The sequence below is a fragment of the Acinetobacter sp. ANC 7912 genome (assembly GCF_039862785.1).
Lineage (GTDB): Bacteria > Pseudomonadota > Gammaproteobacteria > Pseudomonadales > Moraxellaceae > Acinetobacter > Acinetobacter thermotolerans.
This window is the reverse complement of sequence record NZ_CP156795.1, coordinates 2,359,761-2,417,431: the sequence shown is the minus strand read 5'-3', so window position 1 is coordinate 2,417,431 and position 57,671 is coordinate 2,359,761. Positions and strand designations below refer to the sequence as shown.

General features: G+C 43.4%; 50 protein-coding genes, 2 pseudogenes and 1 other annotated feature (2 of these 53 cut by a window edge). Of the genes and pseudogenes, 34 read left to right on the top strand and 18 right to left on the bottom strand.

Features of this window, described 5'->3' with window-relative positions; genetic code table 11:
• From nuoM to ABEF84_RS11945, 7 genes are all read left to right on the top strand, one after another.
• Positions 1-143 carry the end of an NADH-quinone oxidoreductase subunit M gene (nuoM, locus tag ABEF84_RS11975; protein ID WP_347453043.1) on the top strand. Its footprint begins 1,471 nt before the window's first position, so only the last 143 of its 1,614 coding nucleotides appear in the window; the start codon falls outside the window, past its left edge; it ends in the stop codon at positions 141-143.
• Between the two features lie 3 nt (positions 144-146).
• Complete coding sequence (gene nuoN, locus ABEF84_RS11970; protein ID WP_347455944.1) at positions 147-1,691, top strand: NADH-quinone oxidoreductase subunit NuoN; 1,545 nt, start codon at positions 147-149, stop codon at positions 1,689-1,691.
• A gap of 126 nt (positions 1,692-1,817) precedes the next feature.
• Positions 1,818-2,453 carry a uracil phosphoribosyltransferase gene (gene upp, locus ABEF84_RS11965; RefSeq protein ID WP_034581909.1) on the top strand — a complete coding sequence of 212 codons (636 nt, stop codon included), beginning with the start codon at positions 1,818-1,820 and terminating at the stop codon, positions 2,451-2,453.
• A gap of 84 nt (positions 2,454-2,537) precedes the next feature.
• Positions 2,538-2,831 carry a cold shock domain-containing protein gene (locus ABEF84_RS11960; RefSeq protein ID WP_347455943.1) on the top strand — a complete coding sequence of 98 codons (294 nt, stop codon included), beginning with the start codon at positions 2,538-2,540 and terminating at the stop codon, positions 2,829-2,831.
• 84 nt (positions 2,832-2,915) lie between these two features.
• On the top strand, positions 2,916-3,494 hold the full coding sequence (locus ABEF84_RS11955; RefSeq protein WP_034581914.1) for a cold shock domain-containing protein: 579 nt from the start codon (positions 2,916-2,918) through the stop codon (positions 3,492-3,494).
• Positions 3,495-3,603: 109 nt separating this feature from the next.
• A complete protein-coding gene (locus ABEF84_RS11950; protein WP_347453042.1) occupies positions 3,604-4,344 on the top strand; it encodes an excalibur calcium-binding domain-containing protein in 741 nt (246 codons plus the stop codon).
• 108 nt (positions 4,345-4,452) lie between these two features.
• Positions 4,453-5,757, top strand: a complete 1,305-nt coding sequence (locus ABEF84_RS11945; RefSeq protein ID WP_347453003.1) for an IS4 family transposase — start codon at positions 4,453-4,455, stop codon at positions 5,755-5,757.
• 44 nt (positions 5,758-5,801) lie between these two features.
• Here the strand turns inward: ABEF84_RS11945 and gigC are convergent, their stop codons facing one another.
• Entirely contained in the window at positions 5,802-6,683 is an 882-nt protein-coding gene (gigC, locus tag ABEF84_RS11940) for a LysR family transcriptional regulator GigC (protein ID WP_034583531.1), read from the bottom strand.
• Positions 6,684-6,768: 85 nt separating this feature from the next.
• Here gigC and ABEF84_RS11935 point away from each other — a divergent pair, with 85 nt between their 5' ends.
• Positions 6,769-7,530, top strand: a complete 762-nt coding sequence (locus tag ABEF84_RS11935) for a ferredoxin--NADP reductase (protein WP_347455279.1) — start codon at positions 6,769-6,771, stop codon at positions 7,528-7,530.
• Positions 7,531-7,684: 154 nt separating this feature from the next.
• Here the strand turns inward: ABEF84_RS11935 and ABEF84_RS11930 are convergent, their stop codons facing one another.
• Complete coding sequence (locus ABEF84_RS11930; protein ID WP_347455278.1) at positions 7,685-8,107, bottom strand: hypothetical protein; 423 nt, start codon at positions 8,105-8,107, stop codon at positions 7,685-7,687.
• Between the two features lie 152 nt (positions 8,108-8,259).
• Here ABEF84_RS11930 and eat point away from each other — a divergent pair, with 152 nt between their 5' ends.
• From eat to ABEF84_RS11895, 7 genes are all read left to right on the top strand, one after another.
• A complete protein-coding gene (eat, locus tag ABEF84_RS11925) occupies positions 8,260-9,702 on the top strand; it encodes an ethanolamine permease (protein WP_347455941.1) in 1,443 nt (480 codons plus the stop codon).
• 27 nt (positions 9,703-9,729) lie between these two features.
• Positions 9,730-11,115 (top strand): ethanolamine ammonia-lyase subunit EutB, encoded by a 1,386-nt coding sequence (locus ABEF84_RS11920; RefSeq protein WP_347473685.1) that lies wholly within the window; start codon positions 9,730-9,732, stop codon positions 11,113-11,115.
• Between the two features lie 9 nt (positions 11,116-11,124).
• Positions 11,125-11,940 (top strand): ethanolamine ammonia-lyase subunit EutC, encoded by an 816-nt coding sequence (gene eutC / locus ABEF84_RS11915; RefSeq protein ID WP_034583541.1) that lies wholly within the window; start codon positions 11,125-11,127, stop codon positions 11,938-11,940.
• Positions 11,941-12,068: 128 nt separating this feature from the next.
• Positions 12,069-12,470 (top strand): hypothetical protein, encoded by a 402-nt coding sequence (locus ABEF84_RS11910; protein ID WP_404798898.1) that lies wholly within the window; start codon positions 12,069-12,071, stop codon positions 12,468-12,470.
• Between the two features lie 207 nt (positions 12,471-12,677).
• Complete coding sequence (locus ABEF84_RS11905) at positions 12,678-14,513, top strand: mechanosensitive ion channel (RefSeq protein WP_347453036.1); 1,836 nt, start codon at positions 12,678-12,680, stop codon at positions 14,511-14,513.
• 68 nt (positions 14,514-14,581) lie between these two features.
• Positions 14,582-14,770, top strand: coding sequence for a hypothetical protein (locus ABEF84_RS11900; RefSeq protein WP_034583550.1), 189 nt, complete (start codon positions 14,582-14,584; stop codon positions 14,768-14,770).
• 128 nt (positions 14,771-14,898) lie between these two features.
• Positions 14,899-15,051: a hypothetical protein gene (locus tag ABEF84_RS11895; RefSeq protein ID WP_171077657.1), complete on the top strand. Its 153-nt coding sequence runs from the start codon at positions 14,899-14,901 to the stop codon at positions 15,049-15,051.
• 28 nt (positions 15,052-15,079) lie between these two features.
• Here ABEF84_RS11895 and ABEF84_RS11890 read toward each other — a convergent pair whose 3' ends face one another.
• The gene (locus tag ABEF84_RS11890) at positions 15,080-16,279 is read right to left on the bottom strand and encodes an NAD(P)/FAD-dependent oxidoreductase (RefSeq protein WP_347453035.1); all 1,200 of its coding nucleotides are present in this window, start codon (positions 16,277-16,279) and stop codon (positions 15,080-15,082) included.
• Positions 16,280-16,461: 182 nt separating this feature from the next.
• On the opposite strand from ABEF84_RS11890, the gene ABEF84_RS11885 reads away from it, so the two are divergent.
• Positions 16,462-16,791: a hypothetical protein gene (locus tag ABEF84_RS11885; RefSeq protein ID WP_347453034.1), complete on the top strand. Its 330-nt coding sequence runs from the start codon at positions 16,462-16,464 to the stop codon at positions 16,789-16,791.
• Here ABEF84_RS11885 and ABEF84_RS11880 read toward each other — a convergent pair.
• Positions 16,788-17,660, bottom strand: a complete 873-nt coding sequence (locus tag ABEF84_RS11880; RefSeq protein WP_347453033.1) for a pyridoxal-phosphate dependent enzyme — start codon at positions 17,658-17,660, stop codon at positions 16,788-16,790. The genes ABEF84_RS11885 and ABEF84_RS11880 overlap by 4 nt on opposite strands.
• A gap of 180 nt (positions 17,661-17,840) precedes the next feature.
• Here ABEF84_RS11880 and ABEF84_RS11875 point away from each other — a divergent pair, with 180 nt between their 5' ends.
• Both ABEF84_RS11875 and ABEF84_RS11870 read left to right on the top strand, forming a co-directional pair.
• Entirely contained in the window at positions 17,841-18,029 is a 189-nt protein-coding gene (locus ABEF84_RS11875; protein WP_347453032.1) for an NF038215 family lipoprotein, read from the top strand.
• Between the two features lie 104 nt (positions 18,030-18,133).
• On the top strand, positions 18,134-18,757 hold the full coding sequence (locus ABEF84_RS11870; protein ID WP_347453031.1) for a LysE family translocator: 624 nt from the start codon (positions 18,134-18,136) through the stop codon (positions 18,755-18,757).
• A gap of 52 nt (positions 18,758-18,809) precedes the next feature.
• Here the strand turns inward: ABEF84_RS11870 and ABEF84_RS11865 are convergent.
• A pseudogene (locus tag ABEF84_RS11865) lies at positions 18,810-19,859 on the bottom strand (transposase); the annotation flags it as partial.
• Positions 19,860-19,907: 48 nt separating this feature from the next.
• Between ABEF84_RS11865 and ABEF84_RS11860 the strand changes: the two are divergent.
• Positions 19,908-21,127 (top strand): IS3 family transposase gene (locus ABEF84_RS11860; protein WP_347454761.1). Its coding sequence is split into 2 segments (ribosomal slippage): positions 19,908-20,184 and positions 20,184-21,127, totalling 1,221 coding nucleotides; the frame shifts between segments, so codons are not numbered across the junction.
• Positions 20,183-20,299 (top strand) — a sequence feature (AL1L pseudoknot). Its footprint overlaps the gene before it by 117 nt.
• Before the next feature lie 38 nt (positions 21,128-21,165).
• On the opposite strand, the pseudogene ABEF84_RS11855 reads toward ABEF84_RS11860, so the two are convergent.
• Both ABEF84_RS11855 and ABEF84_RS11850 read right to left on the bottom strand, forming a co-directional pair.
• Positions 21,166-21,450 (bottom strand): annotated as a pseudogene (locus tag ABEF84_RS11855) (transposase); the annotation flags it as partial.
• A 49-nt stretch (positions 21,451-21,499) separates the two neighbouring features.
• Complete coding sequence (locus tag ABEF84_RS11850) at positions 21,500-22,471, bottom strand: MBL fold metallo-hydrolase (protein ID WP_347473684.1); 972 nt, start codon at positions 22,469-22,471, stop codon at positions 21,500-21,502.
• Positions 22,472-22,578: 107 nt separating this feature from the next.
• Here ABEF84_RS11850 and ABEF84_RS11845 point away from each other — a divergent pair, with 107 nt between their 5' ends.
• Positions 22,579-23,427 carry a restriction endonuclease gene (locus tag ABEF84_RS11845; RefSeq protein ID WP_347453029.1) on the top strand — a complete coding sequence of 283 codons (849 nt, stop codon included), beginning with the start codon at positions 22,579-22,581 and terminating at the stop codon, positions 23,425-23,427.
• Positions 23,428-23,492: 65 nt separating this feature from the next.
• Here ABEF84_RS11845 and metG read toward each other — a convergent pair whose 3' ends face one another.
• Complete coding sequence (gene metG, locus ABEF84_RS11840; protein WP_347453028.1) at positions 23,493-25,553, bottom strand: methionine--tRNA ligase; 2,061 nt, start codon at positions 25,551-25,553, stop codon at positions 23,493-23,495.
• A gap of 315 nt (positions 25,554-25,868) precedes the next feature.
• Between metG and ABEF84_RS11835 the strand changes: the two genes are divergently transcribed.
• Complete coding sequence (locus tag ABEF84_RS11835) at positions 25,869-26,489, top strand: hypothetical protein (protein ID WP_347453027.1); 621 nt, start codon at positions 25,869-25,871, stop codon at positions 26,487-26,489.
• A 283-nt stretch (positions 26,490-26,772) separates the two neighbouring features.
• Positions 26,773-28,032 carry an iron-sulfur cluster carrier protein ApbC gene (gene apbC / locus ABEF84_RS11830; protein WP_347453026.1) on the top strand — a complete coding sequence of 420 codons (1,260 nt, stop codon included), beginning with the start codon at positions 26,773-26,775 and terminating at the stop codon, positions 28,030-28,032.
• A gap of 48 nt (positions 28,033-28,080) precedes the next feature.
• Here apbC and ABEF84_RS11825 read toward each other — a convergent pair whose 3' ends face one another.
• The 3 genes from ABEF84_RS11825 to ABEF84_RS11815 are packed head-to-tail and all read right to left on the bottom strand — an operon-like array spanning position 28,081 to position 31,579.
• Positions 28,081-30,093 carry a TRAP transporter permease gene (locus ABEF84_RS11825; RefSeq protein ID WP_347454763.1) on the bottom strand — a complete coding sequence of 671 codons (2,013 nt, stop codon included), beginning with the start codon at positions 30,091-30,093 and terminating at the stop codon, positions 28,081-28,083.
• Positions 30,090-30,575, bottom strand: a complete 486-nt coding sequence (locus tag ABEF84_RS11820; protein WP_347454764.1) for a DUF1850 domain-containing protein — start codon at positions 30,573-30,575, stop codon at positions 30,090-30,092. The genes ABEF84_RS11825 and ABEF84_RS11820 overlap by 4 nt, the downstream gene beginning before the upstream one ends.
• A complete protein-coding gene (locus tag ABEF84_RS11815; protein WP_347454765.1) occupies positions 30,575-31,579 on the bottom strand; it encodes a TAXI family TRAP transporter solute-binding subunit in 1,005 nt (334 codons plus the stop codon). Before ABEF84_RS11815 ends, ABEF84_RS11820 begins: the two co-directional genes overlap by 1 nt.
• Positions 31,580-31,959: 380 nt before the next feature.
• Here ABEF84_RS11815 and dcd point away from each other — a divergent pair, with 380 nt between their 5' ends.
• The 5 genes from dcd to ABEF84_RS11790 all read left to right on the top strand — a co-directional run bounded on the left by dcd (position 31,960) and on the right by ABEF84_RS11790 (position 39,098).
• Positions 31,960-32,529: a dCTP deaminase gene (dcd, locus tag ABEF84_RS11810; protein ID WP_034583345.1), complete on the top strand. Its 570-nt coding sequence runs from the start codon at positions 31,960-31,962 to the stop codon at positions 32,527-32,529.
• A gap of 234 nt (positions 32,530-32,763) precedes the next feature.
• Positions 32,764-34,605: a hypothetical protein gene (locus tag ABEF84_RS11805; protein WP_347454766.1), complete on the top strand. Its 1,842-nt coding sequence runs from the start codon at positions 32,764-32,766 to the stop codon at positions 34,603-34,605.
• A gap of 11 nt (positions 34,606-34,616) precedes the next feature.
• Positions 34,617-35,333: a hypothetical protein gene (locus tag ABEF84_RS11800; RefSeq protein WP_347454767.1), complete on the top strand. Its 717-nt coding sequence runs from the start codon at positions 34,617-34,619 to the stop codon at positions 35,331-35,333.
• Positions 35,334-35,368: 35 nt separating this feature from the next.
• Positions 35,369-37,681 carry a DUF6160 family protein gene (locus ABEF84_RS11795; RefSeq protein WP_347453020.1) on the top strand — a complete coding sequence of 771 codons (2,313 nt, stop codon included), beginning with the start codon at positions 35,369-35,371 and terminating at the stop codon, positions 37,679-37,681.
• A gap of 28 nt (positions 37,682-37,709) precedes the next feature.
• Positions 37,710-39,098, top strand: coding sequence for a hypothetical protein (locus ABEF84_RS11790; protein ID WP_347453019.1), 1,389 nt, complete (start codon positions 37,710-37,712; stop codon positions 39,096-39,098).
• Positions 39,099-39,150: 52 nt separating this feature from the next.
• On the opposite strand, the gene ABEF84_RS11785 is transcribed toward ABEF84_RS11790, so the two are convergent.
• The 4 genes from ABEF84_RS11785 to ABEF84_RS11770 form a co-directional block, all read right to left on the bottom strand.
• Entirely contained in the window at positions 39,151-40,869 is a 1,719-nt protein-coding gene (locus ABEF84_RS11785; RefSeq protein WP_347453018.1) for a proline--tRNA ligase, read from the bottom strand.
• Between the two features lie 94 nt (positions 40,870-40,963).
• A complete protein-coding gene (locus ABEF84_RS11780) occupies positions 40,964-44,071 on the bottom strand; it encodes an efflux RND transporter permease subunit (RefSeq protein WP_347453017.1) in 3,108 nt (1,035 codons plus the stop codon).
• A 20-nt stretch (positions 44,072-44,091) separates the two neighbouring features.
• Positions 44,092-45,225: an efflux RND transporter periplasmic adaptor subunit gene (locus ABEF84_RS11775; protein ID WP_347453016.1), complete on the bottom strand. Its 1,134-nt coding sequence runs from the start codon at positions 45,223-45,225 to the stop codon at positions 44,092-44,094.
• A 51-nt stretch (positions 45,226-45,276) separates the two neighbouring features.
• Positions 45,277-45,933 (bottom strand): hypothetical protein, encoded by a 657-nt coding sequence (locus ABEF84_RS11770; protein WP_034583329.1) that lies wholly within the window; start codon positions 45,931-45,933, stop codon positions 45,277-45,279.
• Positions 45,934-46,252: 319 nt separating this feature from the next.
• Here ABEF84_RS11770 and pilG point away from each other — a divergent pair, with 319 nt between their 5' ends.
• The 6 genes from pilG to ABEF84_RS11740 all read left to right on the top strand — a co-directional run bounded on the left by pilG (position 46,253) and on the right by ABEF84_RS11740 (position 54,820).
• The gene (pilG, locus tag ABEF84_RS11765) at positions 46,253-46,636 is read left to right on the top strand and encodes a twitching motility response regulator PilG (RefSeq protein ID WP_034583327.1); all 384 of its coding nucleotides are present in this window, start codon (positions 46,253-46,255) and stop codon (positions 46,634-46,636) included.
• 30 nt (positions 46,637-46,666) lie between these two features.
• The gene (locus tag ABEF84_RS11760; protein WP_034583325.1) at positions 46,667-47,035 is read left to right on the top strand and encodes a response regulator; all 369 of its coding nucleotides are present in this window, start codon (positions 46,667-46,669) and stop codon (positions 47,033-47,035) included.
• A gap of 6 nt (positions 47,036-47,041) precedes the next feature.
• Complete coding sequence (locus ABEF84_RS11755) at positions 47,042-47,578, top strand: chemotaxis protein CheW (RefSeq protein WP_034583323.1); 537 nt, start codon at positions 47,042-47,044, stop codon at positions 47,576-47,578.
• 45 nt (positions 47,579-47,623) lie between these two features.
• Positions 47,624-49,696 carry a methyl-accepting chemotaxis protein gene (locus ABEF84_RS11750; RefSeq protein WP_347453015.1) on the top strand — a complete coding sequence of 691 codons (2,073 nt, stop codon included), beginning with the start codon at positions 47,624-47,626 and terminating at the stop codon, positions 49,694-49,696.
• 165 nt (positions 49,697-49,861) lie between these two features.
• Positions 49,862-54,358: an Hpt domain-containing protein gene (locus ABEF84_RS11745; protein ID WP_347453014.1), complete on the top strand. Its 4,497-nt coding sequence runs from the start codon at positions 49,862-49,864 to the stop codon at positions 54,356-54,358.
• Between the two features lie 3 nt (positions 54,359-54,361).
• Positions 54,362-54,820, top strand: a complete 459-nt coding sequence (locus ABEF84_RS11740) for a hypothetical protein (RefSeq protein WP_347453013.1) — start codon at positions 54,362-54,364, stop codon at positions 54,818-54,820.
• 68 nt (positions 54,821-54,888) lie between these two features.
• Here ABEF84_RS11740 and dapE read toward each other — a convergent pair whose 3' ends face one another.
• The 3 genes from dapE to ABEF84_RS11725 form a co-directional block, all read right to left on the bottom strand.
• Complete coding sequence (gene dapE, locus ABEF84_RS11735; protein WP_034583312.1) at positions 54,889-56,025, bottom strand: succinyl-diaminopimelate desuccinylase; 1,137 nt, start codon at positions 56,023-56,025, stop codon at positions 54,889-54,891.
• Positions 56,026-56,148: 123 nt separating this feature from the next.
• On the bottom strand, positions 56,149-56,298 hold the full coding sequence (locus tag ABEF84_RS11730; protein ID WP_034583309.1) for an entericidin A/B family lipoprotein: 150 nt from the start codon (positions 56,296-56,298) through the stop codon (positions 56,149-56,151).
• 136 nt (positions 56,299-56,434) lie between these two features.
• A complete protein-coding gene (locus ABEF84_RS11725; RefSeq protein WP_347453012.1) occupies positions 56,435-57,283 on the bottom strand; it encodes a DUF1853 family protein in 849 nt (282 codons plus the stop codon).
• An 88-nt stretch (positions 57,284-57,371) separates the two neighbouring features.
• Here ABEF84_RS11725 and ABEF84_RS11720 point away from each other — a divergent pair, with 88 nt between their 5' ends.
• On the top strand, positions 57,372-57,671 hold the 5' portion of the coding sequence (locus ABEF84_RS11720) for a YbaN family protein (protein ID WP_034583304.1). Its footprint extends 99 nt past the window's final position; 300 of the gene's 399 nt are visible here — the first part of the coding sequence; its start codon is at positions 57,372-57,374; its stop codon lies beyond the right edge, outside the window.

The following is a 57,671-nucleotide window of genomic DNA, read 5'->3' as shown; positions in this document are numbered from 1 at the left end:
GGCTTGGTCTATACCCACAAAGCTTCCTTGACGTTTCCAACTCAAGCATGGCGTGGTTAGCAAATAGCTACATTCCTGTTCAAGAAGCAGCTGATGCTGTGCAGCAAGCTGCCGTTTCAGCTGAAAATGTGGAGATCCAATAAGCCATGAACTTCACAATGTCTTTTTCTGAGCTTATGCCCCTAGCACCTGTGATGATCGTGGCATTGACCGCGGTTGTTGCAATGCTGGTGACAGCAATCAAGCGTAACCATAACCTGGTTGCGACTACGTCAGTGATTGGTTTAAACCTTGCTGCGTTATTTATGATTTTCGTCCTGTTGGCTGGCAAGTTTGCTCCAGCTAACGTGATGAACCTGTTCATCGTAGATCCATTTACGATGCTGTACCAGTTTGTGATTCTGATTGCTGCACTGGCGTGTAGCACACTGTCACATGCGTACATTGAAACTTATAAAGACAACCGCGAAGAACTCTACATCCTGATGCTGTGTTCTGTTGCGGGTGCAATGCTGATGGTGGCAAGCACTCACTATGCTTCGTTCTTTATCAGCCTTGAGCTTATGTCGATTCCTGTTTACGGCTTATTGGCGTACACACATCAACGTTCTCAATCGCTTGAAGCAGGTGTGAAATACCTTGTTCTTTCAGCAACTGCATCTGCAATGCTGCTGATGGGTATGGCATACATCTATGCGTACACAGGTTCTCTGAACTTCGCTGCTGAACCAGGCAAAATGTTCACTGCATTCAGCCAACCAGCTGTAGTCATCGGTCTTGCACTGATCGTATTTGCTGTTGGTTTCAAACTGTCTTTAGCGCCATTCCACAAATGGACGCCTGACGTTTATGCAGGTTCTCCAGCACCAATCGCAACTTTCCTTGCAACTGTAGCGAAAGTAGCAATGCTCGGTCTGTTCGTACGTTATGTATTGTCATCAGGTTTAATCTTGGCAGACAGCTTCGTAACGATCATTACGATTCTTGCAGTGCTTTCAATCCTGGTGGGTAACTTGCTGGCAGTAAAACAGGTGAACCTGAAACGTATCCTGGCATACTCTTCAATCGCTCACTTTGGTTATGTGCTGGTTGCAATCGTATCTGCACGTAACTCTGACTTCCTGCAAATGCAAGGCTTCGCGACTTTCGAAAGCGTGAACGTGTATATCATCACTTATGTACTGACTACCATCGGTGCATTCGGTGTGGTAACGCTGATGTCTAGTCCGTATAACAATACTGACGAAGCGGGTAGCCTGGCTGAGTACCGTGGTCTGTTCTGGCGCCGTCCAGTGCTGACTGCTGTATTGACTGTGATGATGCTGTCTCTGGCAGGTATTCCATTAACAGCGGGCTTCATCGGTAAGTTCTTGGTTGTGAAAACTGCGGTAGCAGGGGAGTCTTGGTTCCTTGCTGCGATGATCATCTTGGGTTCAGGTATTGGTCTGTACTACTACCTGCGTGTGATGGTTGTACTGTACATGACTCCACCAGAAACTCCACGTATTGACGCAGTCAATCATTGGGGCCAAAAAGTGGGTGGTATCATGGTGCTGGCAGTTGCTGCACTGGTACTGATCCTGGGTATCTACCCAGATCCAATGATTGCAGTTTCAAAATTTGCATTCTTTGCGATTTCACCTGAGCTGCAACAGTTTATCTTCATGCTGGTACAGAGCGGTTATAACTAATTAATCGGAAGATTAAATCGTTATTACAAAAAAGCCTCCAATCTTGGGGGCTTTTTTATTTATACAAAAAGAAAAATCGCTTTATAATAAGCAGCAATTTATCTTCAACCTTTTAGGTGTTCTCCCGTGGCAATTCATGAAATCCGTCATCCTTTAATCCGACATAAACTCGGTTTACTTCGTCGTGCAGACATCAGTACTAAAAACTTCCGTGAGCTGGCTCAGGAAGTGACCATGCTTTTGACTTATGAAGCAACTAAGGATCTTCCTGTTGTTGAGCATGAAATTGAAGGTTGGAATGGCCCGGTGACTGTGAGCCGTATCGCGGGCAAGAAAATTACCGTTGTACCGATTCTGCGTGCCGGTATTGGGATGCTGGATGGTTTCCTGAACTTGATTCCAAGTGCCAAAGTATCTGTACTCGGTCTGGAACGTGATGAAGAAACTTTGCAGGCACGTACTTACTATAAAAAACTGGTACCGGATGTGCAAAACCGTATTGCCATGATCATTGATCCAATGCTGGCAACTGGTTCTTCTTTGGTTGCTGCGATTGATGTATTGAAAGCAAGCGGCTGTAAAGATATCCGTGTGATGGTATTGGTAGCTGCACCTGAAGGGATTAAGAAAGTAGAAGAGAAACACCCAGACGTGACTATTTTCACTGCTGCGATTGACAACGGTCTGAATGAAAATGGCTATATCGTTCCAGGTCTGGGTGATGCGGGCGATAAAATTTTTGGTTCAGTGCAAAAAGACTAATTTTTGACATTGGATAGAAAAAGGGGCTTTTATAGCCTCTTTTTTATATACTGAATAAATGGCAGTGACAGCGTAGGGTAGAGTATGAAGTCCGAACAATATCAGGGTAAAGTGAAGCAATATAATCCGGAAAAGGGCTTTGGTTTTATTGCCTGTCCAGAAGGGGACGTATTTTTCCATATTTCGGATTTCCCGGCAGATGGCAATGAACCTAAACGCAATGATCGTGTAAAATTTAACGTGGTTGAAAATGGCGATAGATACAAAGCCATCAAGATTGAACGCATGGCGGATAAATCCAAGAAAGCGAAGAAAGCCAAAGTAGTGGCAGTGAATACTTCAATTACTTCGGCATTATTGTCGAATCTGAAACGCTAAGTACAGAAATAAAATCAATCAAGAAGAGGCTTTAGAGCCTCTTTTTTATTAGAATAGTCAAAAATATCCCAAAAAGAGTGAGTTATGTTTTTAGAGGGGAAAATCAAAACGTATAACGAAGATCGTGGTTTTGGTTTTATTGAAATTGAAGGGGAATCCAAAGATTTATTCTTTCACATTAAAGATTTTCCAAATAAAAATGTACTGCCAAAAGTGGGCGAGAAACTTAAGTTTCGAAAAGTGGAAGAGGGCGGAAAGTTTAAAGCGGATAATATTGTTCGATTGGACATTAAGATAGAAACTCCCCGACATACACCACAGTCACGAGCTTTAGAAAATAAGCCACGTACTATTCAACGAAAGCAGCCTTACCAGAAGAAAAGCAGCGTTAGCACTTATATCGGTTTGCTGATTATTATTGGTTTGGCTTATGCGGTTTATAACAAATATCAGGATTGGCAAAGTAGCAGAGTGCAGCCAGTAGAAGTACAGCGTATCGTTGAAGAACCGAAAATACAGCAGAATTTCAGCTGTGATGGGCGTCAACACTGTTCACAAATGAATTCCCGTGAAGAAGCTGAATGGTTTATCCGTAACTGTCCAAATACCAAAATGGATGGAGATGGTGATGGTATTCCTTGTGAAAACGATTCACGCTGGTAATAAAAAAGCGTCCTCTAAATTAGACTTAAAACATACATTTTTCAGGGGGCAGTTTAAATCTGCCTCTTTTTTATTAAAATCATGAAAAAAGCAAAAATGAATTAAAGCAATGAAAAGGTTAGATGGGGAAATTATCAGTTATAACGCTACACAGCGATGTGGCTATATTCAGGTCGAAGGTTATCCTTTAATTTTGTATTGCCTTGCGGATTTGCCTACGGGATATATCCCCCCGACTGTGGGTGAAAAACTGAATTTTATTTTTAATGATGATGAGGGACATATCTATGCCAGTGATATTGTCCGCCCAGAGATTAAGCCTCCCCAAGGTGTTAAAGCTAAGTTGAAAGGCATACAACATGCTGCCCGCATATATTTTTATGAACAGCCGAAAACTAGGCAAAAGAAGATCATTATTGCTGCGATAAGTTTACTAATTCTGTGTATCACTTTAATTATGTACGCCAGCGTAAGTAGCTACCAAAATTATCAACAACGTAAGGCAGAGCAGTTTCAACGCGAACAACAACAGGCCATTAATCAACAACGAGCTGCTTTGGGAGATTTGCAAGAGGGAGGTCTTTCTGAAGAAGCAAAACGTAATTTGGATGCTAAAGTTTACGGCACAGTAAGAGAACGCTCTGATACTGTGACACGAGGCATTGATAAACTGAATGGTTTATTACCGGTATCCTCTGGCCGATTTAAATGTGATGAGCGTAAATATTGCCACGAAATGCGGTCTTATGAAGAGGCTTTATATTTTCAGCGTCATTGCCGTGGAACCAGACTCGACAATAATGGCAATGGTGTTCCCTGTGAAAATGACATTCGCTGGTTGAAAAAATAAGTGTAGTCATGAAATAAAAAAGCGCCCTAAGGCTAATGCCAGTCAGTTAAGCAAATATTAGTAATATGTAGTAAAAATGAGTGTATGTAAATACGCTCATTTTTTTTTATGACTTTATCTGAAAATTTAGATTGCACCCTTCAACATTCTTTACCTTCACTTAGCCATTTTAGTGAATTTATTGATTTCAACTGGATTGAGGAAAGTCTGAATCAAACAGGTAAGGCATCAATTAGAAGAAGGAAGTTACCCGCTGAACATGTGGTATGGCTTGTCATTGGACTCGCTTTATTTCGAAATCAACCTATCGGATATGTCGTAGAACAACTAAAACTTGTATTTGGTACAACAGAATATTGTGTTCCTAGCGCAGTAGTACAAGCACGACAACGTTTAGGATCAGAACCTTTAAATGCGCTATTTTCTTTACTTAGCCAAGCCTGGTTTGAAGAATCTCAGCAGCAATACTCAAACTTTCACGGTCTGAGTGTGTGCGCTGTTGATGGTGTTGTTTGGTCTATGCCTTATACAGATGAGAATTTTGCACACTTTGGTTCATCTAAAGGAAAAACTGCTGATGCTCCTTATCCACAAGTGAGAGCAACCTGCTTAGTAAATACCGCGACCCATGAAATTATAGATGCTCAAATAGGCAGTATGGATCAAGGTGAACTCACACTGGCAAGCCAATTATCTCCTTGTTCACACAGTATTACCCTATTTGATCGAGCCTATTTCTCTGCAGATTTTCTCATCGGGTGGCAAAAACGTGCAGAAGAAAGTCATTGGCTTATGCGTGCAAAAGATAATTTACGGTATGAGATTGTGGAGCGTAATTCGCAACATGACTTTCATATTAGAATGCCGATATCAACAAGAGCTAAAAAACTTAATCCAGCCTTAGGAGATTATTGGGAAGCACGTCTCATTGAGGTTGAGCAGGCAGGTAAGATTAGACGTTATATCACTTCACTAATAGATTCAAAGAGATATCCATTATTAGCTTTAGCAAAACTCTATGCCCAGCGTTGGGAAATAGAAATGTGTTACCGAGAAATCAAGAGTAACTTACAGGAAGGGAAGCATTTAAGGAGTAAACAACCTACCTTGATTTATCAAGAGTTATGGGGAGTCTTTATTGCCTATAATATTCTAAGAAGACAAATGAAATATATGGCTCAACGTGCAAAAGTCAGTCCTTTGAGAATGAGCTTTCATATTACCTCTATTGCTATCCTTAACCTATTGAAGTTTGATTCTTTGGCTTCCGCAGGCAATTTGCCTAAACATCTAGAAAGTTTAATGGAAAAATCTAAAAGGTATGTTTTACCGAAAAAAAGAAGTAGAAACTACCCACGAGTTGTGAAAGGGAAACCACAGAAATACCCAAAAAAATGCCAGTCAATCTCTTAACTGACTGGCATTAGCCCTAAGGCGCTTTTTTATTTCAGAGAAGATTATTTATCTTCACAGAATTTCATAAAGGCTTTCAGACCTGGGCCTTGATATTTCTGACGGTGTACTAGCATAAACAGTGGACGGGTCAGCGACCAGAATGGTGTATCCAGAACGACTAACTGACCTTTTTCACGTAAAGGTTCAATCGCCAGTTTGGAAATACAGGACATACCTAGACCACCAGCCACGATCTTCAGAATCGCTTCGTTATGACCTAAGGTCAGGCGGATATTGGCATCGGGCAGGTCTTGCAGAATCGCGTTATCAAAGACTTCACGGGTGCCTGAACCTTCTTCACGCAGAATCCATTCCACTGTTTTAAAGTCTTCTGCAGTTAATGGGCGATCCAGTTGTGCTAGTGGATGATCCGGCGCACAGCATACCGCGAGTTCATCATCACGCCAGTGGATACATTGCAGCTGTGGCAGGTGACAAGAACCTTCGATCAGGGCGAGATCCAGCTGGAACTGGTTCACCGCTTCTATCATCTGGCGGGTATTGCCGACTTGCAGCTGTAGATGGGCTTGTGGCTGGATTTTCAGGAAGTCCGCCATCAGGTCAGGCATCAGGTAATCGGAAATGGTCAACGTCGCACCGAGACGCAGGTCGATGCTTTGCAATTCACCTTTGGCTGCCTGTTCGAAAGCTTCACAACGGCCAAGGATTTCAAGGGCTTGTGGGAGAAGGAAACGACCTAAGTCATTAAGCTGTAAACGCTTTCCAAGACGGTCGAATAAAGGCGCGCCAAGACCATCTTCTAAATCTGCTAAAGCCATACTCGCCGCACTTTGGGTGAGTTTGACTGCATCACTGGCTTTGGTGACGGTACCTTCTTGAGCAACTGCTACAAAAACAGCCAACTGGCGTAGAGTCATGCGCATGAATAGAGCCTTAACATTTAAAAAATATTAATAAATTATGTTGTCATGCTAACATGAGCACAGTATTTGATGCCACGTTTGAATCATGTCTATTGAAAAATTTAGCTTAGAAAAGGTTTTATCTGTACACCGTTGGACCAATACGCTGTTTAGTTTCACTATGACCAGACCCGCACATTTCAAGTTTACCGCCGGGCAGTTTGCACGGATCGGCTTGAAAGTCGGTGATGAACTTGTGGTTCGGGCATATTCAGTCGTGTCATCTCCCTTCGATGAAACTCTGGAATTCTTTTCAATCGTTGTTCCTGAAGGAAAATTTACTTCGAATTTACAACATCTTAAGGTGGGTGATGAACTTTACCTTGAGAAGATTCCTTATGGTTATCTGACCCTTGCTCGTTATCAACTGCCTTTGCCGCATGATCTCTGGTTGCTGGGCACAGGGACGGGTCTGGCACCATTTCTATCGATGCTGCAGGACTTTGAAACCTGGAATAATTACAAACACATCAACCTCGTTTATAGTGTACGAACCCAAGCTGAACTGGCCTATGTTGACCGTATTCAGGAAATTGCCGAGACCTTTGGCGAAGGTCATAACAGCTTTAAATTTATCCCAATCATTACACGTGATCCTGAAGCAGCATTACATGAACGTCTGCCAATTTTGATTGCAAATGGTGACCTGGAAAAAGCGGCTGGCATGCAGTTTAATCCTGAAACTAGCCATGTGATGCTGTGTGGTAACCCGCAGATGGTTGAAGATACCAAAGAAGCTCTTAAAGCTCGTGGCCTGACCATGAACCGCCGTGGGGAAGGGAATATTGCGGTGGAGAATTATTGGTAATAAGAAAAGCCCCTCCTTTGTTAAAGGAGGGGTTGGGGTGGATTCAAGAATAAGAAATAATTCAAATTAAATCCCTCCCAACCTCCCTTTTTTAAAGGGAGGAGTTTTAGGCACAAAAAAACCTCCCGACGGAGGTTTTTTTCATCATTGTCACTTAATGAACAAACATATCCATAAATTCACGGATTTCGTGAATCGCGGTATCAACATCGGTGGTGAGCCAAGTTGGTTCAAAGAAACCGGCATAGTGTTCGATACGTTCTGCAGGCACAACTAGACGCACTGGACATTCTTCTTCCAGTAAACGCCATGGAATGATCGGCACGTCATTGTCGAGCCAGGCCGCTACATTGCGCACATCAATAATCATGGCATTAATGCAGTCCGGAAATGGCATCACAGACATTTCTTCCGTGCGACGACGGAAATATTCCAGATCCTGCCAGCGCAGCAGATAGCTTGGCTTGCTGAATTCAATAATTCCAATCAGATGTTGATCACGGGTGTAGTGCAGGGCACATTGATGTGTGACGTCAGTGTCAAGATCAAGCGATACACTTTGTTGACGATACGCCATATAACTCGGGTGTATAAATAGGAGGTGGATGATTATAGCGCATTTCCTATCGATAGGGCACCGCTTCAACTTCCTTTAAATAAAAGCCCAGATGGAACTGGTACGGCTTATGCATACCTTCTAACAACAATGAGAAAAACAAAGGGGTTGCTATGTCAGAGTCAAAAAGTGTGATTGATACTGGAGTCACCGGAACTGTAGAACAAGAAGATTATTTTGCCCTGCGACAGCTGAAAAAAGGCGCTGTCGGCTGGTTACTTCTCGTAGGTCTAGGAGTGGCTTATGTCATTTCCGGGGATTTCGCTGGGTGGAACTTTGGTCTGGCCCAGGCCGGTTGGGGCGGCATGTTCATCGCAACGATTGTGGTGGCATTCATGTATTTATGCATGTGTCTGGCGATGTCGGAAATGTCGACCATGCTGCCGACAGCAGGCGGTGGCTACAGTTTTGCCCGTATCGCATTTGGCCCGTTTGGCGGTTATCTGACTGGTAGTGCCATCCTGATTGAATATGCGATTGCACCTGCTGCCATTGCCTGTTTTATCGGAGCGTATTGTGAAGCACTATTTGGTATTGGCGGCTGGATTATTTATCTGGTCAGCTACCTGATCTTTATGGGCTTACACCTGAAGGGGGCAGGTGAAGCACTCAAGGTTATGTTCATTATTACGGCAATCGCTGCTGTTGCGTTGATGGTGTTCATCTTTGGTATGCTGCCGCATTTTAATAGTGCAAACTTGTTTAATATTGCAGTCAATCCTGAAGCACCAGGCGCAAGCAGCTTTCTGCCACTGGGCTATCTGGGTATCTGGGCTGCCGTGCCGTATGCGATCTGGTTTTTCCTGGCAGTTGAGGGCGTGCCGCTGGCTGCAGAAGAAGCCAAAGATCCAGCGAAATCTTTGCCACGTGGCCTGATTGGTTCAATGCTGATTCTGGCATTCTTTGCTTTAAGCATTCTGCTACTGGGGCCGGGCGCTGCAGGTGCCGATGTCATTAAAGATTCTGGCGCGCCACTGGTCGATGCGCTGGTTACAGTCTATGGCGCGAATACCTGGATGGCAGGCTTTGTGAACTTCGTGGGCCTTGCTGGTCTGATCGCAAGCTTCTTCTCGATTATTTACGCGTATTCCCGTCAAATTTTTGCACTATCCCGTGCCGGTTATTTACCGAAAAAACTGTCGCTGACCAACAGCAATCATGCACCTCATCTGGCGATTATCATTCCGGGTATTATCGGCTTCCTGCTGTCACTGTCTGGTGAAGGTGACCTGCTGATTCTAATGGCCGTATTTGGTGCGACGATTTCTTATGTGTTGATGATGATGTCCTACATCAAACTTAAAGTCTCTCGTACAGATCTGGCACGTCCATATAAAGCACCGGGCGGTATTGCGACAGCTTCGATTGCGCTGGTGCTGGCTGCTATTGCAGTGGTGGCAGGCTTCCTGGTCGATCCAAAAGTCTGGCTGATGGCTGCTGCAATTTATGTGGTGCTGATTCTCTACTTCCTGTTGTATAGCCGTCATCATCTGGTGGCCGGTACACCGGAAGAAGAATTTGCCAGCATTGAAGCTGCAGAAAAAGAACTGAGTTAAACCATCAAGCAAAGGGAGCACACGCGAATGTTGTATCAGATCAATGTGGCCAATCAGCATTATATCTTTGCTGATCTGAAAACCCTGATGGCCAAGGCAACGCCAGAGCGCTCAGGAGATCAGCTGGCGGGGATTGCTGCCAATGATGCAACCGAGCGTGTTGCTGCCCAGATGTGTCTGGCAGATGTTCCCTTAAAACAGTTTCTGAATGAGGCACTGATTCCTTATGAACAGGATGAAGTGACACGCTTGATTCTAGAGGAACACGATGCCGATGCCTTTTATCCGATTTCGCATTTTACCGTTGGAGATTTTCGTAACTGGTTACTCAGTGAAGATGCCACGACTGAAAAAATGATAGCCTTAAAAATGGGGCTGACGCCGGAAATGGTGGCAGCTGTCAGCAAAATCATGCGTAATCAGGATCTGATTTTAGTCGCTAAAAAATGCCGTGTAGTCACCCAGTTTCGCAATACCATCGGTTTAGAAGGACATATGGCCACGCGTTTGCAGCCAAACCATCCGACTGATGATCTGATGGGAATTTCGGCTTCCATTCTGGATGGCCTGATGTATGGCAATGGTGATGCGGTGATCGGGATTAATCCGGCGACAGATAATCTGCAGAATTTATCTGAGTTACTTAAATTGCTCGATCACATCATTCATGAATATGAAATTCCAACCCAGTCCTGTGTGCTGACCCATATCACGTCTGGGATTCAGCTGGCGAATAAAAATGTTCCGATCGACCTGATGTTTCAGTCCATTGCCGGAACCCAAACCGCCAATACCGGTTTTGGGATTAATCTGGCTTTGTTGCAGGAAGGCTACGAAGCCACCTTAAGTCTGAAACGCGGTACAGTGGGGCAGAACGTGATGTACTTTGAAACAGGACAGGGCAGTGCCTTGTCCAGCAATGGCCATCATGGGGTAGATCAACAGACTCTGGAAGCACGTGCTTATGCCGTGGCACGCAAGTTTAATCCACTACTGGTCAATACTGTAGTCGGATTTATCGGCCCGGAATATCTGTATAATGGCAAGCAAATTATTCGTGCCGGCTTGGAAGATCATTTCTGCGGCAAGCTGCTCGGAGTGCCAATGGGCTGTGACATTTGCTATACCAACCATGCTGATGCCGATCAGGATGATATGGATGTATTGCTGACTTTGCTGGCAAATGCCGGACTAAATTTTATTATGGGCATTCCGGGATCTGATGATGTGATGCTGAATTACCAAACGACCTCATTCCACGATGCGCTATATATCCGTCAGTTGCTGGGTCTGAAACCTGCCCCAGAATTCGCCGCATGGCTGGAACAGCAGGGTATTCTGGCTCAGCAGGCCAATCAGTTACATTGGCCGACCGAACTGCCAAAAAACTTTTCCCAATTATTGTTATCTTAAGGAGGTAGGATGAAACTGGTTCCAGATATCAAGTATGACTCCAGACTACAAGACAATCCTTGGGAGAAACTGAAATCCTATACTGATGCGCGCATTGCCTTGGGGCGTGCTGGCGGGAGTTTGCCGACCAAGCCGAGTCTGGAGTTTCAGTTGGCGCATGCACAGGCCAAAGATGCCGTGCTCAAGCCGTTCCATGTGGAACATTTAAAACAAAGCCTGAATAAAATCGGCCTGCCGATACTGGAAATAGAAAGTCAGGCAGTTGAAAAAGATATTTACTTGAAACGTCCGGATCTGGGGCGATTGCTTTCCGAATCCTCCAAAAACATGCTGCAACACTATCGTGCCGAGCATAAGGATGATTGGGATGTGGTGATAGTCGCTGGAGATGGGCTTTCCGCCCGCGCGATTGAAGAAAATGCCTCATATTTTATTCCCGCTCTGGTCGAAGCCTGTCAGGAACAGGGCTGGAAGATTGCCCCGATCATTCTGGCCAAAGGCAGCCGGGTGGCACTGGGTGATGAAGTGGCTGAAATTCTCAAAGCTAAAATGCTGGTGATGCTGATCGGTGAACGTCCAGGCCTCAGTTCACCCGACAGTATGGGTATTTATTACACCTATAATGCGGTAAAAGGCTGTCATGATGCGCTGCGTAACTGCATTTCCAATGTGCGTCCTGCCGGGTTGTCTTATCCACTCGCGATTCAGCGCCTGATTGCATTAATGGCTAAATCCTGCCAGTTACAGCTGTCCGGTGTGCAGTTGAAAGATGAACATGAAACACCGGTTGCGGTACAGGATCAACCACAAAAAAGACTGTTTTAGACCCTGAAATAACAATTGATTTCTGTTTAATTTTTAAACTTACATGCCGTCACCATCTCACTTAGTTTTTTCACACAACTTAAAAATCAGCTTGTTAAGATGAAATTCTAAATATGTGAATAACAACAGTGAGGTTGGTTATGGCTAATGATTTCAACAAAACACCACCTTCAGACTATGATGAGGATACACGGCAGAAAAAAAGGATTCCTGTCTATATTCTGATTTTAGTGGGTATCTTCCTGCTGGCGCTGCTGTTTTATATGTTCGCCGATATAAAACCTGCACCTAAAGAAGCGCCGCCAGATCATCCGAATCCCGCGGCTGAACCTGCCACTATGAATAATACAACTCCAGCTCAGGCTGGGGAAGGACGTAGTCAGGATCTCGATCAACCAGCGAACTTAAGCGGTGTCACTGGTACTACTGACGCCACTGCAGAAGGTACTGCAGGCGGAATGGATGTTGGTGTGGCTACTGATAGTGACGGCACTAGTAGCGATGGTACTAGCCGTACTGCTGGACAGTAAAATCCCTCTTAAAGCCCTGGTTAACAATCAGGGCTTTTTTGCAAGCTAATGTACTGATTTGTTGTAGTTCTGCATAACTGAATTGAATAAAAAAACTTCAACTTCTAATGTGAGAAAGTTACAACAAAAAGGTTTTACAACTCCCGTATAAGAAGTCTGTAAATACTTATTTATAACGACAGTAAAACTAAAAGAGGGCAGGATGACATGAACGAATATATAAGAGGCCCAGGTGGTTATGATGCCGTGTACTTTTGGGAGCAGTTTCATCCCATATTGAGTGCAGTGGTCATTCTACTGATCGGTTGGGTCATTGCTTTGCTGGTCTCCGCAGGCGTGAAAAAAGTCCTGCAGAAACTCGGTACCAATGAACGGTTAAGCCATGCTACAGGGCATCGCTCCAATGTTGAAAATATCATTGCCAGAGTCGTGTTCTGGATCATTCTGATCATTGCGGTGGTTGGTGCACTGAATGTCCTCAATCTGACCAATGTCAGCGGACCGTTCAGCAACATGCTGCAGCAGTTCTTGCTGTTTATTCCGCAGTTGCTGGCTGCGATCGCCGTCGGTTTTATTGGCTGGATTGTGGCGAATCTGGTCAAGGTTGGACTGCAAAAATTACTGGATCGAACGCAACTGGATGAAAAACTCAGCTCGGAAGTCGGCGTTAAGCCCCTCAGTGAAAATATCAGTGAAATTATCTACTGGCTGATTCTGCTGTTATTCCTGCCAATAGTCCTGTCGATTCTTGGCTTGAGCGGATTGCTCTATCCAGTGCAGAACATGGTCAACGATGTCGTGGGTTATCTGCCAAACATCTTTATCGCCGGTGTGATCATTTTTGTCGGCTATATTCTGGCGAAAATTGTTCGCGGTATTGTTGAAGGATTGCTGCGTAGCCTGAATGTGCAGCAGCAGGCAGAGAAAGTAGGGCTGTTCAAGAACTCCAATGTGATTCAGGTGATTGGCACCTTTATCTTTGCAGTGATTATTATCACGGCACTGATCATTGCCTTTGAAGCACTGGGTATCGAGGCGATTTCACAGCCAGCCACAGCGATGCTGTATGAGGTGATGAATGCCATCCCGAATATCATTGCCGCGGCTCTGATTCTGATTCTGGCTTATGTGGTCGCAAAACTGGTAGCGAATCTGGTCACTGAACTAGTTGCGGGTACCGGTGTAGATGAAATTCCGGCAAAACTGGATCTGCAACGCTTCCTGGGTCAAACCAAACTGTCTTATGTTGTCGGTTGTCTGATCATCCTGTTTACCATGCTGTTTGCTGTTTCTGAAGCCGCAGACCGTCTTGGCTTTGAACAGGTCAGCGACCTGATCGCGATGTTCATCTATTTTGGTGCAAACATCTTGCTCGGTGCTGTGATTCTGGTCATCGGTTTCTGGCTGGCGAATATCGTAGCGAATATTGTCCAACGAGGTGAATACAACAGTTCACGCTGGTTAGGCAATCTGGTACGTGTCCTGATTATGGGCCTTGTAGTTGCTATGGGTCTGCGGGCCATGGGGATCGCCGATTCGATCGTCAATCTGGCCTTCGGTCTGACCCTGGGTTCTGTGGCAGTTGCTTTTGCACTGGCCTTTGGTCTGGGTGGTCGTCAGCCGGCAGAACGTGTATTGACAGATCTGATCGATAAAGCGAAACGCGAAGCAAAAGAACCGAATCCATTAAAGAACAAAGATGATAGTGCATCAGGATTGACATCCAGTCTGGCTGGAACGACGGGTACTACCTCAACTACATCGACTTCTGGAGGAACCACGATGTCTACTCAAGGACAGGGAAATGATGACAATGCGCCGATGCGTACTGATCTTTCCAACAGTACGCCTGCAACGCTAACTACAGCGCCACAGGACGATGAAGCATCGGGTGTAGATCAGGTCACTCCAGATGTGGATCAGGCTGTGCCGGATGCGCTCAAGGTTGATCCGACTCATCCACCTGCCAATAATCCATTTGGTTCGACCGGAGAAGATGAACCTGATGTGGACAGTCATCCAAACAAAGATGACCCGAAATAACCTGTTCAAACCATTCAAAATCGGCCACCTTTAGGTGGTCGATTTTGTTCACTGATGAGGAACAATTCATGAAAATAAAAAAACCAAATAAAATTGTGGCACCTTTAGTGATTGCGGGGATTACCATTGGCTTTCTGACTGCGGCCTATCGTTTTATTTTTAGTGGTAATAGCGAAATTCAGGACGAGCAGCCTGTTGAACCTAATCTTCAAGCCGAACCATCGGATTCTGAAGAAGAAAATCAAGAAAAATCATAAGGCTGAGACTGGTTTATATTTTTATTTCATGTAATATTTAAATGAATATTAGAGTATTTGGTCTAATATTTGCTTAAGGATAATAAATGATAAATAAAATGGAGATCAATAAAATGGAGATCAATAAAATGTTGAAAGTACTTAAAAACGTTTTAAACATGGGTTCAGAGGGTGAAGTTGCAAGTTATCTGCAAGAAGCGGCAGAGAAAATGCAATTGACGATTGACCGTTTGCAAAATACGGCCAATCTTGTTCTGTTTAAGACGGATTATCTGGAGTAATTCAAAACGTTCCTAGATAGTGCGTTGATTAAACATATTCTGATGCGGCATGGGCAGACGACCATGCCCATTGGAAATTAAACCCACCCAGATGCCCAGTTACATCCAGTACCTCACCCACAAAATACAAGCCTTTCTGTTTCTTACTTTCCATCGTTTTTGATGACACTTCAGTTGTATCCACACCACCTAAAGTCACTTCGGCAGTCCGGTAGCCTTCAGTTCCCGATGGCTTCACTTCAAAGCCATGCAGGCGTTTGGCAATCTGTTCCAGCTTGTCATCACTAATATTGCCAATCGAGGTTTCTGCTACTTCAGACCAGATCAGGTTCTGTAGTTCAACCACAACACTTTTTGGTAAATGTTCAGTCAATAAAGTACGTAGCAGCACTTTAGGCTGGCTCTGTTTCTTAGACTTAAAGAAATCGAACAGCTCTTCACCCGGCAGGAAATCAATCTTAAAGCTTTGACCGACATCCCAGTAATTTGATAACTGCAATGAGCTTGGGCCACTCAAGCCACGATGGGTAAATAGCAATGCTTCGGTAAAGCTGTTTAATTCATTAGACAGCGTTGCTTCTACAGCATTACCGCTGAGTCGGGTGGTGACTTCCTTAAAATTATCCGAGAAAGTGAAAGGCACCAGACCAGCGCGGGTCGGGTAAACATGGTGCCCAAACTGTTTGGCAATTTCATAACCAATACCAGAACCGCCGAGGGTAGGAATAGACAGACCTCCAGAAGCAACGACTACAGATTCAACTTCAAAATAACCGAGTGAAGTTGTAACCTGGAAACCTTGATCATCAACAGCATTCACTGCTTTAACTTCGCAGTTGGTCTTGATGTCCACCAGACCAGTTTTGTCACATTCTGCGAGCAGCATCGCCAGAATTTCTTTGGCCCCATTTAAGGTAAACAGCTGACCATGCTTGCGTTCTTCATACTCAATGCCGTATTTACAGACCAGCCCGATAAAGTCCCAGTTGGTATAACGGCTTAGCGCAGAAATCACAAAATGCGGATTGTGTGAAATATAGTTACTTGGTTCGACATACAGGTTGGTAAAGTTACATTTACCGCCACCGGACATCAGGATTTTCTTGCCGACCTTGTTGGCCTTTTCCACTACGATAACTTTGCGACCACGTTGCGCAGCCATATACGCCGTCATTAAACCAGACGCACCTGCACCTATGACTAAAACATCGTATTGATTGGAAGACATCACACACTCAAGGGAGAAGAAAAGGACAGCATTATAGACAATTTTATCCGAGCTTTCTCTAGTGATCCTGCTGCAAATTCAATTACAGATTCCCAGCAAATCTCTATCGCAACCCGTTTGTATTCAGCATTTATGGCTTATATAGTTTGAGACACAATAAAAATGCCAAAGGAGACTCACTGATGGCAGATATAGAAAAACTAAAACAATATAACCTGATTACTTATATCCTTTATATTTTAGGATTTTTTGTCGGCGTGACCCCGATTATTGCCGTAATTATGAATTACTGGAAACGCAATGAAATGCAAGGCACCTGGCTGGAAAGTCATGCCACCTGGCAGATTCGAACTTTCTGGGTGAGCCTGATTGGTTATCTGATTGGCGGACTATTAACAGCGGTACTGGTGGGCTTTGCAATTTTATTTTTTGTCTTTGTCTGGAATGTTTACCGACTCGCAAAAGGCTTGATTGCACTAAATAATGGTCAACCCGTAGGGCCGATGGTTTAGATATCCAGTAAAGGATCTCGACCCTGCAAGCCACCAGTATGAATCACCAAAATTTTTGAACCTGCAGGGAAATGACCTTTTTGAATCAGGTCAGTCAGACCCATGAGCATTTTTCCGGTATAGACCTGCTCTAAAGGAATGCCATGTTCAGCTTCGAAGTCCTGAATAAATTGGAGCAGTTCAGATGTAGTTTTGGCATAACCGCCGCAGCAGTAGTCGTCGATAATTTGCCAGTTTCGTTTTGACGTCAGTTTGGCAACGTCATCATTTAGAAATGAACCTTTAAGCGCTGAAAAACCCAACACCTGCTGATGATCCTGACTAGCTTCAATCAGGCCAGCAATCGTTCCACCGGTGCCAACCGCACAGCAGATCACATCAAACTCGGCATCGGTAGGTTTAAGAATCTCTTTACAGCCCCGAATGGCGAGACTATTGGTACCGCCTTCTGGAATCACATAATGCTCTGGAAACTGTTGCTGCAGTTCTGCCAGAAATTCCGGATGCTGCTTACGTCGATAATCTTCACGACTGACAAAATGCAGCTGCATGCCAAAGTCTTGTGCGGTTTGTAGCGTTGGATTGAAAGACTTATTTTTGAGTTCTTCGCCTCGAATAATGCCGACACTAGCAAAGCCAAACTCATGTGCAGCAAACGCCGTGGCTGCAATATGATTGGAATAAGCACCGCCAAAAGTCAGTAGTTTTTGATAACCAAGACGTTGTGTTTCCAGAAAGTTATATTTCAGTTTAAAAAACTTGTTTCCCGAAATTTTTGGATGTACCAGATCCAGCCGGCGAATCGTGACTGGCATGCCGTGAATATTTACAGTCTGATCTATGATTTTCTGGGCAATTGAATCGAACATAATCAGCAGGAAAGTGATGAGTCAGCGCAGTATAACGAAGTTATAGCATCCTGAAACCAGCTTTTATTCTCCAAGCAAAATGCTTACTTTAAGATGCAGCTTGTCACAAAATAATTGCATGAAAATTAAACATAAAGTGCTAATCTAGACTTAAGAATATATAAGGAAGAGGGTAGCATAATGAAAAAACTATCCTATTTACTATTAACCATATTCCTGAGTAGCCTAGCAGCCTGTGATAATGATCAGATTAATCGGCCCAAAACTGCTGAAGCCCGAACTATGATCATTGGTGGTGTGCCGGTGCATGATCGCGATTATCGCCTGCCACAACCCCAAATTATTGCCCAGGATATTCAGCAGCGTTAACTGAACATTTATTAGTTAAAGTTCAGATTCCGCACCATAAAAATGCAGCATTCGTGCTGCATTTTGCATAGAATAGCGCAATCAAGATTTAGCTGAGTTGTATTGTGGAATCATTTTTGATTTTGGGCTCGATTGCCTTTGCCTTAATGCTAGGTGCAATGAGCCCTGGACCGACATCGATTTATGTTGCGAAAAATTCGATTGCGATTTCACGTAAGCATGGCCTATTCACTGCTCTAGGAACCGGTACTGGTGCTGCCATTTTTGGTATGCTAGCTGTACTTGGCTTGCAGGCATTTTTGCTGGCGGTACCGTCTGCCTATCTGGCTTTAAAAATTTGTGGTGGGATTTATCTGCTTTGGATGGCATTTAAAATTATTAAACATGCCAAAGAGCCGATCAGCTCGGATGATGAAACCACTACGCAAATGTCACTGCGCCGTGCTTATACCACAGGTCTGATTACTCAATTGTCAAATCCAAAGATTGCTATTGTTTTGGCTAGTATTTTTACTGCGCTATTACCGAAAGAGATTCCGACTTATTTCTATGTGGTGTTGCCAATCCTGTGTTTCTTTATTGATGCAGGCTGGTGTTCACTGGTAGCAGTTGCATTATCCGCAGAAAAACCACGTCGTGTGTATTTGAAGTTTAAAGCGGGTTTTGACCGTGCGGCTGGAGCTGTGATGACAGCCTTGGGCTTAAAGCTGATTTTTGGGATGAAATAATCTTTCACCCTCATCCAACCTTCTCCCAAAGGGCATAGGTATCTACACATCTTTAGGTACCTAGTGCAATAGTTGCGATTTCATTCAGTTCATCTATTGAATATTCTGAGAGCAGTTGAAGAGTATTTAGTAAAATCGAGAGTCCTGCCAATATGGCAGGCGCACTCTCTACCTTGCCTCTTTTCTGTTGTCTACCTGAAAGTCTAGTCAAAAATGCACGGACTTTCTGATTTTGTTCATCTGTACAACGCTGTACTCTCCACGTCAACACACAAGCCATACAACTGATTAGCAAACGCCTTAAAATCGCTTCTGGCGTAGTCTGAAGCCATGACTCAATATCATGGCCTGCTTGCTTGAGAAGTTTGAAATAACATTCGATTGACCAACGCCAGTAATACCAAGTCGTCAGTTCTACTGCGGTAATCTCAGTTGGTACATTACTGATCAATGACCATCTTGCAACTGTCTTTTCATTAATATCTTTAACCACCGCAATAATCAGTCTAGCCTCAATTGCAGCACCTTTCTGAGGAGCAACTCTTTGACCTAAACAATCTTTTTTATTTGATTTTGCAGCACGGGTAAGCCGAACATTGGTTTCTCCAACATAAAGCATATGTTGATTACCCTTATAAGAAATGGGTTTCACTTGCTGTATTTCGATACGTTCAGCAACTTCTCCAACTTTACATATTTCACCCTGATGCTCAATCCGATTTCCTTCCTTTGCTCGAATAAGCCATTGAAAACCATGACTGCTTAATTCCCTGAGATGAGCAATGGAATCTCCTTCACGATCAATAATATGTACGCAGGTTTTATCAAGAGGAAACTGTTCAACTTTTTGAATTTGTTCAGAAAGGGAGTCTAAATGGGTTTTACGTTCGGTCTGTTGCTCATTGAATGTCGAATAGCAACCTGAAGCACTAGAAAGGGTCTGAGCTAATGGAGCAACAGGTAGTCCAGAAGCAGCATCAACAAGTAAGCTCGTTTGTAATTCATAGCCTGAGTCGTACTGATGTGTCCTTTGGAGTTTTTGGGTTTTATTACGATGTGTCACATATTGGATTTGTGACCAATCATGAATAACTAAAGCATGAACCGTACCGGGTTTGTCGGAGAGTCAATATTCTGAGAGACTACCCCGATGACAAAATTAAAATATACCCCTGAAATCAGAGAAAGAGCGGTTCAATTATTGATTGAATCTGAAAAAGATTATCCATCGAATTGGGCTGCAATCACAGCAATTGCGCCTAAGATTGGTTGTACTCCTGAAACACTTCGTGCCTGGCATCAAAAGCATTTAGATCAGCAAAATCCTATTAAAGTACAACAGATATCTGATCAAGAAAAAATGAAGCAAATGGAACGTGAAATTAAAGAATTAAAGCGTGCCAATGAAATTCTACGTAAAGCAGCCGCTTTTTTCGCCCAGGCGGAGCTCGACCGCCCACACAAATAATGGTGGATTTCATCCATAACAATAAAGACTTATATGGTGTTGATGCGATTTGTAGGATTTTACCGATCGCAGCTTCAACCTATTACCGAACTTTAGATCTCGCTGACAATCCAGAACATCGAGCAAAGCGAGATCTACATGATGAGTATCATGCTGAACAAATTAAACGAATTTGGAAAGAAAGTTCAGGTCGATATGGTGTGCGTAAGGTCTGGCAACAATTGAAACGTGAAGGTTATGTTATCGCACGTTGTACAGTTGCTCGATTGATGCAGAAGCTAGGTATACAAGGTGTTTGGCGTGGTAAGAATAAACAAACCACCCGTAACCGAGATGATCAAAAAAGAGCAGATGATTTAGTGAAACGTAATTTTAATGCTGATCATCCTGACCAACTGTGGGTGAGTGACTTTACGTATATTCAAACTCATTCAGGCTGGGTCTATACCGCCTTTATTATTGATGTGTTCTCACGAGCAATTGTTGGATGGAAAGTATCTACACGGATGAATACAGATATGGTACTCGATGCACTTGAGCAAGCATTGCACGATCGAGGCATGCCAAAGAATGTGATTCATCATTCCGACAGAGGTGTGCAATATCTTTCCATTCGCTATACCAATCGTTTAGAAGCTGCAAATTTACGAGCATCAGTCGGTACGACTGGTGATTCATACGATAATGCTTTGGCTGAAACGGTGAATGGCTTATACAAAACAGAGGTGATTGAATATCTAAAAGCAGATTGGCAAGGTTTAGCAGATGTACAACTTGCGACACTAAACTGGGTAGATTGGTTCAATAAAAAGCGTGTACACAGTGCACTGGGTTACAAGTCGCCTTTTGAGTTTGAAGCAATGTACTATGATAAGATTAACCCGTTAGGTCAGGTGGCCTAACTTAAATAAAAAAGTCTCCGACAAACCCGGTACGGTTCAGCATAACGATGCAGCGATGTCTTAATCTGATCACAAGCAAGTTTTTGAATAGGTTCATTTAATTGTTTAAATGAGATTTTATCATTATTTAAAAACCGCCATACAGCTTGCGTCGTTGTGAAACTATTTTTTTGAGCAGAGGCAATATCTTTGATTGCAGGAGCAAGTGAAGCAAGAGGATTCATATTGAGTTGAACGAGGTTGTTGTAACGTTTGACAAGGCGCTGATCTAAGCGAGAGATGTTAAAATTGAAGAGCATGCTCTTCAATTTAACGCAAAACATGGAAATTGTGTAGATACCTATGCCCAAAGGGAGAAGGCTTTCATTGAAATTAATCCTTAAAATGTACCGGAATCCACTGATAGCTCTTGTTATCTTTCGAATAAATATAACCAAGTCCTGGGAAAGGCAAATGTGGTGCCGCGATCAGCTGACCCGCTTTGGCATATTCAGCAAAATGTTTTAGACGCGTTTCAACAGCAGTCTTGGAATCAACATCAAACTCAATAGCAGTTTCAGGTTTGTCGAATTGCAAGCTATGTGAATGCACGATATCACCAATAAATACTACTTCTTGTCCATCTGCTTTCAGTTTAAAGCTGTAATGTCCCGGCGTATGACCAAAAGACGGTTTAAATTCCACGCCACCAAAAGCTAAAGATTTATCTGAAAAGACTTTCACTTTTTTGGCTTTTTCATAGGGTGCAATGGCAGCTTTAATTTTCTCTACTGTGCCTAAGAAACCTTCCTGTTTGTCTTTCGGTAGTTTCTTGACGGTATTTGGACTCAGCCAGTAGTCATATTCGGTCTTGGAAATATGTAAGGTGGCATTTGGATAATTGGCTACGCCATTATTTGAAATGCCACACACATGGTCAGGATGTAAGTGTATCAGGAAAATGTCATTCACTTGTGCAGGCTGATAACCTGATGCTTTGAGATTGTTATAGATGGAACCTAAATGTGTACCAAAGCAGCTAGCAGCACCACTGTCGACCATGAGCAGTTGATTACCTGTATTGATGAGGAAGGCATTGACTGAGGTTTGAATGCCTTTAGCTTGGTCGGCATGATATTTCTTGAGAATTTCGGTTTTTTCGGTATCGCTCAAGCCTTTAAACATGGACGGGTTTAAGTAGTTTGTACCATCAAGTAGTGCGGTGATTTGGGTATTGCCAATTTGGTGATGGTAGTAGCCCGCGACTTGTTTTTGCGTTGGGATAGGTGTTGGTTCAGCTGCTTGAGTCGTGATGGTTGTGGTGCTTAGGGCGAGTGCGAGGAATAGAGGTTTTATGGTTTTCATGGGTTTCTTTTAGGTTTTAAGGGATAGATTGTTTCTACCATGATAGGAATTTTTTTTGTAGGGTTAATATATTAATTGAAACAATGTATAAATAATTGAAATTTGATATGAATAATGGCGTTATGGAAAAAGAATGGTTTAATTTTCAGGAAAGAATTGCAGAACATTTTAGAAGTTTAGGTGTGCAAGCTGAAACAAACAAAACAATAACAGGTGTAAGGACAGAACATGATTTAGATGTTTATGTAACTTCAAAATATTTAGGAACTAATATTAAGTGGGTGATAGAAGCTAAATATTGGCAAACAAAAATTCCAAAGGAAAAAGTATTAGCTTTAAGAACAATTGTTGATGATATTGGGGCAGATAAAGGATTTATTATTTCACAAGTTGGATTTCAGTCAGGAGCAATCGAGGCATGTCAAAATACCAATATTCAACTATATACCTTTGAGGAATTCGTTACTCTTAGTAAGAGTTACATTCAGAACGAAATTCTTGATACTTATGTTCGTAGAGCAAGATTGCTCCATATTAGGTATTTCTCACATGAAAAAAGAATCCGAAAAGATTATGGTTTGAGAGGTGAAATTTATGAAGTTGGATGTTTTTCAGGTGCTCAACTTTTAATGATAGTATTTGATATTTTAGAAAAAGCAAAAATAAATAAGTATCCAATTGATTTACAAACTCATATGGTAGAAAAAGTTGGAAATGATTTAGCTGAAGATTTTTTTGAACTAATTCAATGGTTAAATCTAAATCTTAATTGGCTAGATGAAAGACTTTTAAAGGCAGAATATAAAATGATGCAAGATGGGGTATTTGAACCTAATTTAATTGATCCTGATCTCAATCAAAAAACTTGGTATGAAATTGCTCAATCGATGAAAGGAGTAGAAGGTGAGAATATTCAACAAGTTATTCAAGATTTTCTAAAATTACGTTCAAAATAAGCTATCTATTTAAAATTAAAAAAAGCCCCTACAAAGTAGAGGCTTTCTCATCTTAGATCAAAATCTTAAGAAACTTTATCACCCGGTTTAGCACCCGATTCAGGTGAAATCACCCAAACACCTTCGCCATTACCAGCCGCCAGTACCATACCGTTTGAAATACCAAAACGCATCTTACGTGGTGCCAGGTTAGCCACCATCACTACCAGTTTGCCTTTCAGGTCTTCAGGCTTGTAGAACTCACGAATGCCACTAAACACATTACGTGGTTCAGCCTCACCGACATTTAAAGTGAGTTGTAAAAGCTTGTCAGAACCTTCAACGGTTGCAGCATCCAGAACTTCAGCGACACGTAAGTCGACTTTAATAAAGTCATCAATGGTAATGATCTCAGCTTCACCGACTTTAGGCTCAGCTTTCTTCTCTTTGGCTTTTTCCTTTTTCTTCTCAGCTTTTGCTGGTTCAGCAGCAGGCGCACCCAAAGATTCTTTAGATGCGTCCACCATTGCCGTAACCGCTTTTGGATCAACACGTTGCATCAATGGCTGGAACTGAGCAATTTCGTGTGCAACCAGAATTTGCTTGCGAGATTCAAAGTTAAAACTTTCCAGTTTCAGGAAGTCCTGAACCTGAGCAGTCAAAGTAGGCAATACTGGAGACAGGTAAACAGCCAATTGACGGAACAGGTTGATCCCGACTGAACATACGTCGTGAACCTGTTGTTCTTCGCCTTCAATCTTCGCCAATGCCCAAGGTTTTTTCTCATCAATGTACTGGTTGGCACGATCCGCCAGCGCCATGATTTCACGGATCGCAGTCGAGAATTCACGTGCTTCGTATGCTTTGGCAATCGAATCACCCGCATCGATAAAGCTTTGAACCAATTCAGGCTCAGCACAAGTTGCAGATAGTTTATTGTCAAACTTGGTGTTAATGAACTTCGCACAACGGCTGGCAATGTTCACCACTTTCCCTACCAGGTCTGAATTCACTTTCTGCACGAAGTCATCCAGATTCAGGTCAGAATCTTCAACCTTATCTGAAAGTTTAGAGGCGAAGTAGTAACGCAGGTATTCAGGGTTCAGGTGCTGTAAATAGGTTTCAGCTTTAATGAATGTACCACGTGATTTCGACATTTTCTGACCATTCACGGTCAGGAAGCCATTCACGAATAAACCGGTTGGAGTACGGTAGTTCGCACCTTCCAGCATTGCAGGCCAGAACAGGGCGTGGAAGTAAACGATGTCTTTACCAATGAAGTGATAGACTTCATTTTCAGAATCTTTTTTCCAGAAATCATCAAAGCTCAGGTCAGGACGTTTGGTCTTGATGTAATTTTCAAAGCTCGACATATAGCCGATTGGTGCATCTACCCAAACGTAGAAATATTTATTTGGTGCATCTGGAATTTCAAAACCGAAATAAGGCGCATCACGGGAAATATCCCAATCCGCCAGACCGGCATCGAACCATTCATCTAGTTTGTTGGCAATGGATACTGGCAGACGGCCTTCATCACGGGTCCATTTCTGTAAATATTCACCAAAGTTTGGCAGTTTAAAGAAGTAATGGTCTGATGATTTTTCAACTGGTGTTGCGCCACTTAGAGTTGATTTCGGATTAATCAGCTCAGTTGCGTTATAAGTTGTACCACATACTTCACAAGAGTCACCGTACTGGTCTTCCGCCTTACATTTTGGACATGTGCCTTTAATGAAACGGTCAGACAGGAACATGCCTTTTTCAGGATCGAACAGCTGGGTCACAGGACGCACGGCAATGTTGCCCGCTTCACGATTCTTCAGATAAATCTCTTGAGAACGTGCTTTATTGGTATCGCTATTGGTTGAATCGTAGTGGTCGAAATGCACGCCAAAACCGTCAAAATCACGAATATGTTCTTTCTGAACATTGGCGATCTGTTCTTCTGGAGAAATGCCATTCGCTTCGGCACGCAGCATGATCGCTGTACCGTGAGCATCATCCGCGCAGACATAGGTCACATCATGGCCCATCGCGCGCATGGCACGTACCCAAATATCAGCCTGGATATAGCCGAGTAAGTGGCCCATATGGATTGGTCCATTGGCATAGGGAAGGGCATTGGTGACTAGGATTTTACGCACGGATTAACTCTCTCATTCGTATTCATTATGCAATGGGCCATAATTTTACATGATGCAGAGGGGATTACAAAGAAATGCTTTGGCCGAAATGCAACTTGGGAAATACCTTGAATATTCAAAATACACAGCTCGAGATCTGCCGTTAATCTCCTAGTTGAAAATCTGATGAAGTTAGGCTCATGCAATCTCCTGCAAGCAATAGCAACAACATGTACAGGCTTTGTTGCAGTTTGCTTACTTCGTCCGAATCCTTGCATGCTTTGTGCTAAAAAAGCGGTTTGAATAATTATATGAATGACCTTAGGAGGGTACCTCATGACTCAACAAAACCAGAACAGTACTTCAAAGCAGAATCAGGACAAACCACAACACGCTCATGCAGCGAATGATCAGATGGAAAAAGAACTCAAGCAAAATGAAATCGATAAACAGCATAATCAAGAGCATCAGGAAGTATTAAATACTCAGAAACATCATACCGATGAAAAAACTGAAACCACCAAGATGGATGACTTGAAAGCCAAAGCCATTGCGATTGGTGAAGAGCTTTTACAAAAAGGTGAAAAGATTCTGAATGAGCTGAAAAATGGTAAACCTGAAGCCAAGCAGAACGGCGAAGCCAATGATTCAAAACAGTCAGCGCAAAGATTAAATAGCAAAGCAGAACAGCAACATGCCAATGGTCAGGATCAACAGGATCGTATGACTTATCTTAAAGATGAAGCCATCCATAGACTGGAAGATACCAAACAGAAGATTACCGATCTGGTTCATGAAGCAACCACCAAGCTCAGCGAATTGAAACAGATGGCGACGGATACCCTGAACAAGATGAAGAAAGAACAGCAGTCCAAATCAGATGATGCAGAAGGCAGCAATCAGCAACAAGATGCCAAGTCCAAAAGTGATCAGAATTCGGCTGATCAATCCAAATAGATCTTCTTTTAAAAAATAACAATGATCCTGAGCTTGGGGGCGCTTTATGAATATGTAGCTGTCGCCCAAGCGAAACTTAAATTTTTTATTATAAAAATCCTGAAATTCATTATTTGACTTTGGATATTGAATTAAATTTATTCTAAGAAATACTTTAAAACCAACTAAATTACTTGGAAATAATAGATATTGGGATAACTTCTGAAACGGAATGCTTAACCTGAAGCTAAAACACCGTTAAACTAAGCTATTCAGATGTCTATCTATATTTTTGGAGTAACCTATGTCGTGGCTTTCTTCGCTTAAATCGGTTTTTTCGCCTTCCAAGGAGGTGAACGAAGAAGCTGTGCAGAACGTACTGCAAAACTACACCTTGCCAAATTCCAACAATGCTTTGAAAGACCGCATTACTCAGGTCAATGTACAGGGCGAGATTCTCCAAATCACTATCAATACCTATCAAGAAGAAAAAGAACAGCTACAACAGATTCACGATGAACTTGCGGATGCTTTGGAAAAATGCGGTATTAAAGAACTGAATATGCATGTGATCCAGCAGAAAACCGGTCATAAAGCAGGTGGTTGTGGCCATCATCATGCTGAAGGTGAAAGCTGTTCCAGCCAGCCAGAAAATGCTGCACCAAAATCTAATCTTCCGCCAGTGGTCGATGCTTCAGGCAATACCGCTCAAGCTGCAGAAGCTGATCCAAATAATCCGCCAATCCAGAAAGCTGCGCCACAACAGCGTGACGTGCCAAAACACCCGCGTATCCAGAATGTGATTCTAGTGTCTTCCGGCAAGGGTGGTGTGGGCAAATCAACCACAACTGTGAATCTGGCCTTGGCACTGAAAAAATTAGGCTTGCGTGTCGGTGTGCTGGATGCGGATATTTACGGTCCAAGTATTCCAACCATGCTGGGTAATGCAGGCAAAACCCCAATGATCGAAGCTGAGCAGTTTGTTCCACTGGATGCTTATGGCATGGCGGTACTCTCTATTGGTCATTTAACGGGTGACAATAATACGCCTGTGGCTTGGCGCGGGCCTAAGGCAACAGGTGCCTTGATGCAGCTGTTTAACCAGACCCTTTGGCCAGATCTGGATGTGTTGATGATCGATATGCCACCAGGTACAGGTGATATCCAGCTGACGCTTGCACAGCGAATTCCGGTGACTGGTGCCGTGATTGTGACGACTCCACAGAACGTGGCGCTGCTAGATGCAACCAAAGGTATTGAGCTATTTAACCGTGTGCAGATTCCAGTCTTGGGCGTGATTGAAAATATGTCGACCCATATCTGTTCGAACTGTGGTCATGAAGAACAGATCTTTGGTACAGGCGGTGGTGATCAACTGGCAGAGCAGTACCATATTCCATTACTCGGCCGTTTGCCATTGAACGCAACCATCCGTCAAAATGCTGACAAAGGTACGCCGTCAGTCATCGCAGGTGATGAAGCATCAGATAGTTATATGGAAATTGCAGAAAAAATTGCAGCAAAATTACCAAAAGCAGAAAAAGATAAAACTCGTATTTTCTAATCAGTAAAATCCGAGAAATAAAAAAGAGAGCCGAGGCTCTCTTTTTTATTATGAGGTCGTAGAAATCTGGTTATGTTTTCTGGACTGAATAACATTAAATCCAATCGCAATAATCACCATGATGGTGCCGATAATATCGGTCATGGTTTCTGGCACAATCATCATGAGTGCGCCTACGCCGAGAAAAATGCGCCAGAACCAGTTCATGCTAGCTTTAAAATACCCTTCGACTGCGGCCCCCAGTGCCAGAATGCCGACAATGGATGTTACAGTAATACTTAAAATGACATTCCATGCTGGTAAGGCAAATTCTTTGGCATTCACGGCAATATCTGTCGTATCAATCATCAGCATCGCCGGGTTATAGACGAACAGGAATGGCACAATAAAACCAGCCAGTGACAAGCGTAGGGCCAGAAACCCCGTACGCATTGGATCACCACCGGCAATTCCGGCCCCGGCGAAGGCGGCCAAGGCAACGGGTGGGGTAATATTGGCAAACAAGCCAAAATAGAACACAAACATATGTGCGACTAAGATTGGAATATCGAAGTTGGCTAAAGCAGGCGCTGCCATAGTCGCGGTAATGATATAGGCCGGAATCGATGGCAAGCCCATACCCAAAATCATTGATGCAATCATGGTAAAGAACAAGGTCAGGAACAGACTGCCCGCACCGATGCTCATGATTGAAGAGGTCATTACCGAGCCAAAACTGGTTAAGCTCACCACACCAATAATAATCCCCACCACCGCACAGGCGGCCATCACTGAAAGTGATTGTTTGGCACCATCTGCTAAAGCTTCTAGAATTTCCTTAGGCCCCATCCGGGTGGATTTCTTGAATGCTGCGACCACAATGGTCAATAAAATCGTATAAACAGCGGCATAACTCACTGGAATCGACTGGAATAAAAAGAATACCAAAGCAACGATCGGAAATAATAAATGTCCTCGTTCTTTCAGGACTTCTTTCACTCTTGGCAAGTCAGCTTTGGGCACACCTTTCAGGTTATCCCGGCCGGCTCTGAAATGGACTTGTGCCATCACACCGAGGTAATACAGCAGGGCAGGTAATACCGCGGCTAAGGCAATGGTGCCATAACTCACACCCGTAGTTTCTGCCATGATGAAGGCACTGGCACCCATTACCGGCGGCAAGATCTGTCCACCCACAGAAGCACTGGCTTCAACAGCACCGGCAAAGTTTTTGTGATAGCCAATTTTCTTCATTAAAGGAATGGTAAATGAACCGGTTCCTACCACATTGGCAACCGCTGTCCCATTAATACTGCCCATAAAACCGCTGGAAATCACCGCAACTTTGGCAGGGCCACCTTGCTTATGCCCGGCAAGTGCCATGGCGAGATCATTAAATAATTTTCCCATTCCTGATTTAGCCAGAAAGGCACCAAACAGAATAAACAGGAAAATAAAGGTCACTGATGCCCCAATGGCTGAAGAATATAAACCTTCAGTTTTCAGATACATTTGCCCAAAGATGTCACTGAATGTATAGGGTCGGGTCAGCAAGCGATCCGGCATCCAGTCAAAATGACTGATAAACGGATAGCTTAAGAAAATCAGTCCCAGGATCGGCAACATCCAGCCCATCACCCGTCGAGCAGCCTCGACCACCAATACTACCGTCATAATTGAGAAGACAATATCCAGCGTATTAGGAATGCCTCCCCGGGTGGTCATAATGGCTTGGTATTCTTTAAATAGATAAAAGAAAGAAGCGAAAGAGGCAATCACCCAAATCCAGTCCGTCCACGCGACCTTTTGCCGACTGCTGGCCTGACGTGCTGGATACAACAAGAAAATCAGCGCCAGACCGATCGATACGTGCGCTGCACGTTGAATCAATTCGGGTAAGGGATTAAAAGTAATATAAAGATGAAATAACGAATAGGATATTGCCAAGGCAGCAATAAACCAGCGAACCGATTTGTTAATCGGGTTGCGAGTGACAGATTCGCGGTCAAATTTTTCTAATAATTCTTGTTGCTGTTGATCATCCAGCGCTTCGGTCACATTTCTTATTTCTTGTAGATTCATAGGCAATCATTTAAACCTCTTTTTTTCCATAGGCTGTCTTTTTTTATAGAGATCTGTACCGTGCTGTAGTCGGGGAAGTCCTGATAGATATTCCAGGTCTGAGCATCCACTTTAATTTTTCCCTGCATTCTGTGTGAAATGACCCAGTTAAGCTCTTTCATTTTCCGGTTGATTTGCATCTGGATGTTGCCATCACCTTGTCGGGCCACGGTACCTTGATCTGGTGTTCCTGCACCGAACGAAACAAACTGGGTATCTGTCAGAATGAAATGGTCATTGTTTAGAAGATAACGTTCTTCCCACTGCGTTTTTTCTACCGAATGCATCCAGCTGAGCTGAAAAAAATTCTGGTCAATTTTGCATTGAAAATTTGGTTCATTTACTTCGACCAAAATGTAAGGAAACCTCACCCAAAAACAGGTAATAAAAAAGGCAGCTAAACTAAAAAGTGCAGCGATTGCTGCACCTTGTATCCATTTCATTAGTTCGCTTTATTCTCATCATAGAATTTTTGTGCGCCCGGATGCAGTGGGGCAACTAGACCTTTTTGCGCACCTTCTAATGTGATTTCTTTAGCAGCCTGATGTGAATTGGCGAGTTGATCCAAGCTGGAGAAGAACGTTTTGGTTAGCTTATATACATCATCTGTAGAGAGATCAGAACGAACCACCAGCGCATTCATGATCGCAGCTGTAGGAATATCCTCAGCATTGCCATAGGTACCTTTTGGAATGGTCATTGGCAGGAAATACGCCTGATCTTTGGCAATCGCTTTCACTTTATCAGGATTGATGCTGACCAGTTGCAGGTCAAAACCTTGTTGTAATTCCATGAGTGAAGAGTTTGGAATACCGCTGGTCAGGAAGGCTGCATCTAGCTTGCCACCTTTCAAGGCATCCGCAGCTTCGGCATAACCGAGGTAATCGACTTTGACATCATTATAGGTAATCCCAAAACCATTCAGCAGGGTACGGGCATTCACTTCTACGCCGGAATTCTGTGCACCCACCGCAATACGCTTGCCTTTTAGGTCTTCAATATTTTTGATACCAGAGCGTTTTGAAGTTACGATTTGTACATAGTTTGGATAAAGCGCGGCAATCTGTTGCACATTGTCAATTTTAGAATTAAAACTACCTTTACCATTAATCGCTTCAGTCAGACTGTCACTCATCACGAAGGCCATTTCAACCTTGTTCTGTTTCAATAAATTCAGGTTCTCAACAGAAGCCCCAGTGGTCTGGGTTTTGGAACTCACACCGTAGGTTTTGTTATAAATTTCTGCTAGTCCTGTACCAATCACATTATAAGGGCCTGAAGCACCGCCTGTGGCAATATTCACAAAGCGGGTTTGCAGCTTATCTGCAGCTACACTTTCACCGGACGCAGCCTGATCGCTAGATTTATTTTGTGCATTATCATTCGAGCAAGCAACTACGCCTGATAGCGCTAAACTCATGATTGAAAGCTTGATCCATTTATTCATATATGACTCCTGATATTATTTTGTAATTCTTGAAAATATTGTTAAAACAACAATGTAGTTAACCGTTTGGATGTTTAAAAATGTGAATGATCAATTGTTGTTCTGGTACAATCTATCAGCAATTATTTTGCCTGAATACCTTTAATAGCATTTTTTTCAAAAATTTACGTTATCAATATGTTGAAGGAATTAAGTAAGGTTCGATCTTGAATCTCTTGTCAGAATTAGCCTCAAAAATTTTTATTAAAAGCTTCAATAAAGAAGTAGGTTTTAAAGATTTGAATGAAATTTCAGCATCAAGGAACAGCTTATTTTCATTAAGGTAAAATTCAGTTAAAGTACGTCGCAATTACTGATTTTAATATTTTGGATTGACATCAATGGCAATTAAGTCTGATCGCTGGATTCGCGAAATGAGCGAAAAACACGGCATGATCGAACCGTATGCAGAAAACCAGGTCCGTTTTGATGAAAATGGTCAAAAGCTCATTTCCTATGGTGTTTCGAGCTATGGCTATGACGTTCGTTGCGCACGCGAGTTTAAGGTATTTACCAACGTGCATTCAGCTATTGTCGATCCGAAAAACTTTGATGAAAAAAGCTTTATCGATATTGAATCAGACGTTTGCATTATTCCACCCAACTCATTTGCCTTGGCGCGTACAGTCGAATACTTCCGCATTCCACGTAATGTGCTGACCGTTTGTCTGGGTAAATCAACCTATGCGCGTTGTGGGATCATCGTTAACGTAACGCCGCTAGAGCCTGAGTGGGAAGGCCATGTGACTTTGGAATTCTCAAATACGACTAACTTGCCGGCACGGATTTATGCAGGTGAAGGTGTAGCGCAAATGCTGTTCTTTGAATCTGATGAAATTTGTGAAACATCCTATAAAGACCGTGGTGGTAAATACCAAGGCCAGACAGGTGTGACCTTGCCAAAAGCATAATATTGCTAATACATTGAATAAACGGGACTTAAAGTCCCGTTTATTTTTTTAGAATTTCATTCATCGGAAACTTTGGCTTTTTGGTCACGATATTTTGGAATTCGATATAAAAATAAGCATAATGACAGAAATATATCTATAAAAGATGCTAACAGCATCATATAAAAAAGCACTGACTCGGCTGGGAAGCTTAAGGATAAAAAAGTAGTGCTTAGCATAAGAAGGATGTTTGACATGATTCAACAACGGACATATTCATTTCGTGCGAGTTACTTGGCTATGTTGGTCAGTCTATGCATGAGTCCAGCAACTTTTGCATTACAAGAGTTGTCGGACACTTCTTTGTCTGAGTCGACAGGAGAGGGTGTAGCTCTTGTTTTAGATAACTTTAAAATGGTATTTCAGGGATCAAAAGATCTTTCTGCAGGTTCAAGTTATGCGCGTGGTCTAGTTGACCCGGGACAATACGACACCGGGTTTATTCGTTTAGTTCCTACCGGGGAAAACTACCAATCTTTATATGATAGCTATTATGCGCAAAAGTATACATCAGACTATCAAACAGCATATCAAACAGCAGTCACCAATAATGACCTTGCTTATACAAGTAAGTACAATGAAGTAAAAAATGATACGACTTTATATAACTCTAAATATACTGAATTTTATAACAGTAATTATGCCAATTATGAAAAAGCAGAAATTGATAAGTATTGGGATAGAACTAGACCAACTAATACATATCAAGTTTATTATAATGCACGCGTACTCATATATGGCGCTGCTGAAACAGAGCGGATGACAATTGCTAAAATAAAACAAGATAAACCTGTAGTAGCTGATGCAACCGCAAAAGTAGTTACAGATACTAAAAACTGGATTGAAAATGAAGCAGTTAGACAAGCACAATTAACTTACAAAGATCCAGTTAGAGAAGCAAACTTAGTTGCTGTCCCAACTGCATCAAGTTGGGCTGTAAATCAATTGCAGCAACGTAAAACTAAAGCAGATGTTTTTATCTACGGTTTAGCCTTATCTAAAAGTGATAATGATTTAAGTAGCCGTTTTAGTAACCAGGGTTTTAATTGGGGTAGTGCAGATAACCCATGGTTAGTTCATGCAGGTACAGCAGAAAAGGTAAGACAGTTTACCGTTACAGAAAAAGATGTTGGCTACATTGCGATTGAAGCACCCTTGATGTCAGTCACACCTACAGAAGCGGATAATAATATTAAACTTGGTTTCTGGGCTGATATTTTTGCGCGTGGTTTTAATACGAATAATGCTGTAGATCCAATTACAGGTGGACCAACTGGAGGTCTGGATCAAAGCGAACGTTTGCGCTTACAGTTCATTGCCAATGGTTTAAGTCTAAATGGTTCACAAGTTCGACTCTTTCAAACCTTACCGTCAAGTATTTTAAACTATAGTGAAACATTGGGTTTGGCGAGTTTAATTCGTCTAAATACCAATGACCGCCCTGAAAATTTAACAAATGCTAGTGCAGACTTAAATGCCAAAGGTATACGTATTAGTACAGCCGCACGTGATGATGATTCCGATGGTGTGGGGCCAACACCGGCGTTAAATAATTCAGTAGCACCACTATTTAATCCAGTTGAAGGTTTATATTTGTATAGCCCAAATATTAACTTGGTATTGGGTAACATGTATCAACCATTTATTGTGGGGTCTGAAGGCAATAACATTATTTTAGAAGTGACCCGTATCCCGGATATTAAAGAAATTTATACCCAAATTTATCAGAATTATGGAGGTGGTTTAGGTTCATCTGAATTACAAGGTAGTACATGTAATGTTTATCAGTGTGGAATGCCAATTAAAAACCACAACACAGATCTGAGTGCTAATTATCAAGGGCGGAGTGCAACCCATAGTAGTATTTCGATTGGTTCGGTAGAGCGCATACCAGGAACGAATTTGTTGCGTGCAAAAGATATAAATTCCACTGGAGTCGTGTTTAAAAGCCCAACAGGTGATTCTGTAAACTTGGGTTCTGTAGCGATTGATGGGGTGTTAATCCAACACCTTAAAATAAAAACAACAGGTTTGTAAGGAGTCAGTCCATGTTTAAATTATCTTTACTTGGTACAGTTCTCCTCAGTGCAGCAATGACACATGCAGCCTTAGAACAGTTGAATTCCAATGAATTGACAAATGTCGCAGGGCAAGGTGGAGCTGACTTAAATTGGACGTTGTCCTTAAACCATGTTTATGCAACTGATTTGAGCAAAGAGAATATTTCAACAGTTGATGCTCAAGGTAATGTGCTTGAAGCATTTTATGTCCTCGACCCTGCGGCATGTGGTACCACAAAGCAATTTTGTCGTTTAGCGATAGCACCTAATAATCATGTCGATGACAATGGCAATAAAAAGTGGTTAGTGTTTAAAGGACTGCAGGGCACCTTACAAATAGATAAGTTTTCTGTAGATGGCACAACCATTATCAATGCTGCAGGTAAGCCACAGACTGCTATGCAAATTACCTTCTATGATGATAATCCTTTAAAAATTCGTAACCTTGGCTTTAGTACAGTATCGATTGAAACAGGTGAAGGTGGTACAGAGGGGTATGAAAATACACCCACCTATCAGACCTATAGTCAAAAGTTGATCGACGAAAATGGCAATATCACCACAACTCCAGTAAGTGTGCCAAATTTTGATAGGGGTACGGAGAAAGGCTTTCTTGGCTTAAATATGCATGGCAATTTGCATATGAGCGGCAATTTAAAAATCTTTAGTTATAACTGTTCAGGTGCGGCAGGTAGCCGTTGTTAGTCAAAAGGCTTTGCGAGCAGCATAAGGATATAACAATGAAAAAAATAGTAGAATTAAATCTTTTGACCGCATGTATTATCGTTGCACAACAGTCTTATGCGCTTGAACAGATTGATGAGCAAAGTCTGTCGAATGTGACAGGCCAAGACGGTATTGTGATTACCCATGAAGTTTCGAGAGTAACTGCCGAAAAAATTAATTGGTATGACCCGAACCCGGATGCAAATAAAAAAATGGGGATTGGTTTGCATAACTTTAATATGGAAGCAAAACCCGGGCAGTCCATTATAAGTCAGCTTGAATTCGATGTAGGGGCTACAGACCGAGGTGCAGGTTTAAAAATTGCGGCGAGTATTTCACCATTTACAGCAACGGCTGATCTCAATCTCGTGAAAACAACATGCAGCACACTCAATTGTGTACCATCCGAAAATACGCTTCGTACACAAGGCACACATGTTACAAACTCATTAGGTTCAATTGGCTTAAGTACTTCTACACCGCTGAGCGTTTTATTGCAAACGAGTGCTGGGCTATTTAATAAAAATGAAAAAGCAAGTATTGATTTTCAGCTGCAAAATGCCACCCTTAGTCATAAATTAGGTGAAAATAGTCTGATTTTTAATGACTTTAATTTTAATTTTGCGGGTTTCGGTTATATGTATATCGATGCCGAAGAAGGTGTTGTACTGACAACACGTAAGGGTAATGAAGACCATTATATTGATTTAGGTCGTGTTACTGATACTTCCGAGGTGGCTGCAGGTCGTGAAGCGACCAACCCAGGTGTTAACATTGATTTACGTTACTATACACCAAATAATGAACGGAAAAATATTATCCGTATGGGTGCATCAGGTGCTGTAACCAACGCCCGTTTGGCAATGTCTGGTGATCAAACCAATATCGCAGATTTTGATATTGGGAATAAGGCTGCCGATGGTAATCACGCTCAAGCCATAAAAACAGCACAAGGCTACAGTAATTTAGTGGGGGATGGCGGGGTTAAATTTTCTTTAGCTGCCGATTTTACCAATGACAATGATCCTAACTTACCTGCAACAAAGAAGGCGACGACCCTTGAGATTGGTCATACAGGTAAAGGTAGTTACGCTATTGAATTTTCAAAAATAAGACCTTTAACCACACGTGATGCAGAAGACAAGTTACATGGTAAAAATGCCTATATTGACTTTGGTGATATTTATTTAAACACCATTAGAGGTAAAGATCTTGAGTTTTTGGTAAATGACAATTTAAAACAAATTTTACAGATACCGACTGATACCGTGTCTCAAGTCTTATCTACGACAGATAATGATTATGCATTGATTGCGGTCCGTGGTTTTGACTTCCAATCTATTGCGGCAAAAGCGCGTTTTATTTCAGATAACTCTTTAGCTGAGTTAACGGGTGATGGAGGTTCTTGGGGAATTGGTATTCCTGTTTACAATCTAAATGCCAATGTAGCACTTAGAGGAACTACGTATGGTGAAAATGCACAAAAAGGGATTGCCTACAATGTAATGGCATCGACACAAGGCTATGGTATTGATGCAAAAACAGGTTTGCCAAGCACGACATCTATTATTTTGATTGATGGTGGAGATAGTAAACATTTGACACCTGTGTCAGAAGGCGGCGACGGAAAGAAATATGATCCCGTCAATTATTATGCTGGGTTTAGAAATATTGATGCTTTTATTGAGTCCCATGGTGTGATTGGCTATGAAGATGAAGGTATCCGTATTATTGCTGACAAACTTGTATTGGCAGCAAGTGCAGAACTTGCAATCGGTCAATTACCAGGTTCGAAATATAACTGTACAACAGAAGCAGCATTATGTGGAACTTATGTCCCTCTCGACAGCTTTTCGAAGCCGGATGATGTCTTGACCAATATTTCATTTATGTTAGATGGTACAGGTCAATTGTTGATCATTCCTGGGGTTGATCCAACAGACACATCACCGGATAGCAATTTCTTATCTTATGAAGCTTCATTTAGATTTAGACCATTGAGTACTGAAGAAGCTGCGGATGAAGATAATATTGGCAGTTACTTTAGAATCAGTAATGAAGACATTGATATTAGTGGAAATTTACAAGTTTCTGCATTTAATTTTAACCGTTTACAAGGTGAGTTAGGTTTAAACGGAAAAATTCGTTTAAATGAAGATACTGTAGTCATGGATAACCAAATCAATTTTAATCCAAGCAAAAATATTAAAGAACCATTCAGAGCTAATTTTGCAATGCAAACAAATAACGCTAGCATGCAAAAAATTGCAGATATCGCACTCACTGGCGGAACGATGCGTAGCACTATGGGAATTAAGCCACGTTAATCAGAAATCAAATATTAAGGATAATAAAATGAAAAAAATAATGCTAAAGACATTAGCCATTTCGATGTTTGGGCTGATAGGAACAACTCATGCGATGACAGCTTTAAACGATCAGGAGCTTTCTCATGTAGATGGTCAGGCTTTACTTAATTTACAGAATAGTTATGACTCAGGTCAGGGTATTAATTTTAGTAAATTAAGCGTTCAAGCATTGATGGAATTAAATGCGAATATTAAAAGTTTACAACTTGGCTGTGGCGGTGATAAAGGTGCAGGCTGCGATATTGATATTTCAAATATTGCACTCAGTGGTCTAAACCCAAGCTTAGACTCTTTAGGAAATCCAGTGTTTGATGCAAACGGACGTGCATCAACAAGCGCGGAAATTACCAATCCTTTTGTTGAATTTGCCATTAAGGGCAATAGTGCAGCGACACGTCAAGTCGTTGGTTTTCGTGTTGGTGCTGAGCAAATTGTCGGTCTACTGACTTTAGGTACAGAAAATAGTCAGAACCCAACAGATGGTATTAAAAGCTTTAGTGGCTATATGAAGATGGCTGCCACCCAAGGTGAAGCGCTAACAAAAGCGGCTACATTTGGTAATACTTTAGATGAAAGTATTCAGGGACGGATTAAGGTAGATTTATTATTAGCGAAGCCAGAACGAGTATTTACTAGTCGACCAGGATCAGAGGGACATACAGGCATTACCGTACCATCTATGCGTGTAAACTTTACTATGCCTGAAACGATTGTGTCTGGACAACGAATTAATCAAGCAGTAGTTAGCAACATTCGTTCATCAATTAAATCTATTCCACTTGCCTCTGGGGGGGATATGACGAATGTGATCGGAACACCAAATTGGAGTGGAGATCAACTTTACGTGGACTTTGATCCATTGGTATTGAATGCTGTTGGTGATCATGCATTCTTTAAAATGTTACCTGGTTCAAGTTTAGATAACTTGAATATGAATATTACCTTTGAGCAAGCCTTAAATATGATTCATAACATTCCACTTAATGGTACGGGTGGCTATTTATCTTTACAGTCAGAAGCAGTCAAATGGCAAGGTACAGATGCCCTTGATACTGCTCAACCAGGTTGGTGGATGTCGTTTAAAGATCCAATTCAACTTGGTTATTTAAAAACTCAAGATGAAGTCGATATTTCATATGTGCTCCCTCAAGTTGCAACGGCAATTACTAACTTCTTATTGCAGCCAGCCAATATTATTAACGTGAATACATTAGAAGCTATTGGTTCATTGCTGAGTGAACCTGTGGAGAAAAAACTAAATATTGATGTAGGTACTTATACAACCAATACACCAGCAACATTAACTTTGCAGAATAAAATCTTACAAAACCAAAATGTTACATCGAACTGTTTTGGTGGTTATAAATTCTGTTAATCCTGCAATAAAAAATCCCGCTTTATGCGGGATTTTTTATTATCAAAGAAAATTATTTCGCAATTTTCGTCAATAACTCTTCTTTAGATAAGTTTACAGATTCAGCATCACGACGACCTTTATATTCAAAAGTACCTGCATCCAGACCTTTTTCACCAATCACAATGCGATGTGGAATACCAGTCAATTCAAGATCAGAGAATTTCACACCTGGACGTTCATTACGGTCATCAAGCAGTACGTCAAAACCAGCAGCTTGCAGTTCTGCATATAAACTTTCAGCAGCTTCTAAAGTACGAGGTGATTTATGCGCATTCATTGGCACAATTGCCACTTCAAATGGAGCGATCGATGCCGGCCAGATGATGCCTTTTTCATCGTAATTCTGTTCAATCGCAGAAGCAACCACACGTGTTACACCAATGCCATAACAGCCCATAGTCACAGTAAACGGTTTGCCATCTTCACCCAGAACTTTACAGCCGAGAGCTTCTGAGTATTTCTTGCCTAACTGGAAGATATGGCCGACTTCAATACCGCGTTTGATTTGTAGTACACCTTTTCCATCTGGAGAAGGATCACCTTCAACCACATTACGCAGGTCATAAACTTCAGTAAACTTCGCATCACGTTCCCAGTTTACACCAGTTGCGTGTTTATCAGCTTCATTGGCACCAGCAACAAAATCAGAAAGTACAGAAGCTGCGCGGTCAACGATTACGGTAATGCCTTTTTCTACCAGACCTTGTGGACCGACAAAACCAGCTGTTAAGCCAAGTTCAGCAAGTTGAGCTTCAGTGGCAAATGTCAGAGGAGCAGCAATCAGAGGATGTTTTTCAGCTTTAATTTCATTCAATTCATGGTCGCCGCGAAGGAACAGGGCAACCACTGGCGCAGGCTGCCCAGCTTCTTTTGCTACGCCTTGAACAAGAAGCGCTTTTACTGAATGCGCAGGATCTGTACCTAAGAACTTAGATACATCGGCAATGGTTTTCTGGTTTGGTGTATCAACTACTTTCAGTTCTTGAGTTGGTGCAGCACGTTCACCAACTAAAATTGCTTCAGCCATCTCAATATTGGCTGCGTAATCTGATTCAGTTGAGAAGGCGATATCGTCTTCACCACTAGATGCTAATACATGGAATTCATGTGAACCTGAACCACCAATTGAACCGGTATCAGCCTGTACTGGACGGAAATCTAAGCCTAAGCGGGTAAAGATCTTGCAGTACGCTTCGTACATTTTGTCGTAAGTTTCTTGCAAAGATTCTTGATCTGCATGGAAAGAATAAGCATCTTTCATGATGAATTCACGTGAACGCATCACACCGAAACGTGGTCGGATTTCATCACGAAATTTGGTTTGAACCTGGTAGAAGTTTGCAGGCAATTGTTTGTAACTTTTCAGTTCATTACGTGCCAGATCAGTGATGACTTCTTCGTGTGTAGGACCTAGGACGAAGTCATTAGTATGGCGGTCTTTAAAGCGTAAAAGTTCAGGACCATATTGAACATAACGGCCAGATTCTTCCCAAAGTGATGCAGGCTGAGTCACCGGCATCAAGACTTCAAGTGAACCCGCATTGTTCATTTCTTCACGAACGATCGCCTCAACTTTATTTAATACGCGAACGCCCATCGGCAGCCAAGTGTAGAGACCTGAAGCCAATTTACGAATCATACCGGCACGAAGCATGAGCTGATGTGAAATAACTTCAGCATCGTTCGGGGTTTCTCTTAACGTTGCAAATAAAAAGCGACTCGCGCGCATGGAAACTGTCCTAAAAAATTAAGCGTTAAAGCAGAGATTATACAATAAAAAATGAGGTGATCATTTTGAATGTCACCTCGTTACATGGTCTGAATTATGACATGATTTTACGTGCATGGCGCAGCATAAAATTCTTAAAGTCATCCAAATAGGTGAAGATTACTGGAACGACCACCAGAGTCAGTAGGGTAGAGGTAATTACCCCGCCAATCACCGCGTGCGCCATCGGTGCACTCTGTTCACCGCCTTCACCGAGCCCAAGTGCCAGAGGTACCATTCCCATCACCATGGCACTCGTGGTCATCAGGATCGGACGCAAACGGGTTTTCCCGGAAGCAATAATGGCTTCATAGCGATCTTCACCCCGATCCATGGCTTTCTTGATGAAGTCAATCAGCAAGATAGCATTCTTGGTGACCAAACCCATCAGCATGATAATCCCGATGATCGAAAACAGGTTCATGGTGGAGTTAAACAGGAACAGGGCCAAGAATACCCCGATCAGGGATAAAGGTAGAGATGCCATAATCGCTGCCGGATGAATAAAGCTATTAAATTGGGACCCGAGCACGATATAGATAAACACGATTGATAAAGTAATCGCAGTCAAGGCATAACCCGCAGACTCTGCCATGTCGGCATTGGCACCTTGAGTATCAAAGCTGTAGCCAGGTGGCAAGTCAAATTCTTCCTGTAATTTGCTAATATCCTGGCCGATATCTCCGGCAGGGCGACCGGCAGTATTGGCTTCCACCAGTACTTCACGCGCCAGATCGCGACGGTTAATTTGGGACGCGCCAAGTTTCTCTTCGAATTTCGCCACGCTGGATAAAGGCACCATGATCGGTTGGCCATTGACATCGGTCTTGTTTGAGTTGAGATACAGGTTCTGTAGATCATTTGGCAAAGTACGTTTGTCTTCAGTCAAACGAAGATTGACATCATAGGTTTCACCTTTTTCATCTTGCCAAGTGGTGACATCATCACCCGCAATTAGTGGGCGAACGACATTGGCAATCTGGTTCACAGATAGACCTAGGTCGCTGGCGAGTACACGATTCACTTGAATATTGAGGGTTGGTTTAGGTTCTTTCAGTGAAGATTCCAGATCGACAATACCTTCAATTTTCGCCATTTGCTGCATAAAACGGTCGGAGATTTTTTGCAGCTCATCCAGATCAGGACCTTTGATCGAGATCATAATAGGCTTTTGACCCCCCGACACGGTTTCATCAGCAGAGGCGACTGAAGTAATGGTAATACCGCCAACCGACTTCAGACGGTCACGGAATTCATTGTTCAGGTCTGTTAATGTCTTTTCCCGTTCAGTACGCGGGGTGACCGTAACGCGCAGACTGACATGGTTTTTGCCCCGGTCGGTGACGCCGTTGATCACACCATAAGTTGCACGTACATCTGGATGCTTGCGGATGATTTCATCCACCTGTTTCAGTTTAGCCTGTGAATATTCCAGAGATGCATCGACTGGGGTTTCAAACTTAATTCGGATTTCGCCTTTGTCTGGAACTGGCACAAATTCGGTCCCGATCAGTTTGGACAGTCCTAGGGCGCCAAACAGTGAAGCCACTGCGATCAGAATGGTGATGAATCTAAAACGTAATGCCAGCTTGAGCAGCTTTTCATAAATATGGCTTAGATTGTCCAGTTTGTTGGAAACCCAGTTAAAAAAGCGTTTCAGCGGATTCTGTTTTTTATTAGGATCTTTTTTACGTTCCGCCCAGTGCGCAGATAGCATTGGATCCAGAGTGAAACTGACAAACATCGAGATCAGGACTGCGGTACTTACAGCAACACCGAACTGGTAGAAGAACCGGCCAATAATTCCGCCCATAAACGCTACCGGTAGGAATACCGCCACAATGGTTAATGTCGTTGCTAATACAGCTAGACCAATTTCTTTGGTGCCATCCAGTGCTGCCGTGACATGATCCTTGCCCATATCACTATGTCGTACGATGTTTTCCCGAACGACAATGGCATCATCAATCAGCAGACCAATACATAGCGAGAGGGCTAGTAAGGTCATCATGTTGATGGTAAAGCCAAACGCCCAGATAAAGGTTAGGGTGCCGAGCAGAGAAATTGGCAGCGTCAGACCAGTAATAATGGTAGAGCGGAAGGAACCCAAGAATAACAAAACGATGACGACAGCAAGTATTGCACCTTCAATAATAGTACGCGCGACATCACCAATCGTACCGCGGATACTTTTAGAGGAATCCACCACAACTTTCAAAGTAGTACCTTGCGGTAACTGGGCTTTGATGCTTTCTAATGTTTTGTAAGTCTGGTCAACCACTTCAATCACGTTGGAATCAGAGCTACGCAGAATATCCACGGCAACGGCAGTTTTACCATTCAGGAATGCACCTGTTTCCAGTTCGGCCTGACTGTCCTCAATGTTTGCCACCTGTTTCAGGAAAATCGGGGCACCATTTTTATTGGCAATGACCAGATCACCAAAGGAAAGGGGATGCAGTACCTTGGAGTTGATTTCAACTACCAGTTCGGAATTGCCGGATTTGAGCGTGCCGCCCGGCACTTCGATATTTTCTGATTTCAATGTGTTAATGACACTATCGACACCAATACCAAAGGCCTGCAATTTTTGTGGTTCAACCTGAATGCGAATCTGGCGCTGTGCATCACCGAGCAGATTCACGGTACCGACACCGGGTACCGTGCGCAGTTGCGGTACGATACGCTGATCCAGATAGGAACTCAGTGATTTTAAATCCATATTATCGGATTCGAATACAATCGACATCACGGCATTGGCAGATGGGTCATAGCGCTCCACCACTGGTTCCTGAATTTCATCGCGGAATTCGGCAGTGACGGATGCAATCTTGTCGCGGACATCCTGTGCAGCGGTAGTAGAAGGAACATCCAGATTGAATTCGGCGGTGATCATCGACAGACCTTCACTGGACTGGGAAATCACCTGCTTTAAACCGGAAATGGTATTGATCTGGTCTTCCAGCTTTTTAGTGATTTCTGATTCCACCGTTTCAGGAGAAGCACCTGGATAGTTGGTATAGATCACCACAAAAGGGAAATCCACATCCGGGAATTCTTCCACGCCCATGCGTTGCCAGGACGCCAATCCAAGGACCATCAGGCACAGCATCATCATGATGGTGAGTACCGGATATTTCACACTAATACGCGTCAACCACATCTTATTATTCCTTTAATAATTTAGTTTTGGCTGACACTGACCGTTTTATGGATATCAGCATCCGTAAAGGTAATTCGGCTGACCTGATCGCCAGCTTCCAGTCCCCGTACCACGGCAAGATTGTCGTTATAGCGCTGGTCCAGAACTTCAACATTCAGCTTCATAATTTTGTTTTGTCGAATCACCCAGACATAAGGCTTGTTCTGAATATCGCGGATGGTATCCAGTGGAATCAGTTGCCCAGCTACTTGGCGTGAACTGAGGATTTCACCATCGACAAAAGCGCCGATACTTAGAGAGGTAATAGTTTCATTTGGACGAGCAAAAAACTCGATTTGTCGACTGGCCTGATCAGCAATCGGGGAAATTCGGCTAATTACTGCAGTGAGCAGGTTAGGGTTGCCCTGAATACGGTATTCGATTTTACTGTCAACTTTTAAATCCGCCTGCATTTCGCTTGGTATTTTGGCCTGGATTTCCAGTTGATCTGGATCCACGATTTCAAACAGGGTTTGTCCGGCAGTGACGGTTTGTCCTGGTTCAACTTGACGTTGGGTAATTACGCCACTAATTGGGCTGGTGATAATCCCATCACGATCCGCTTTTTGCGCAATATCGACATTGGCCTGTTGCGCACGGACATTTTCCAGCTGGGTCTGATAGTCGACCCGGCTTTGTTCATATTCAGCTTGGGAAATAAAGCCCTGATTAAGCAAGCGTTGTTTGCGCTCCATCATCAGGCGGGCCTGATTGGCCTGTGCTTGGGCAGAAGCGCGGTTGGCCTGTGCCTGAGCCAACCGGGCAGCATTGTCCTGATTATTCAGCCGTACCAGGATTTGACCTTTTTGGACGCGCTGACCAACTTGTGCATTAACACTGGTCGCAGTTGCAGTGACCTGTGCCTGAATGCTGCTTTGATTCACGGCACGAATGGTGCCGGTAAAGGTGGTGCGCTGAACTGCATTACCAGTTTTAACCGCGACTAGGTCTTGCTGGATCAGTTCAACGGACTGCGTAGTTTGTGATGGAGTAGGCTCAGCTTCTTTATTATTGCAAGCACTTAATAGCAGACTCAAACAGAGCAGGCTGAGTGCAAAAGTGGAACGACAGGTTTTAGAATTTTTCTTGGTCAAAATATAGGGTGCGGAGTGCATAAGGGTCCTTATATCGCGCTGTCCACTGAAGCAGCTGCAGGAAATGCTTAATTATTCAAGCGCTTTTAAACGCTGGATAATTCTGTCGTATTCTGCTTCCTTGTTTCGATAGCGAGTTTGTAAAGATTGAATATTTTCTTTTTGTGCGTGCAGATTTTTTTCATTATTGGCCAGGGTGGTTTTTAAATGCGCTGGCACAGTCTGACCCTTACGCAGATATTCACGTTCCTGACGGACAAAGCTCACCCGGTCTTTTTGTAATTGCTTCATCTGTTCTTGCTGGAATTCGATCTGCTTTTTCAGCTGGGACAGGGTTTCATTCTTTTTCTGGATCGCGGTTTGGCTGTTATTGTAGGCGCGTTTTAACTTCTGGTCTTCAACCTGTTGTTTTACTTGAGCGGCGCGTTTAGGTGCCTGACGAATATCTGCTTCGACATTATAAGGCTTGGCACGCTGGATGACCTGCATGTTGGCATCCAAGGCTTCATAGCCATAACGAATATGATTAGGGGTCACATTGGTACTAATAGTAGGCACGCCCTTACTATCATAGTAACGGTACCATTTGGCTTTGCCAGGCGCAGTATTGGAGGCTGCAACTGTGGTTGTCAATGCCGCTTGTAACAGGAGTGTGGTCAAGATCGCCGTCTTCTTGAAGATGGATTTTACTTGATCCAAAGAAGCAGGTTTTTCCCCAAGCTGGCGCATGTTTGGCTCCACAAATGACAGTTGACTAATAAATGAGATTTAAAGTTGACTAAATTACTTATTTTACAATAATAATACTGATATATTATGCCTAATTACTCCAATAAAAAACTATTCACCTCTAAATAGCAAGTCAAAAAAAAATCATTGAAGCAAGGAAAGTGTGAAATCGTTGTTAAAAACTGATCTTTTTGCCTACTTGGGTAGAAAATGCTCGTTGATAATGCCCAGACAGGTATGTTAAAAATAATCGACACATATATAAATTTCCACTATAAGCCGCGTTGCTTATGGTTTTTAAAATGGGAAGGGTTAAGAAATGGACGATAAATTCCAAAATCTAAAAGTTATGGTCATTGATGATTCAAAAACCATTCGTCGTACAGCGGAAACTCTTCTTCAGCGTGAGGGGTGTGAAGTCGTTACTGCAGTGGATGGCTTTGAAGCACTGTCCAAAATTGCAGAGGCAAATCCCGATATCGTTTTTGTAGACATCATGATGCCGCGCCTAGACGGTTACCAGACTTGTGCCTTGATTAAAAACTCGCAAAACTACCAGAACATTCCTGTTATTATGCTATCAAGTAAAGATGGTTTGTTCGACCAGGCTAAAGGCCGTGTAGTAGGTTCAGATGAGTATCTTACTAAGCCATTCAGCAAAGATGAGTTGCTGAACGCAATCCGCAACCACATCAGCGCGTAATATATTTGAATTTTTTTGGGGATAATGGGCATGGCACGTATTCTAATTGTTGATGATTCACCGACAGAAACATTCCGCTTTCGTGAAATTTTAACTAAAAACGGTTTTGAAGTAATTGAAGCATCCAACGGGGCAGATGGGGTGACCATGGCACAGGCAGAATTGCCGGATCTGGTGCTGATGGATGTGGTGATGCCAGGGGTGAATGGCTTCCAGGCAACTCGCCAGATTGCACGTGGGGCCACTACAAAACATATCCCTATCGTAATTGTAAGTACCAAGGATCAGGCAACTGACCGTGTATGGGGTAAACGTCAGGGTGCTGCAGATTATCTGACCAAACCTGTAGATGAAAACCAGTTAATTGATGTGATCAAACACCACCTCAATGCAGGATAAAACGCTATGGCAGCGAACGGATTTATCGAACTGCTTCGCATTGCTAAACGGGGTAATAAAAACTACGTTTCCAATGAAAATGAAGCGAACCGATGGTCAGGCATAGCTTTTGAGATGATGGGGCAATATTTTGTTGCTCCACTTGGGGAAGTATCAGAAGTCATATATCCGCCAACATATACACCAGTCCCAAATACCCAGCCTTGGGTGCTTGGGCTGGCAAATATTCGAGGCAGGCTGCTTGCAGTATCGGATTTGGCTCAATACATGTCTGGACATAGAAGCCAGTACTCGCCAACTCAAAAAGTTTTATGTATTAACCATAATGAACAGTATGTCGGCCTGGTAGTAGATCAGGTTTTGGGGATTCAACACTTTAACAAGAAAAGTTTCTTTTCTAAAAACACTGAACTGGATCAGCACCTGCAAGAGTATTGCCAGGGCTATTTCCATCAGCATAACCAGCGATGGCATGTATTCCTGTTCAGTCGGTTGTTGCAGAATCCAAAATATATGAATGCATCTATAAAATTTATAAATTAATTTGTCGCACGTAAGAAGCCGGGCGTAAATTCGGGGAGAGGCTGTATGGGCTTTAAGCTTAAAAAGAAAAATACAGGTGAGGGTAATGACCGCAAAGGCGGTAATGCCTTTTTAGCAAAGATTCAATCACAAGCAGATCAATGGTCACGTGTATTTGGGGATAGTGAAAAGTCTAAACCTTTAATTTATGGGGCAATTGGCTGTCTGTTAGCAGCAACCATCACCTTATTGTACCTTTTCTATAGTGTGCCACGTGGTAACGAATTAACACGTAGTCTTGGTGAATTGCGTCTGCTTTCTCAAACCATTTCTCGTCAGGCGACTGAAGCGACGGCTTCCGGTACTCCTGAAGCAATGAAAAACCTGACCGATTCTCAAAAGGCATTTGCTGAGAACCTGGAAACAGTCAAAAGCATTCATTCCAATAATGAAGCACTACAAACTGTAGACAAGCAATGGTCTGAAATCTCTGAAAGTATTGACCTGATTGCGTCTCAACAAAAAATCATTAACCAGTTATATGACACCAACATTGCGATTGGTGAAGCGATTCCTGGAATTCAGGCGGAATACAACCTGATGGTTGACCAGATGGCGCGTCAGGACATGCCTTCTAACCAGGTGGTTATTGCGAAAAACCAGGTGTTCATCGCAGAACGTATCTTGCGTTCGATCAGCTTGGTACTGTCAGGTAATGATGGTTCTCGTGAATCTGCGGACGACTTCAGTGCCGATACCGAAACCTTCGGTTCTTACCTGAATGCACAGTTAAACGGTTCAGCAGAACTGGGCGTACTGAAAATCACTGATCCAGCACTACGTGAATCATTAGAAGGCATCAAGGCTGAATATGAAGATGTACTGCAATCAGCAGCTTCGACTATCCTGAAAAACTCTGCACAAATCGTGAAGGTACGTCAGGCGTCTGCTTCAATCTTCGGTCAATCTGACAAACTGTTAGATAACCTGAACAAGCTGTCTGGCAGTACGGGTCTAAAAACTACGATTCCTGCGATTCTGTTAATCCTGTTATTAACCGGCTTCCTGGTCTGTGTATTCAAACTGCTGTCACTGCGTGGTGCATCAGATAAACAACGTGTAACCCGTCTGCAAGAAGAATATGACCGTAACCAGAATGCGATTCTACGTTTACTGGATGAAATCGCGGACTTGGCGGACGGTGACTTGCGTTCATACGCAACCGTATCTGAAGACTTCACCGGTGCGATTGCCGACTCGATTAACTTCGCGATCGACCAGTTACGTGATCTGGTATCCCGTATCACGGAAACGTCTCAAGAAGTTGCGCAATATACTGCGACCACACAGAGTATTACCAACCAGCTGGCTGAAGCATCTGAACACCAGGCGCAAGAGATTGCCGGTGCATCTGCTGCGATTAACGAAATGGCACTGTCGATTGACCAGGTATCTGCCAACGCAGAAGAGTCTGCAGTCGTTGCGGAACGTTCGGTACAGATCGCAGCAAATGGTGCGGATGTCGTAAACCGTTCGATTGAAGGTATGGACACAATTCGTGAACAGATCCAGGAAACATCTAAACGTATTAAACGTCTGGGTGAGTCTTCACAAGAGATTGGTAACATCGTTGCCCTGATTAACGATATTGCCGACCAGACCAACATCCTGGCATTGAACGCTGCGATTCAGGCGTCTATGGCGGGTGAAGCAGGTCGTGGTTTCGCCGTGGTAGCGGATGAGGTACAGCGTCTAGCGGAACGTTCAGCATCGGCAACCAAACAGATCGAAGGCCTGGTAAAAACCATTCAGACCGATACCAACGAAGCGGTAATCTCGATGGAACAAACCACAGCGGAAGTTGTACGTGGTGCGAACCTGTCTAAGGATGCCGGTGTGGCACTGGATGAAATTCAGACCGTATCGAACAACCTGGCAAAACTGATTGCGAACATTTCCGATGCAGCGAAACTGCAGGCAGCATCTGCAGGTCATATTGCAACTACGATGAACGTCGTACAGGAAATTACTTCGCAAACCACCACTGCAACATTCGACACAGCACGTTCGGTATCTGAACTTGCGAACATGGCGGATGCATTACGTGAATCTGTATCTGACTTTAAACTTCCAGAATAAGTCAGAAAACTTTGGGGGAGGATGTGTCTTTGTCTAGATGAAGGCACATCCACATACAGATAAAGCCTCGACAAGATGTACCTGACTGCAAAGTGAGGTCTCGCGTGACAATCCTGATACAGATTGAGCACCCTTCTTGGCGGAAATACGTAAGAAGCCTTAGCTATGAAAGAAATATTAAAAGACTTAGTTGAAACGACAGCGCTTCCTGAAGATAGTTATCTTGATCAAGATGCTGAAATTTTAGAAATTTTCGTCGAAGAGATTGAAGAAATCTTTGTCGAGTTAAACGCTTTATTTCCACAGTGGCTTGCCACACCAGATCATAAAGAAACACTGACGACCATTCGCCGCCATTTCCATACCTTAAAAGGTTCAGGGCGTATGGTGGGGGCGAAACAGGCCGGTGAAATTGCCTGGACAGTTGAAGATACCCTCAACCGGGTATTGTCAGGCACACTTGAACTGACACCAACTATTCAAAAGTTTGCTCAGGCAACTTTGAATGTCTATCAATACCTGTTGTATCCATGCTTTAAACAGACACAACCATTAACCGTGGATCTGCGCCCAATCGTATTGCTTGGGCAGCAACTGCAACAGCAGCAGACCCCAGAACCAGAATTAGAAGAATTATTACAGCTGGCAGATACACTGACGGCTGAAGGCCAATACTCTGGTCTTGAACTTGCAGATACAACAGAAGAAACGCCTAACGTTGAAACTCCTGTAAATGAGGTTACGGCTGAAGAAGCAATAGAGACTGTTGAAACCGTTGCAGAGGAACGTAGCGATCTGGAAGAAACGGTTGCGATCTTTATTGAAGAAGCTGAAGAGCATCTGGCAACGATTTATGACTTCCTGAAGCATGAAAATATTGCCAAGCAGGATTACAACAGTCTGATTCGTGCGCTGCATACCCTGCGTGGCAGTTCATCTATGGCGCAGATTGACCAGATTTTTGATGCCAGCTCTAAGGTTGAAAACCTGTTTAAAACACTGGTTCAAGACGAAATTGCATCGACTTCCAAAGAAATTGCCTTGTTGCAGCAATATTCTGAATTTGTGGGTGATTATCTGCACCTGTTGCGTCAGGGCAAAACTGAACAACTGGATGCGATTTCTGCAACTTTTGATGCAGCCTGGAATGACTACGGCTTTATCACTACCGAAGATCATGATGCGGTGCAGTCGCAAGGTTTGGTATCCCGTCTGGTTGAACTGAATATCGACCAGTTGCTGGATGCCGAGTTTGAATTTGACCGCCGTGCCGTTGAAGAATATCCAGCTTATATTGAAGCCTTAAGCCAGCAGGCAGCTGAACTGGTGGCGCATACGGATAACCGTGCAGCTGTGGGTATTCATGAATTCGCCTCACAGTTAAAAGCGGCTTATGATGCACTGATTCATCGACCAGTGTTGCTGCAAAGCGATTATGCCTTTGAGCTGTTCGCACAGGCGCATCAGGAATTTATCCACCTGTTCGATACCCTGGCTGCAGGTCAACGCGTGATTCTCAGCGCAGAAGTTGAAAAACTGTTGGCGGATCTGTCTGCCTTTGTACAGCAAGAGATTGAAGAATTCGAGCCAGAAGCAGCGCCTGAAACAGTGGTAGAAGCACCTGAGGCTGCTCCTGTAGCTACAGGTAGTGTTGACTTTGCTGCCATCAGTCAATGTATGGATCTGGACCGTCAACAGAGCGAATATGATGCTTCCAATCGTGACTTCGATGCAGATCTGCTGGATATCTTCCTGGAAGAAGCCGATGAGCTGCTAGCAGGAATTGACGAAGACCTGAATACCTGGGCACGTGAACCAGAAAATACTGAATCACTCAATAACCTGATGCGTTATCTGCACACCCTCAAAGGTGGTGCAAACATGATTGCAGCAACCAATATCGGTTCGATTGCGCATGAACTGGAAAGCATCTATGAACGCGTGATTCGTCAGCAGATTGCGGTATCACCAGCACTGATCCAGATTGTGCGACTGGTACAGGATAGTGTTTCTGACCGTATCCAGACCATCCGTGATGAACTGATTGATTATCCAGCGACAGAAACCATTAATATCCTGCAAAACATCCAGGCACTGGCTGCGGGTACAGCAACAGCGACTACAGCAGTCGATACTGCAGTGGTTGAACCTGTGGTTGCTGTGGAAGCAGAATCGGAAGAAGATAGTGAAGAGATTGCTGTTGAAGCTGAAAGCACTGAGTCTGTAGCAGAAATTTCTGAACCGGAAATTCTGTTAGATCCGGTTGAAGAAACAGTTGTTGAAGAAGTAGCTGCAGCATCAGTTGAACCTGTTTCAGAAGAAGACGAACTGAAAGCGATTGTTGCAGAGACGTTCCGCGAAGAATCTGAAGAGATTCTAGGAAATGCTGAGAAGCTGCTGGAACAATGGTTCGACCAGCGTAGTGACCGTAGCTTGCTGCTCCAATTACAACGTGCGGCCCACAGTATTAAAGGTGGGGCGCGTATGGCAGGCGACGAAACCATCGCAACTATTGCCTATGGTTTGGAAACCACTTTCGAACAGTTCGCGGTTCATCATTTCAACTCCAATGCCTACGACAGCCTGTTACAGCAGACCTGGAAATGGCTGGCTCAGGCAATCTTCAAGCATGATTACAGTGGTTTTGAACAGATCAAGACTGCGTTAGATGCAATTGAGTTTGTCGATGTCACTGCACAGTTGCCGGAACGTCTGACCAAAACTGAAAGTCTTGATATTACTACTGGCTTTGAATTTGTTCAGGGTGATGGTACTGAACCACCTAATATGATGGGTGAGTGGGCAGAAACAGCGGCTTCTGACAACAGCAACGAAATGATCCGTATCTCGGCTGATCTGGTTGAGAAGATGATCAATCTGTCGGGTGAGAATTCGATTAACCGTTCGCGTATCGAGATGGATCTGGGGCAGCTCGGCAATACCCTGAACGAGATGGAACTGGCGATCAAGCGTCTGGCCGATCAGTTACGCCGAATGGAAGGCGAGCTGGAAACCCAGATTATTGCCAAGCACGGTGCTGAAAACTCGCGCTATACCGACTTCGACCCATTGGAGATGGACCAGTATTCCTCTCTGAACCAGCTGTCGAAATCGCTGGCTGAATCTGCATCGGATTTAATCGACTTCAAGTCAACGCTGGCGGAAAAAATCCGTGATACCGAAGGCCTGTTACTGCAACAGTCACGTATTCAAGCTGAAATTCAGGAAAGCTTGATGCGTACCCGTCTGGTACCATTCGACCGTATGTTGCCTCGTCTGCAACGTATCGTTCGTCAGACTTCGACCACCTTGAACCGTCCGGCCGAACTGATTGTTCAGAATACAGAAGGTGAACTGGATCGTAATATTCTGGAACGTCTGGTCAGTCCGTTTGAGCACATGCTGCGTAACGCGATCGACCATGGTCTGGAAGATACCGCAGAGCGTATTGCGCTGAACAAGCCGGAAGTGGGTTCGATTGTACTGAACATCAGCCGTCAGGGTACTGATGTACTCATCTCCTTTAGTGATGATGGTAAAGGGATTGACTCAGAAGCGATCCGTGCCAAAGCCATTGCGAAAGGCTTGCTGAAAGAAGAGCAGCAGGTGGATCAGGAAGAGCTGTTGCAGTTCATCTTCCATCCAGGCTTCAGTACTGCGAAAGAGGTCACCCAGATTTCTGGTCGTGGTGTGGGACTGGACGTGGTACAAAGCGAGATCAAGGCGCTCGGTGGTCATGTTTCAGTGAAATCTGAACTGGGTAAAGGCACGACCTTTACCATTCGCGTACCGACTACAGTAGCAGTCAGCGATGCCCTGATGGTGAAAGCTGGCGATCAGCAGTATGCAATTTCTCTGGCACAGATCGACCGTATCGTGCGTATTGCACCAACCACTCTGGAAACTTACTTCAACAGTAAAGATGACTACTTCAAGATTGATGGCGTGAACTACAAACTGCGTTATCTGTCTGAGTTTGTTGCCAATCAGCCAGTGCCACGTCTGAATAACATCGCGAACTCACTGCCAGTGTTGCTGATCAAAGGCAACAATGGTCAGAGTATTGCCTTGCTGGTAGACCAGTTAGTCGGTTCACGTGCACAGATTGTGGTGAAACCAATTGGCCAGCAGTTTGCCAATATTGGGGTAGTTGCCGGTGCAACAATTCTCGGCGATGGTAGTGTCTGCCTGATTCTCGACGGTCAGAATGTTGCCCGTCAGGCACAGGCAACACAACGCATCAAACAGGTATCCGATCAGCAGGATCTGTCACGTCGTGGTAATGCCCGCCGTCTGGTGATGATCGTCGATGACTCCGTAACCGTGCGTAAGGTTACTTCGCGTCTGCTCGAACGTCAGGGTTACGATGTGGTAACCGCCAAAGATGGTGTGGATGCAATTGAGCAGCTGGAAAATGTTCGTCCGGATCTGATGCTGCTGGATATCGAGATGCCACGCATGGATGGTTTCGAAGTGACCAATCTGGTACGCCACCACGATATTCACCGCAACTTGCCAATTATCATGATTACATCACGTACTGGCGAGAAGCATCGTGAACGTGCCTTCAGCTTGGGCGTCACCCATTATATGGGTAAACCGTTCCAGGAAGCTGAACTGCTTGCCAATATTCAAGAACTAATCGCTGCTCAACAGGGGTAATGCATGAGTCAAAACACTTTAAGTAGCGTCGCGGCAGACAAGATCAGTCAGCAGGAACTGCAACACCTGATTACAGTTTCTACGGGGTTTATCGATGCCTATATTATTGACTGTTACGGCAAAGATCCGATGCTGTTGCCACAGAATATTGTTCTGTCTGCATTGGACAGTAGCACGCAGGTAAAAACGGTGGATTGGCATGAAGCCAAGCTGCCGGTATATGCTGTAAATGATCCAAGCCGTAACAGTGGTGTAGCCTTGGTAATTGAAGGCGATGAAGTCAGCCAGCGTTTTGCCCTGATGTGCAATGAAATGCCGAAGACCATTCGTTTACGTATTTCAGAAATCGTCGATGATGATCAGGAAGTCACTGATCCTGCGATTTTCCAGTATGTACGTATGGGGGAGCAGCGTTTTCATATTCCAAATATGGCACATATCCAGTCAGCTATCAGTCAATAAGTATTTTCCAGACGTAAAAAAGGAACTCGATGGAGTTCCTTTTTTTATTTTGCTTAAATAAGTTTGAATCAGTTTGCCAACAGGTTAATCAGAATTTTTTCATAAATCTCAGCCAATGGCTCCAGATCGGCAATATCGACATGTTCATTGATCTGGTGGATGGTGGCATTAAGGACACCGAGTTCCAGTACCTGTGCACCTGTAGGGGCAATAAAGCGGCCATCTGAAGTACCCCCCGAAGTGGATAGCTCAGTTTCAGTGCCGGTGACATCACGGATCGCATTTCTAGCAGCATTCACCAGTTCGCCCACTGGGGTCAGGAATGGCAGGCCAGACAGAGTCCAGTTGATTTCATAATCCAGACCGTGACGATCTAAAATTTCTAAGGTACGTGCTTTAAGTTCTTCAGCTGTTACTTCAGTAGAATAACGCCAATTACACAGTAAATTCATCGTACCTGGTACCACGTTAGTAGCACCAGTACCGGCATTGATATTGGAAATCTGGAAAGAGGTCGCAGGGAAGTATTCATTACCATTATCCCAAACTGTGTCACATAGCTCAGCAATAGCTTTAGAGGCAACATGAATTGGATTTACGGCAAGGTGAGGGTAAGCCACATGGCCTTGTTTGCCTTTTACTGTGAGGTTTGCATTCAGCGAGCCACGACGGCCATTTTTAACCACATCACCTAGCTTGTTGGTACTGGATGGTTCACCGACCAGACACCAGGTAATTTTCTCATTACGCGCTTCTAAAGTCTCGATGACTTTTACAGTACCATTAATCGATGGACCTTCTTCATCCGAGGTGATCAGATAAGCAATCGAACCTTTGTGGTTTGGGCATTTTTCGACAAAGCGTTCAGTTGCAACTACCATCGCTGCCAGTGCGGTTTTCATATCCGCGCTGCCACGGCCATAGAGTTTGCCATCACGAATTTCAGGGGCAAATGGGTCTGAATTCCAGGCATCCAGATTACCGGTTGGCACGACGTCAGTATGGCCGGCAAAGCAGAATACTGGGCCTTCAGTACCTTTACGTGCCCAGATATTGTCGACATCTTCAAAACGCATGTTTTCGATGTTGAAGCCCACTTTTTTCAGGCGTTCTGCCATGATGTTCTGGCAATCATGATCGACTGGAGTAACGGAAGGCTGGCGGAGCAGTTGCAGGCTTAAATCGAGAGTTGCGGAAGAAGTCATATGAGATTCATTCATCAATCGGGAATATTGTGGGCCCTATGATAGGCGAAGATGCGGTAACTTGTGAATCTTAGGCATAAAAAAACCCTGATAAGTGCAGGGTTTTTTATGCAAAATGCTGAATTAGTTGCGGCGGATTTCGTCAGAGGTTTTTTCTGCTGTACCGGTCACTGCTTCACCAGCTTTAGATACGTCTTTACCAACACCTTTTACGGTATTACAGCCGGTCAGTACAAATGCCAATGCCAAAGAAGTTACTAGAATTGTTTTCATCATCATCTCCGTATTATCAATAATAAAATTATTATGATGTGGGACTTAGATTAAAAAATATACCGTTGAAAAAATATGTGGTTTTGATAGTGCTTAAGTAAATTAATGTATTAGTTATCAAATTTTTCCGTAATCATTAAATCAGTACCGGAACCCGAAACATATAGAACTCGCCATTAAGAGCCGATTTATATAAGCCATTAGTCCACCAATGTGGATAATCACCGTTCACGTTCTGATTCGGATAGATCCATTCATGCCGTTGCAGGCGATAGAAGCCTTTTTCTTTCGGTGGAATCTGGTAACCCCAACTGCCCAAACGCCGTCCCAGATTCACCCAGTCAGGAAGAGGTGCATGGTATTGAGTCGGTAAATATAATTGACCTTTTAATATGCAGTAACGTTGATCAATCGAATAGCCCGCCGCTTCCTGAAACTGGAACTGTTGCTGGGTAAAATGATTAAGTTTGCGATACAAGGTGTCACTACGATTAAGGCCATACCAATGTGGCAGACTAAAATCAGCTTCAGCCAGATAATATTTCAGGGCAATCTCCCAGTGCTCAACTTGATGGGTGCTCTGGTTGAGTAACAGGAAATCCAGTTCTCCTAACGTTCGTGGACCATCAATTTTCTGGATGCTGTGACCGAGCAAAGTATAAGGATGGTAAGCATCATCCAGTAGCCAGAACCAAATTAGCATCTCAAAACGTAGTCCCAGGCGGGTGCTTTTCAGTTGGCCGACAAAATTCTCAAGCTTTTGTGGGTTTTGGTCCAATTGCAGCAGTCGAGGATGGTAATTCTGCAAATGTTGCTGCCAGACCTGATCATCATGCAGGTCAAAATGATGCTTAAGGTCCAGGTCTGCAGGGATTTTACACAGAATGTTCGGACTACCTACTGCAAAGGCCAGCTGGCGTACCAGTGGATGCTGATACTGTTGCCATGGTTCAAAGAAATCCTGTTTTTGGCCGGATGCTGGCATGAAATGTCCCAAGTAAATATGCAGAAATATAACGGATAAGTGTAGAAAACACTTTATACTACCCTAATTCTGTGGCTAGGGTTGTGGTATGAAAATCTTGTTTTGGCGAAGTCTGGTGGTCATTTTTGTGATCCTGGGCTTTATAGGTGCGGTTTTGCCTGGCATGCCAACAACAGTTTTCCTGATTCTCGCCGCCTGGGCAGCGTCTAAAGGCTGGCCACAAATGGATGCCTGGCTGCTGAATCATCCCAAATACGGTCCGACTTTAAGAGACTGGCGTGCCAATGGTACGGTACCGCGTAAAGCCAAATGGATTGCCAGTATCATGATGTTTATTAGTAGCATCATCATGCTGTTTACCACTGCGCCATTAGCGGTCAAGATTTTT

Excerpts from the sequence above, each read along its gene's own strand:
- nuoN (WP_347455944.1), top strand. The coding sequence starts at position 147 with ATGAACTTCACAATGTCTTTTTCTGAGCTTATGCCCCTAGCACCTGTG.
- ABEF84_RS11960 (WP_347455943.1), top strand. The coding sequence starts at position 2,538 with ATGAAGTCCGAACAATATCAGGGTAAAGTGAAGCAATATAATCCGGAA.
- ABEF84_RS11955 (WP_034581914.1), top strand. The coding sequence starts at position 2,916 with ATGTTTTTAGAGGGGAAAATCAAAACGTATAACGAAGATCGTGGTTTT.
- ABEF84_RS11950 (WP_347453042.1), top strand. The coding sequence starts at position 3,604 with ATGAAAAGGTTAGATGGGGAAATTATCAGTTATAACGCTACACAGCGA.
- ABEF84_RS11945 (WP_347453003.1), top strand. The coding sequence starts at position 4,453 with ATGACTTTATCTGAAAATTTAGATTGCACCCTTCAACATTCTTTACCT.
- gigC (WP_034583531.1), bottom strand. The coding sequence starts at position 6,683 with ATGCGCATGACTCTACGCCAGTTGGCTGTTTTTGTAGCAGTTGCTCAA.
- ABEF84_RS11935 (WP_347455279.1), top strand. The coding sequence starts at position 6,769 with ATGTCTATTGAAAAATTTAGCTTAGAAAAGGTTTTATCTGTACACCGT.
- ABEF84_RS11930 (WP_347455278.1), bottom strand. The coding sequence starts at position 8,107 with ATGGCGTATCGTCAACAAAGTGTATCGCTTGATCTTGACACTGACGTC.
- eat (WP_347455941.1), top strand. The coding sequence starts at position 8,260 with ATGTCAGAGTCAAAAAGTGTGATTGATACTGGAGTCACCGGAACTGTA.
- ABEF84_RS11920 (WP_347473685.1), top strand. The coding sequence starts at position 9,730 with ATGTTGTATCAGATCAATGTGGCCAATCAGCATTATATCTTTGCTGAT.
- eutC (WP_034583541.1), top strand. The coding sequence starts at position 11,125 with ATGAAACTGGTTCCAGATATCAAGTATGACTCCAGACTACAAGACAAT.
- ABEF84_RS11905 (WP_347453036.1), top strand. The coding sequence starts at position 12,678 with ATGAACGAATATATAAGAGGCCCAGGTGGTTATGATGCCGTGTACTTT.
- ABEF84_RS11900 (WP_034583550.1), top strand. The coding sequence starts at position 14,582 with ATGAAAATAAAAAAACCAAATAAAATTGTGGCACCTTTAGTGATTGCG.
- ABEF84_RS11895 (WP_171077657.1), top strand. The coding sequence starts at position 14,899 with ATGTTGAAAGTACTTAAAAACGTTTTAAACATGGGTTCAGAGGGTGAA.
- ABEF84_RS11890 (WP_347453035.1), bottom strand. The coding sequence starts at position 16,279 with ATGTCTTCCAATCAATACGATGTTTTAGTCATAGGTGCAGGTGCGTCT.
- ABEF84_RS11885 (WP_347453034.1), top strand. The coding sequence starts at position 16,462 with ATGGCAGATATAGAAAAACTAAAACAATATAACCTGATTACTTATATC.
- ABEF84_RS11880 (WP_347453033.1), bottom strand. The coding sequence starts at position 17,660 with ATGTTCGATTCAATTGCCCAGAAAATCATAGATCAGACTGTAAATATT.
- ABEF84_RS11875 (WP_347453032.1), top strand. The coding sequence starts at position 17,841 with ATGAAAAAACTATCCTATTTACTATTAACCATATTCCTGAGTAGCCTA.
- ABEF84_RS11850 (WP_347473684.1), bottom strand. The coding sequence starts at position 22,471 with ATGAAAACCATAAAACCTCTATTCCTCGCACTCGCCCTAAGCACCACA.
- ABEF84_RS11845 (WP_347453029.1), top strand. The coding sequence starts at position 22,579 with ATGAATAATGGCGTTATGGAAAAAGAATGGTTTAATTTTCAGGAAAGA.
- ABEF84_RS11835 (WP_347453027.1), top strand. The coding sequence starts at position 25,869 with ATGACTCAACAAAACCAGAACAGTACTTCAAAGCAGAATCAGGACAAA.
- apbC (WP_347453026.1), top strand. The coding sequence starts at position 26,773 with ATGTCGTGGCTTTCTTCGCTTAAATCGGTTTTTTCGCCTTCCAAGGAG.
- ABEF84_RS11825 (WP_347454763.1), bottom strand. The coding sequence starts at position 30,093 with ATGAATCTACAAGAAATAAGAAATGTGACCGAAGCGCTGGATGATCAA.
- ABEF84_RS11820 (WP_347454764.1), bottom strand. The coding sequence starts at position 30,575 with ATGAAATGGATACAAGGTGCAGCAATCGCTGCACTTTTTAGTTTAGCT.
- ABEF84_RS11815 (WP_347454765.1), bottom strand. The coding sequence starts at position 31,579 with ATGAATAAATGGATCAAGCTTTCAATCATGAGTTTAGCGCTATCAGGC.
- dcd (WP_034583345.1), top strand. The coding sequence starts at position 31,960 with ATGGCAATTAAGTCTGATCGCTGGATTCGCGAAATGAGCGAAAAACAC.
- ABEF84_RS11805 (WP_347454766.1), top strand. The coding sequence starts at position 32,764 with ATGATTCAACAACGGACATATTCATTTCGTGCGAGTTACTTGGCTATG.
- ABEF84_RS11800 (WP_347454767.1), top strand. The coding sequence starts at position 34,617 with ATGTTTAAATTATCTTTACTTGGTACAGTTCTCCTCAGTGCAGCAATG.
- ABEF84_RS11795 (WP_347453020.1), top strand. The coding sequence starts at position 35,369 with ATGAAAAAAATAGTAGAATTAAATCTTTTGACCGCATGTATTATCGTT.
- ABEF84_RS11790 (WP_347453019.1), top strand. The coding sequence starts at position 37,710 with ATGAAAAAAATAATGCTAAAGACATTAGCCATTTCGATGTTTGGGCTG.
- ABEF84_RS11785 (WP_347453018.1), bottom strand. The coding sequence starts at position 40,869 with ATGCGCGCGAGTCGCTTTTTATTTGCAACGTTAAGAGAAACCCCGAAC.
- ABEF84_RS11780 (WP_347453017.1), bottom strand. The coding sequence starts at position 44,071 with ATGTGGTTGACGCGTATTAGTGTGAAATATCCGGTACTCACCATCATG.
- ABEF84_RS11775 (WP_347453016.1), bottom strand. The coding sequence starts at position 45,225 with ATGCACTCCGCACCCTATATTTTGACCAAGAAAAATTCTAAAACCTGT.
- ABEF84_RS11770 (WP_034583329.1), bottom strand. The coding sequence starts at position 45,933 with ATGCGCCAGCTTGGGGAAAAACCTGCTTCTTTGGATCAAGTAAAATCC.
- pilG (WP_034583327.1), top strand. The coding sequence starts at position 46,253 with ATGGACGATAAATTCCAAAATCTAAAAGTTATGGTCATTGATGATTCA.
- ABEF84_RS11760 (WP_034583325.1), top strand. The coding sequence starts at position 46,667 with ATGGCACGTATTCTAATTGTTGATGATTCACCGACAGAAACATTCCGC.
- ABEF84_RS11755 (WP_034583323.1), top strand. The coding sequence starts at position 47,042 with ATGGCAGCGAACGGATTTATCGAACTGCTTCGCATTGCTAAACGGGGT.
- ABEF84_RS11750 (WP_347453015.1), top strand. The coding sequence starts at position 47,624 with ATGGGCTTTAAGCTTAAAAAGAAAAATACAGGTGAGGGTAATGACCGC.
- ABEF84_RS11745 (WP_347453014.1), top strand. The coding sequence starts at position 49,862 with ATGAAAGAAATATTAAAAGACTTAGTTGAAACGACAGCGCTTCCTGAA.
- ABEF84_RS11740 (WP_347453013.1), top strand. The coding sequence starts at position 54,362 with ATGAGTCAAAACACTTTAAGTAGCGTCGCGGCAGACAAGATCAGTCAG.
- dapE (WP_034583312.1), bottom strand. The coding sequence starts at position 56,025 with ATGACTTCTTCCGCAACTCTCGATTTAAGCCTGCAACTGCTCCGCCAG.
- ABEF84_RS11730 (WP_034583309.1), bottom strand. The coding sequence starts at position 56,298 with ATGAAAACAATTCTAGTAACTTCTTTGGCATTGGCATTTGTACTGACC.
- ABEF84_RS11725 (WP_347453012.1), bottom strand. The coding sequence starts at position 57,283 with ATGCCAGCATCCGGCCAAAAACAGGATTTCTTTGAACCATGGCAACAG.